The following is a 54,678-nucleotide window of genomic DNA, read 5'->3' on the forward strand; positions in this document are numbered from 1 at the left end:
CTCATCCGTCAGCCAGTACAGGTCGCTCATCCACTCTCTCCTCACGGAGCCTGAATCAGATCGCGCCTCCCACATCAATGGGTCCTGACCCTAGGGACGATCAAGCAGTAAGCGAGGCCTGCCGCCGGCCCGTGCTCTACTGCGCTGGCGTGTGCCACGCCGCTCCGCGGAACCCCGTCGCCGGGTTTCCGCCCGTGCGGGTGACGATCAGACTAGGCCACAAAGGGCCGCCCTCGCGGGCAGGCGTTGCTCATGCGGGGAACCGCTCCAATGCTTGAGCGCGGTTCTCCCGCCGCCGTCCTGATCGGCCGTTGGGGCATGGCGCTGTCCCTTGTCGTCGGCGCCGTCCTGGCCGGTCGCCTCATCCGTGCTTTCCCCTACCTGCTCCCCAACCGCCTTCCCGGCCTGGTCCTCTACGAGCTGGGGCCAGCGCTGATCCTCGGGGTGGCGATCGGGGCCGCCATCGCCATCACGCACGACTTGCGCCCCGGCATCCGGGCGCGGCTCGCGCTGTTCGCGCTCGCCGCGCTGGTCGCCGGCGCCGTCACGCTGGCCGTCGAGTTTGACGCAGCCTTGCAAGGACGTTGGCTATGAGGAAGCAGCAACGGTTCGTCGCCATCGAAGGGCCGGTCTCGTATATCATCGGTTTTCACGACACGACCGACGTAAGCGTGACCCAACACACGACCCACCGCGCAGACCCCGCCGTGCCCATTTCGCATCCCGGTGATACGATCCACCGGACCGGCCTGACCCGCGCGGAGACGCATACCTTCGTGAATACCTCCCGCGAGTTCGCGATGCTGTTCGAGGTCAACGGCCACACGCTCAAGCTGTGCGCGAGCGACTATATCGCCTTGGCCGTCGGCGACCGCGTTCGTGCCGTATGCGAGCCCATTCCGGACTGCCCCATGCTGGTCCGCGACTGGCATAATCAGACGCGGGGCATCCGCTTGCGCGACCTTCCCACCCCGCTCGCCAGCGTCGCGACGGAGATCTGCTTCAGCCTGATCCTGCTCGTCATCGGCTTGGGAGCGGTCTTCCTGTCGGGCGATGACGGGGACGCGCGCACCTTCACGCTGATCGGATGCGGCCTCGTCGCCTTTGCCGCGCTATGCGCCCTATCGGCCAATCGTGGCGCAGCGCGCACCGCCCGAACCCACGCCGAACTGGATCGCCTTACACGACGATGAGGTGTGCCACGTGGCACACCTATCTGCGCGGTGCGCCGCAACCTACTTCTTGGCAGGCGCCGGAGGCGGCGGCGGCGGTGGTGGGGCGACCGGAGCCCGTGGCGCCGGAACAACGCCCGTTTGAGGCTGCGACACGCCCCCCGGCGGCAACGGCGCGCGTGGCGGCGGCGCTATCCCCCTCGATCCGCCCGATCGGGATGGCGGCGGTGCTGGCGGAGGGGCTGGCTTCTCGCTCATTGATACTGACCACGTTCGCTGTGACAAAAGAGAACAAACATAGAAGAGCGGCGGGAAATGACCATAGCGCGAACCCGTTGAGACGTTCGGACCAAGCCGCTACCGGCGGGATATCGTCGTAGAGGGCAGCTCGCCGCGCATCGACCGCCTTACGCGCCGTCGCGAAGCTCACCGTCAGGGCAAGAAGCCCCAAAACATCGATCGCCCATCCGGCAACCAAGGCATACGGCCACACCGCCTTGGCAAGCGGAACCGCGCTTCCTACAAATGACACAGAAGCGGCAAATAGCGCCGTGTGTGCAAGTGCAACAAAGCTGTCGCGTGCAGCTTCGTTTTGAGCATGGGCGGTATCCAGAGCTTGCAGCTCATGCTTAAAGTCGTCGGGCGTTCGCTGATTCATTATCGAAATAGAACCATAATGGAGGATGTTGGAAATGGCTGATAAGAAAGTGCTCTTCATCGCGTTCGCCATCGAGGATGAACGGCAGCGTGACTTCCTCAAAGGGCAGTCGCTCCATCCGCGGCAGCCATTCGAGTTTATCGATATGTCGGTGAAGGAGCCATACGACAAAGACTGGAAGGATCGTGTCCGCACGCGGATCAAGCGCTCGCATGGTGTGATCGTTCTGGTCAGCAAGAACTCGGCAGCCTCGACGGGCCAGAAGTGGGAAATCCAGTGCGCCCAGGAAGAGGGCAAGCCGATCCAAGGCATCTACGCCTATAAGGATGATCGCGCCTCGATCGCGGGCGTCAGCACCGTTGCCTGGAGCGACGCCAACATCACCAACTTCATCGATTCACTCTGAGCCGGAGGCGACGGTGCGCAAGGCCCTGATCGTCGGTATCGACCATTACGAGAAAATCGGGAACCTCAGCGGGTGCGTGAACGACGCGCACTCGGTGAAGGCCATGCTCGAGCGCCACGCCGACGGCACCGTCAACTTCGCTACACCTAAGCTCCTGACCGGCACCGGTCCCGGCGATCTGGTCGATCGCGAGGAGCTGAAGGCGGCTGTCCGCGAACTCTATGCCGACGACGCGGACATCGCCCTGTTCTACTTCGCCGGGCATGGCTTCATCGAGGACACCGGCGGCTACCTCTGCACCAGCGACAGCCGCAGCGGCGACGATGGCCTGCCGCTTTCAGACATCATGACGCTCGCTGCCAATTCCGGGGCGAAGAACAAGATCATCATCCTCGATAGCTGCCATAGTGGCGCTGCCGGGGAACGTCCCACCCATCCCGCTGCGGAAATCCGCGACGGCATGACCATCCTCACAGCGTCCACCGCCGAGCAATATGCGATGGAGGTCGAAGGGGGCGGTGCCGGCGTGTTCACCAGCCTGTTCGTCGACGCGCTCGGCGGCGCCGCCGCCAACCTGCTGGGCGACGTCACGCCGGGCAGCGTCTATGCTCATATCGACCAGTCGCTTGGGCCGTGGAAGCAGCGCCCGGTGTTCAAGACGAATGTCAAAACCTTCGTGTCGCTGCGCAAGGCGGCACCCCCGATCGCGCTGACCGATCTTCAGGCGCTGGCGAAGCATTTTCCGACCGCCACTTACCAATTCCCTCTCGATCCGGCATTTGAGCCCGAGCGGTCGGAGGAGCAGAAGAACGACCCCTCCATTCCACCGCCGGACCCGGAGAAAACCGCGATATTCGCGGTGCTCCAACGGTATGTGAGGGTCAACCTCGTGCGCCCCGTCGATGCACCGCATATGTGGCACGCAGCGATGGGCAGCAAAGCCTGCGAGCTGACTGTATTGGGCGAGCATTATCGAAGTCTGGTGGAAAGCGGGCTGATCTAACATGGCAAAGCCTCTCGCCGCTGACGCCCGTAAGACCTTGGTCGAACGCCTCGCCGCGATCGAACATGAGCGCTGGTCGCATTGGCAGCGCTACATGCACGGCAAGGCGACCAAACAGGAGGACGGCTCGTTGCTGATCCCCGCCGATCTTGTCGAACGCTGGGAAAAGCAGATTGCGACCGACTATGCCGATCTTCCCGCCGATGAGCAGGAGAGCGACAAGGAGCAGGTGGAGCGATACCTGCCCATCATTGAGGACGCCTTTCGCTCAGGGGAGTAATCAGCGTCCGTTCTTGACAACACCAGGCTCATCGCTCATATCTGTTGACGGACGCGGCTCACGGGCTGCCCCAATTCCGAGGCCCACGCTTAGCGTGGGCTTTCGCGATTCTGGGGACCTGCATGCTGTATTTCGCTTATCTCGACGAGTTTGGCCACATCGGCCCGTATGTCGCGCGCGACGATCCCGCCTACAATGACAGTCCCGTTTTCGGGCTCGGGGGCATGATCCTCCCCTACTCATCCGTGCGGCAATTCTCGACCTGGTTCTACCAGCTCAAATGCAACATGCTGGCTTGGGAGATCGGGCAAAGCGGCCAGCATCCCGCGACATGGGAGAAGAAGGGCTCGGCCCTCTTCACCAGCATGAACGTCGAGAAATACCGGCAGGTTCGCACGGCGGCCAATCGCATCCTCAACAAGATCCGCGCAAGCGGCGGGCATGTCTTCTACGTTGGCCTCGAGAAGAACCGCCCCGTCGCGGAGTTTAAGGCGCAGGCGCTTTACCTCACGGTCCTGGGCGAGGCGATGAAGCGCCTCAACCAATATGCCGATCAGAACGACGCCGATATGGTCATCGTCATGGACGAGCATCAGGATCGCGACGCCATCCTGACTCGCGCGAGCCAAGCCATGTATGGTGGCCCCTCCCCCCGGCGTCGCATCATCGAGCCGCCCTTCCAAGTCGAGAGCGAACGCTACCAGACATGCCAGTGCGCCGACTGGCTATGTGGTCTGGTCGGCCGCGTCGGCGCCTATCAGGCGCGCCCCGACGAATGGGCTGACATGGCTTGGTCGCAGACCTACTTTCAGGACCGGCTCGACGCGGCATCGGTGCGAAGCTCGATCCGCCTGCAAACGGCCGCTACCGAGGTCGAAACGGTGGAAGCCCTACCCGCCGTCGTCGATACAGGTCTCGCACAGCCTGCACCGGGCAACGACGACACGCCGGCCTGACTCCGGCGGGTCAATCCGCCGGCATATCACTCGGCCGGGTCGGACGCATCGTTCCAGCGATGAAGAGGGGTGTGCCACGTGGCACAGCTACGCCAGCAAGGAACTGGTTCCCGAGCTGGGGCCGCGTTCGTCAGCTCGACGATCCAGCCACCCGTGTACGTGGGATCTATACGCCGCTTCGCAAAGCCATTCCCGTAAGGAGGACAAATGCCCGCAGGCCCTGGAACATCTTCCTCACCGCGTGAACTCGTCACCAAGGCGTTTGACTCCGCCTTCGTGATCGCCACCATATTAGCGGCCATCTATTTTGCCGGGTGGACCTACAGACAGGCCTATTTCGGCCGTTTTGCCATCGATCCGACCAATCTTGGCGGTTCGAACATTGCAGTTGCGGTGGAGGGCCTCGGTGCCATTATCACCACAACCGGCGCGTGGCTTACAGCGATCCTGCCGCTGCTGATCGTGACGGCGCTTACTTTGATTGCCGGCAAGCTCTTCGACCGCGCCAGGGCTGCATCGCATAGGCCGCCGTTTTTTGATCCTCTGACATTGTTTATGGCTCGGGTGGGGTGCGGGACCATTGTCATCCTCATTGTGGTCGCCGCTGGCCATGTTGCAGGTACGATCCGAGCGAAAGACCGCATAGGTAACATCACCCGAGGGGAGGTGTGGATTTACCATCTCGAAGGAAAGCAGGTGTCAGGTATCACGCTGGGGCAATCCAACGACATGACATGGGTTCTCACCAAAGAGGGTGTGCGGCCCCTCAAAACGGCAGAGATCCAGCTTATAGATGGCGCTCTATTCAACAGGGTTGCTACAGAACGCTAACGTCTAGGATCAGCGTGAAGCCGGGTGCGACCCTGCAAGCACCGCTCCTTTCGCTCTCTGCGCCGACCAAGCCGCCGTACCGCCGTCTCGGCCCTATTGGGTGACGATCCTCGCGTGAAAGGTGTGCCACGTGGCACACCTGATCGAAGCGCCTAGGGCGCGGCGTAAGCCCGTTCGCGCCGCTGCCCTCCCCCGGAGGCCATCCAGCGCCGGGGAACACCAAGGGCGGCTGCCCTTTCGTTCCCGAACGACAATCGACCGCCCGTGTAATCCGCCAAGCGTGGCACTCGACGCCCTGCAGGGCGTCGGCCACGCTAGGGCGGCTCGCCCGCGCCAGCGGTAGATTCTCGCCCTCCCTCCCCATCCCGTTCCTCGCCGGAAAGGCAGAGCCGGTTGCTGTTGCGACCGGCTTTCAGCCTCAGAGGAAAGGAAGACAATCATGGGACGGATCACCGACAACCGGGCCGACATCTATCAGGAAATCACCGATCAGATGATCGCCATGATCGAGGCGGGCACCCGGCCTTGGTCGAAATCGTGGAACGGCAGCACCGCACCCACCATCCCGCTGCGCTCGACGGGGGTTCCCTATCGCGGCATCAACGTCCTGACCCTTTGGGTTGCCGCCATGACGAAGGGCTATGCTTCCCCGCATTGGCTGACCTTCAAGCAGGCGCTCGCGCTCGGCGGCTGCGTCCGCAAGGGCGAGAAGGGCTCAACCGTCGTCTATGCCAACAAGATCGAGGTGAACGCCGACAGCAAGGCACAGGAGGGCGCAGAGCGAGGCGAGGATGGCAAGCGTCAGGTGGCGTTCCTCAAGCGCTACACCGTCTTCAATGCCGAGCAGATCGACGGCATCGAGGCGAAATATCCTGCCCCCTTGCCCGTCATCACCGCGACCAATCCCGACCAGCGCGACGCCGAACTGGACACGCTCTTTGCCCGCGTGCCCGTCACCCTCAAGCACTTCGGTTCCCAGCCCTATTATCAGCCGAGCGGCGATCATGTCGTCATGCCGCAGTTTGCCGACTTCCACACCAGCGACGACTATTATTCGACCCTAGCGCACGAGCTTTGCCATGCGACGGGGCACGTTGACCGCCTTGCCCGCCCCTCCCTCATTTCCACGAAGCGCGAGGACTATGCTCGCGAGGAACTGGTCGCCGAGCTTGGGGCCGCGTTCGTCAGCGCCACCATCGGCATCAAGCTCCACGATCGCGAGGACCACGCCGCCTATCTGGCGAACTGGCTTCAAGCGCTCCGCAACGACAAGAAGTGCATCTTCACCGCCGCACGGCTCGCGCAGGACGCGTCCGACTGGCTGTTGAGCCGCATGGCGGTCGAGACAGCGCCCGAACTGGAGGCGGCGGCGTGACCGCCGCCGACGATCCCGGCCCCGACGGGGGCCGGGGCGTGGCGGCGCGCATTGTCTTTGACCCGAGCGTCGCCACGGTGAGCGAGGAGGAGTTTAACGAGCTGGTCGCGATCATGCGCGATGGCCCAAATGCGAAGCCGCTGACCCCCGAAGCGCAATGGCGGCGCGACTATCACAAGGCGATGTTCCACCGCCGCCTTGTCGGCGTACAACCCGACCTGTTCGGCGGGAAGCCGGTAACGCATATGTACAAGGCCGCCCCCGGGCCAGTCAGCGACTGGAAACCGGAACCGGTCGAGGAGAAGCTGTCCCGGATCGCGCGCGATCCCCAAGCGACGTTCGGCATCGGCCGACCGGCTCTTTCGCCGGAGGAACTGGCCGTCGTCATCGACGGCGCAGCCAATTGGCTGCGGATCGCGCAGCGGGTCCGGATTGCGGGCGCTTTCGCATCCTATGACGGGCGCGCGGAACGCCGCATCGGTCGGAAAGGCGTGATCTGGCGCTTGTGCAGCCCGGTGTTTGCAGGCCACACCTATGTTTATCTCGATCCGGCCGGCGCCGAGCGGGTAGAGAAGATCGTGATGGTGGAGCTGCGCGACGTCGAGCCGATCGATGATGCGCTGTTGGTCCCCGTCCCCTTCCACGCTTGAAGGAGCAGAAGCGAATAGTCATGAGCCCACCCCAACGCCGCCCCGCAATCCGGGCTGTCAGCTTCGAGGACGTTGGCGAGGCCATTGCCCGCCTGATCGTCGTCGCCGGGTCCGATACCGGCCAAGCCTCGCGTGCGGCCGACTTCCTGTTGGCATGGTGGGACGGCAGTGCATGGGGCCATTTTCCGGTCCTTCACCTCTGCAATTGCGATCCCGGCATCTCGGAAGACATGCTCATCGTCATGGCGCATCTGGCGGCCGAGCCGTCCGTCTATCCCGATGCTTGGGGCTACCGCGACGCGATGGCGGCGCTGGTCGAGCAGTGGCGGCCCGCATGACCCCGCTGCGCACCGCCATCGACATCATGACGGGCTTGCCCATCGATCGCGATACACGCCGCGCGCGGCTACTCGCCGCGCGCCGCAAGCCGGTCGGAAGCATCCCCCGGCGCGGCATCCTGTCCGGCCATTGGGATCGTGGCAATGTCGTCGGCGCGTTCCGGGGAGGACGCGGCAGCTTTATCGCGGACTAGCTGCGAAATCGCGCGCCGCTTCCCCGCCAAGCGAGCAAGCGGCGCGCTGGTTTGAGGTCAGGCGGTGAGGTGCTGGTAGAGGATCGTGCCGCCGATGAGGATGAGCGTCAGCCCGCCCAGCATCTCTGCATAGCGGCCGATATACCGTCCCGCGTGCTTGCCGAGCATGACGCCGATCGTGGCGACGACCGTGGTGATCCCGCCAATGATGAGGCACGCGGTCAGGATATTGACCTGCATGACCGCGAGACTGACACCCACCGCCGTTGCATCGATGCTGGTGGCGAGCGCGGTAACGACCAGTCGCCACACGCCGGTCTGAGCGCGCTGACCCGCGTCCACGTCGCTTTTCGTCGCTGCATGGATCATATGCCCGCCGACGCCGAAAAGCAGGAAGAAGGCTATCCAATGATCGACTGCCGCGATCCAAGTGCTCAGCGCCAGGCCGATCGCCCAGCCAATCGCCGGCGTGATCGCCTCGAAGAAGCCGAACACGGCGCCGACACGTAAGGCATCGCGCCAACGATTGCGCTGATTGGTCGCACCCTTCCCCACCGCCGCAGCGAAGGCGTCGACCGACAAGCTGGCGCCAAGAGCGCCGAGCGTTAGCAAACCCGTCATTGATATACGTCCAAGGGCCGTCAACCGAACGACGCAATCCACCTCCGGCCACGAGAGAGGTAGCGCATCGTTGGTCTCGCCGGGCAGATCAAAATCTGCTGCCATCGCCACGAACCGGAAGGTTCAAGGATGTTGACGATGGCCCCGCAACAGCGGGTAGCTACTCCCCAAGAGTGAGACGCCCGTATCCCCTGGGGGGCATATGTACAAGCCGAATCCGATCAACCCTGTCCGATTAGGCGATCACCAGTATTTGGATATCGCCCGGAACTGCTCCACCGCCACCTTTGTCCCCTCGCCCTCTTCGGCGTGAACCAAGCAGTGATCGATATGATCGTTGATGAGCGCGCGCTTGGCGCTGGCGATCGCGTTCTCCACCGCCTGAAGCTGCTGCGCGATATCGACGCACGGCCGTTGCTCTTCGATCATCCCGACGATGCTTTTCAGGTGCCCGGTCGCACGGTTGAGCCGCTTGATGATCGCGGGATGATTGGAATGATCGTAATGGGCCATGTCACCCTATAAGACAAACGGACGAACTTTGTCGAGCAACCCCCCGGGGGGATAGACTCTATCCCCATGGGGGGATATGGACCTGCCCGAACTTCACGTCCGATCGGTCGCGACCGCCGGGCTTGCCGGGACGCACCATGACCTCTTTCGCCGAACTCGTTCAACAGGGCAGCTCCAATCTCTGGCTGTTCATCCCGACCGCGCTGCTGCTCGGTGCGCTGCACGGGCTGGAGCCCGGCCATTCCAAGACCATGATGGCTGCGTTTATTATCGCAGTGCGTGGCACTGTTGGCCAAGCCGTCCTGCTCGGCCTGTGCGCGGCGCTTTCGCACACCGCGATCGTGTGGGGCATCGCGCTTGGCGGGCAATATCTCGGGCGCGGCATCAACACCGAAACGACCGAGCCTTACCTCCTGCTCGGCTCGGCCGTCATCGTTCTTGGCATCGGTCTATGGATGATTTGGCGCACGCGTGCCGATCAGAAGGCCGAAGCCGCGCACGATCACCACCACCATCACGGCGAGGACGAGATCCGCACGATCGACACCGGCCACGGCATGATGCGTCTGGAGATTTTCGAGGATGGCGTGCCGCCGCGCTGGCGGGCGAGCTTTGCCAAGGGTGGCTGGAAAGCGGCGGATGTTATCCTCACAACGGATCGCGGCGAAGGCCGTTCGCAGACATTCCGCTTCGTCGATCGGGGCGATTACATCGAAAGCGTCGAGGAGATCCCGGAACCGCACGCCTTCAACGCGCGCGTCTCGCTGGGCCACGGCGGCCACAGCCATGACTACGACCTCACATTCGCCGAACACGGGCACGATCACGGCCACGGGCATGATGGACTGAAGGTCACGGGCGACGATGCCTACATGAACGCGCATGAGCGCGCCCACGCCGCCGATATCAGCCGCCGGTTCGCCGATCGTCAGGTAACGACCGGCCAGATCGCGCTGTTCGGCCTGACGGGCGGGCTGATCCCCTGCCCCGCAGCCGTCACCGTCCTCCTGCTCTGCCTCCAGCTCAAGCGTCTCGCGCTCGGTGTCGTGCTGGTGAGCGCGTTCAGCGTCGGCCTTGCCGTGACGATGGTCAGCGCCGGCGTCATCGCATCGCTCAGCGTCACGCACATCCGCAAGCGCTGGTCAGGGTTCGGCGACTTCGCGCGCAAGGCGCCTTATGCGTCGGCGGGCCTGATGCTCGTGATCGCGGGCTACATGGCCTATTCCGGCTTGCAAGGCCTCAGTCGGATCGGCGCGATCTGATGCGATCGCCTTGCGTCGATCTATGTGGTTTCGATGCCCGCACCGGATGGTGCCGGGGGTGTGGCCGCACGCGCGACGAGGTCCGGCGTTGGCGTAACCTGCGACCTGGTGATGCACGCCGCGTCATGAGCGACCTGCCACACCGCTTGGCAAAGCTGACCGACCGTTCCGCAAAGGGGGGCACGTCCTGATGTCGTGTCTCGCCGCCAAGGCGCTGGTATAATGTCGAGCAGGCTGAAATAGCGTGAACGCTCGAATTGACCGGCAAGTGATTTCCTTGCCCCGTTTTTTGCGTCGGCTTACGCTGCAAATGATGGCGGTGCAGCGTTCCTCTGTTGCGATCCTAGGAGTCGTGTTGGCGCTGGCCGCTGTCCTCGGGCTTGTCGCAGTATCGGGATGGCATAGCGCCATGGTTCACGATCACGGCCCGGTTCAAGTCGCCATGGTCGATACCCATTCTGATGACGATCACGACCATGCGGTTATGATCGATCATGACGATCAGGCTCCGGCAAAGCAGGCCGACGGCGACGGGCCAGCTCACCTTCTTGCCCACGCCGCAGGCCACTGGGTTGCTTTCGATGGCGCGAGGGCTGCGCCGGTTGCGGCCATCGTCGCCGCTCGCGTGTGGTCGATATTAACTCCATCGCTCCCCAGCGGGATCGACCCATCTAAGCTTCTGCGTCCGCCTCGCGGTTGAGTCTCGCCGACGCCGCGCGCGTCGACTGACTACCCTAGAGGATCATGCACTATGAACGGCAGTTTTCGCCGGTCGCGCACCGTTGCGCTGACCGGCGCCTTTGCGGCGCTATCGCCCGTAGGTGCGGCGTGGTCGCAGACCGCACCCCCCTTTGCACAGCTTCTAAATCAGACGCGTGATGTGCCGCGCGTCCTGGCGCTAGAAGCAGACGTCGCCCGAGCACGCGGCTTGGCATTACAAGCGCGCGCCCGACCGAACCCCTCGATCAATGTCTATGCAGAGAATTTCGTGGGCGACCACGATCGCAATGCGCGCAATCAACAACAGACGACTTTCCAGGTCGATCAGCCTGTCGAACTGGGCGGCAAGCGATCCGCTCGGATCGCCGCCGGTGAAGCCGGGATCGTTGCGGCAAAGGCGCGCGATCGTGACGGCCGTCTCGTCTTTGCGACTGAGCTGGCGCGCGCTTATGCTGGTGCCGAAATCGCCGATCGTCGCATCACCATCGCCGAAGAAGAGGTTAAACAGGCGACCGATGTCTTGAGGGTTGCCCGCGCTTTGGTCGGCGCCGGCAAGGAAGCCCGTCTCCGGCAAGTGCAGGCCGAAACCGAACTGAACACGCTTCAGGCCGACCTCGAAAACGCGCGCGCTTTCAAGACGGTCGCGCTGGCACGTCTTTCGGCGCTCGCCGGTATGACCACCCCCTTCACCGGTCTTTCGGAGTCACTCCTCGATCGGCTCGATGCCAAGCCGGCTTTCGGTCCCATTGACGCGATGCAGGCGACGACGGTGCGGGTCGCGGAAGCCGAACAAGACGCCGCTGCGCGGGCGGTGACGGTGCAACAGCGCCTCGCCATTCCGAACGTCACTGCGCAGCTTGGAGTGCGTCAACTCCGCGTCGCGAGCGGCCCTGCCCTAGTCGCCGGCATATCGGTCCCGCTCCCCTTCTTCGATCGCAACCAGGGCAACATCGCGGCGGCACGCGCTGAGCTGCAAGGAGCAGAAGCGCGCGCCGCCGCGGCCCGGCTCGAAGCCGAGGCCGGGACACGCGCTGGTCTAGCGCTGGTCGAGGCAGCCGACGCTCGTGCCGCTGCCGCGCAGCGGACTTTGACAACCGCCGAAGAAGGCTACCGCCTCGCCCGCATCGCTTACGAGGCAGGTAAAAGCCCGCTGATCGAACTGCTCGCCGCACGTCAAAATCTCGGAGTCGCCCGCGGCCTCATCCTCGATGCCGCCGCAGCGCGCCTCGACGCCCGCGCCAATCTCGCCCGTCTGCAGGGCCTCACCATCACCGGAGAAGCGGTGCAATGACCGATAAAACTCGCCTCTACACCGGCGCCGCCATTGGCCTGGTCGCTGCCGCCGCGCTTGGATTCGGCGCTGCGCGCCTCACCCAATCGCCCGCCCCTGCCCCTGCTCCTACGGAGGCCGCAGCGCCAGCCAAGCCGTCGAACACGGTCGCGATGACGCAGCAGGCACTTTCGGCATCGCAGATCACTGTAGCCCCGGCGGCCTCCGGCGAGCTGGACGCCGCGATCCTTGCCTCCGCTACGGTCGAGGCGACGCCCGACGCCGAGGCGGTGCTGACCGCGCGCGCACCGGGCACGGTCAGCCGTATCATGGTCCGCATCGGCGATCTTGTGCGAGCCGGCCAGACGCTCGCTCTGGTCGAGAGCCGCGATGCTTCGCAGATCGCAGCCGATCGCTCGGCCGCGTCCGCGCGCGTCACTCTCGCCGCTCGCCAGCTCGAACGCGAACGCGGTTTGCTTGCCCAGGGCGTCACCCCCCGCGCTGACTATGAAGCCGCACAAGCCAATCTGGCGGTCGCCCAGGCCGATGCCCGGCGCGCTAGCGCCGCCGCAGGCGCTGCCCGCGTATCAGGTGACGGCCGATCGGTTGCGGTCGTCAGCCCCGTCTCGGGGCGCGTCACCAATGCTGGTGCCAATCTCGGCCAGTTCGTCGCGGCTGAAACCGAGCTGTTCCGCGTCGCCGACCCGCGCCGGCTTCAGATCACGGCTAGCGTTCCCCCCGCCGATGCAGGCCGGGTCCGAGAAGGTGACAGGGTGGAGTTGACCACCACCGATGGCCGCAAGATCGAGGGCCGCGTACGTTCGTCGACCGGCGTCGTCGATCCGCAATCGCGGACCGCGACCGTCGTCATCACGCCGACCTCTGGCGGCAGCACACTCGCCCCGGGCCAGCTTGTGCAGGCTCGTATCCTCGCCAGCGGCGGGGCCGCCAAGAGTGGCGTGATGGTGCCGCAAGACGCGGTGCAGACGCTTGGCAGCGATACCGTAGTGTTCGTCCGCACCGGCCAAGGCTTCCGCGCACAGCCGGTTCAGGTCGGCAGCCGATCAGGCGGGATGGTGGCGATCACCGGCGGCCTCGCCGCCGGCACGCAGATCGCCACCACCAACGCTTTTCTCCTCAAAGCGGAGATCGAGAAGGAGTCGGCGGAATGATCGGCCGCATCCTCTCCCTTTCGGTCCGGATGCGATGGCTTGTCGCCGTCCTGACCCTCGTCGTCATTGGCTTTGGTTTATGGCAGATCACCAAGCTGCCGATTGACGCTGTGCCCGACGTCACCAACCGACAGGTCCAGATCAGCACATTCGCCCCGACGCTTGGGCCGGTCGACATCGAAAAGCAGGTGACGTTCCCGGTGGAAACGGCGCTGGCCGGAATCCCAGGGCTTGAGATGACCCGCTCCATCTCGCGCAACGGCTTCAGCCAGGTAACGGCGGTCTTCACCGACCGCACCGACATTTACTTCGCGCGCCAGCAGGTGACGGAACGGCTCGCACAATCGCGCGACAGCCTGCCTTCCAACGCGCAGCCGATCCTAGCACCGCTCAGCACCGGGCTCGGCGAGATTTTCTTCTATTCGGTCGCCTTCCGTCACCCCGACGGCAAGGGCTTGAAGACGGTCGATGGGAAGCCGGGCTGGCAGTCGGACGGCAGCTATCTCACGCCCGAGGGCGAACGCCTGACCACCGAGCTGGCGAAGGCGGCATATCTCCGCACGGTGCAGGATTGGATCATCCGCCCACAGATGCGCGCCGTGCGCGGCGTCGCCGGGGTTGATTCCAACGGCGGCTATGTGAAGCAATATCTGATCGAGCCAAACCTGAACGCGCTCGTTAGCTATGGGCTGTCGGTGACGGAGTTGGCGGACGCGATGGAGCGGGCCAATCTCTCTGCCGGCTCCAATTACGTCCGCCGTGCCGGCGAGAGCTTCCTTGTCCGCGCCGATGCTCGCCTCAAATCGATCGATGACATTCAGGAAGCCGTCGTGGCAACCCGGAACGGCGTTCCCATCCGCGTCAAGGACGTGGGCCAGGTCGTGATCGGCGGTGCGGTCCGCACCGGATCCGGCAGTCGCATGGGATCGGAAGCGGTCATCTCGACCGTGCTGATGCTGGTGGGCGACAACAGCCGCATCGTCGCGACCGATGCCGCCGAGAAGCTGACGCAGATCAACAAGGCGCTGCCGCCCGACGTGTTCGCCGAGCCGGTCTACAACCGGTCCAAGCTGGTCAACGCGACGATCGCGACGGTCGAAAAGAACCTCACAGAAGGCGCGCTGCTCGTCATCGTCGTGCTGTTCCTGCTGCTCGGCAACATCCGCGCCGCGCTCATCACCGCTGCGGTCATCCCGATCACTATGCTGATGACGGCCGCCGGCATGAACGGGCTGGGCGTATCGGGCAACCTGATGAGCCTTGGAGCGCTCGACTTCGGGCTGATCGTCGACGGCGCCGTCATCATCGTCGAGAATGCGCTTCGCCGCCTCGCCGAGCGCCAGGAGCATGAAGGCCGGCTTCTCACCCGCGACGAGCGGATGGAGGAAACGACACTCGCGGCCAAGGAGATGGTGCGGCCGACCGTTTATGGTCAGCTCATCATCTTCCTCGTCTTCGTGCCGCTGCTCACCTTCCAGGGCGTTGAGGGCAAGACGTTCGCGCCGATGGCGATCACGTTGATGGTGGCGCTCGCCTCCGCTTTCGTCCTGTCGCTGACCTTCGTTCCCGCGATGATCGCGATCGTCGTCAAGGGCCGGGTCAGCGAGACGGAAGTGAAGCCGATCCGCTGGTTCAAGGAACGCTACGCCCCCGTGCTGGGCAGGGGCGTAGCTCGGCCGATGCCCTTCATTCTGGGCGGTGTCGGCGTGTTCGTCGCGGCAGTGCTGAGCTTTGGCTTGCTCGGCGAGGAGTTCATGCCGCAGCTCGACGAGAAGGACATAACCGTCACCAACTTCCGCGTGCCATCGGCGTCGATCGATCAGTCGACACAGATGCAGCTTCAGATCGAGAATGCATTGAAGACGCTGCCGGAGGTGGCGCTGGTCTTCTCTAAGAACGGCAACGCCGATCTCGGCACCGATCCGATGCCGCCCAATGCGTCGGATACCTATGTGATTCCAAAGCCAGAGGACGAGTGGCCGGCGGAGGTTAAGAGCAAGGAGGACATCCTTCGCCGCATCGAGGAGCGGATGAAACCGCTGATCGGCAACCGAACAGAGATTCAGCAACCGATCCAGATGCGCTTCAACGAGCTGATCGCCGGCGTTCGCGCCGACGTCGCGATCAAACTCTACGGCGATGACCTCGACGCGATGAGCGAACAGGCGCGGCGCATCGCTTCCGTCATGCGCACCATCCCGGGCGCTGGTGACGTGAGTGCCGAACAGACGTCCGGCGCGCCGACCTTCGACGTGCAGATCGATCGGCAAGCGGCGGGCCGTTATGGCCTGTCGGTTGAGGAGGTGGCGAACACGGTCTCGGCTGCGCTTGGCGGGCGCGAGGCCGGGTTGTTGTTCGAGGGAGACCGGCGGTTCGACGTCGTGGTCCGCCTCCCCGATGCGCAACGGGATGACCTTGAGACACTGGGGTCGATCCCGGTGATGCTGCCCACTGCCGAGGGTCAGGTGGCGCGCTCGATCCCGCTCAGCCAGGTCGCCCGGTTCAACTACACGCAGGGGTTGAACCAGGTTAGTCGCGAGAATGGCAAGCGGATGGTGGTCGTGCAGATCAACGTCCGCGGGCGCGATCTTGGCGGGTTCGTCGACGAAGCACAGGCGAGGATCGGCCAGATGCAGCTTCCCGCCGGCATGTATACTGAGTGGGGCGGCACCTTCGAGAGCCTGCAATCGGCTCGGTTGCGCCTGCTGATCGTCGTGCCGATCTGCTTTATCGCGATCTATGCCCTGCTCTACATGGCGCTCGGCAGCTTCGTGTCGGCGGCGATCGTGTTCTCGGCGGTGCCGATGGCGCTCGCAGGGGGCGTGTTTGCGCTGCTGCTGCGCGGTATCCCCTTCTCGATCACCGCAGCGGTCGGGTTCATAGCCCTATCGGGCGTTGCCGTCCTCAACGGCCTCGTGATGATGAGTGCGATCGGAAAGTATCGCGAAGACGGTGCGGCCGACGACGATGCGATCGTGGGCGGCGCAATGGAGCGCGTCCGTCCGGTGCTGATGACCGCGCTGGTCGCGTCTCTTGGCTTCGTGCCGATGGCGCTTGCGACCGGCACAGGAGCAGAAGTGCAACGCCCACTCGCAACGGTCGTCATCGGGGGGCTTATAACATCGACAATCCTGACCCTTCTTGTCCTGCCAGCCATCACAGCGTTGTCCATGCGATTGAGAGGCTCAAAGGCACAAGGTTCGACTGTCGGCACCACAAAGGCCCAGATTTGAGTCTACATGCGCACGTTCTGGTATCGTTGACCGGCATCAAGTTCAGTGTCGGTTCAAGTAGAAGCCCTAATATCAAATACGCCGTCGTTCGATCCTATCGTCCGATGGTAGGAGAGTAGACATGCGTAAGACATTTTGGATTGCAGCGGGGCTGCTGGCTTCGTTGGTCCCTGGTACTGCGATGGCGCAGCACCATGGTGGCCGTCATTCCACAGGTCATGGTAGCTACGGCGGACATGGACGTGTGGTCGTGTCAAATCACGGCTATGGCTATGCGCAGCCCTATTATGGTGGCGGCTATTATGCCGACTCTCCGCGATACCAGTCTCGCCACTACGTGCGCGATCGGCACTATGATCGTCATTCCCGTCCGAGGCATTACCGCCGCCATCATTGACGGCGGTAAGGCTTCGGGCCGCTACTTGCGGGTTTCGCGCCGGGCAAGCCACGCCCGCATCTCGGCGATCTCGCGCCGCTGCGTCGCCACTACTTCGGCTGCAAGCCGGCGAACAGCGGGATCGCGCCCGTACCTCAATTCTATCTCGGCCATCGCGATCGCGCCTTCATGATGGGGGATCATCGCGCGCATGAAGTCGGCGTCGGCATCACCAGTGAAGGCCACGTCCATAGCGCCATGCATCTTGGCGTTCGCGGCCCGGTAGGCTCTGGTTGCGGGCGTGTCGGCCCGCTTTCCCGCATCAGCTCCCCGGGTCACGCTCGTACCGTGTTGAGCGTGCTGTGCGCTCGCAGCAGGTGGCGTCAGTCCAGCGGCCGTTGCGACCATCAGCGCGAGCGTGCCGTTAATTCCGATCATCACGTTCCTTCTCCAGTGTAGCATCATGTCCGCGCTGGCGTCCGGCTCTGGCCGGAGGTTGCCGGCGCGCAGCCGCATCGAGCTCGGCCACGGCCTGGGCCGCGGCCTCGCAGTCGCTGCCGGTTTCCTGGCCCCGCTCGCAGCGGGTGACAACCAGCCTCGCCTCTTCCGCGTGGAAACGGAAATAGCCAGCATCCCGTGGTTTAATCAGTCCGCATCCAGTCAGAGCGATGGTCGCGACAGCGGCAATGAGCGCGCGTTCCTTGAGGTTTGTCATTCTGTTCACCCGCTCGTTGTTCATGGAAATCACAAAGCGATGCCAAAGCGCCGGAGTGCGAGAACCATCGCGATATAGAGCAGGACGGTCAGGCAGCATCCGGCGGCCAAGGCTGGCCAAAAGCCAATTCCGTGACGCAAAAGGACTGGTATCAGTAGGAATAGCGGCAGCGAGGGGAGTACGAACCAGAAGGTCGCCTGCGCATGGGCCGCCATGTTCATCGCATCAGGCCGGTCGTGCCACAGCCATATCATGCCAAGGACCGAGACGACCGGTAGCGACGCAATCAGCGCTCCGAACCCGGGATAGCGCTTCGCCACTTCCGACGCTGCCGCGATTAGTATGCCCGAGACGATGGCCTTGACTGCAAGATAGTACATAGGATGCTTCGCTTACCTTGTGGCGGTGGATCTTGATGATGCGGCCCAGCGCCACTTCCCCCCGTTGCGACGCCATGCGCGAAACCCGATGCGGTAAAGCCTCCCGATCCACTTGATGAGAATGAACGTGGTTCCTCGCGGGACCAGGCCAAGGGCACTGGCGTAGCGCGTGACGAAGACCAGCATCGAAGCTGCCGTAAGCCAAAGTCCGGCGGGAAAAACGGGAGACGAGCCATTGACATTCATCAATGGCGATCCCCGGATCGCCCGAAGGTCGCGACCCGCCAGAGATACCAAATGACGGCCAGCAAGAGCACGGCGTTGCTGACCGGTTCGATGACGCTCGCCACCTGATTATAGCGTTCGCCCAGCTCGTAGCCGGCTAGCACGAGGATCACGGTCCATATTGCCGAGCCGGCAAGCGTGGAAAGCAGGAACGGACCGAGGGGCATTCCGCTGACCCCTGCTGGCACCGAAATCAACGTCCGGACTCCCGGGACCATTCGTCCGAACAGAACCGCCCAACGGCCATAGCGGTCGAACCAGCGATCGACATGATCGATCTCGTCCGCCGTCAACGTCAGCCATCGACCGTGGCGAGAAGCAAAGCGCTTCAACCGATCGATGCCGATCCAGCGCCCGACATAGTACCATAGGATCGCTCCTGCGGCCGATCCGAGGGTGCCAGCGATAACGACCACCCACAGCGAGCCGCGCCCCTGCGCGGCCGTGTAGCCCGCAAGGGGCAGGATCACTTCCGATGGAATCGGCGGAAAGACGTTCTCGGCCAGCATCAGCAGGAAGACGCCAAAGCCGCCGAGTGCCGATAGGATCGATGTTATGATGTCGAACACAAGACAGCCTCGTCAGATGATCCAATAGAAGATGGCGCAGAACACGAGGATGAGGGCGAGGACCGATCCTACGATCGCGTTTTCCAGTCGCGGGCACTCGACGTTCCTGATCCGCGCGGCGACCTGCCAAGCGGGGCGGATCGGACACCGCCACGACCCAGCGACAATTCGATCCAATTCCGCGTCCGACAGCCCGAAGAATGCTTTGGCTTCACGGCGCGATCGACCCGCCAGCCCCATCACACGCAGCACCACATCGTCCCATGCGACATCGATCGCGCTCGGCCGATCGATCATCGGGCCGCGCGCGTCACCGCCTGCCCAAGAGGGAGGCAGCAGGCCGATGATCTGGTGAGGATTGCGCTCCAACAGCGTCGCCCAGCGCAGCAAGCGGTGTTGGCGGTCCCGCGCCGGGATAGTCCGCGCCGGCGCCCAACGTCGGGTGAGGGCTTGCACTGGATGTGTCCATCGGCTCGCCTGAGAGGTCGTCATGGACTTGCCGGAGTACAGGCGTCGCCATTGGTAGCGCGCTTGAGCGGACGAGAACAGCGCAGGGTCAGGAAGGTGGTGCAGCTCAGGATGAAGGCGATATCGTATAGGCCGTAGCCGACGGCCGCCCCGAGCGCGCCAGTCGCCCACAGGCTGGCCGCTGTTGCCGTACCCGAGGCTTTGCTACCCTTCTTCAGGATCGCGCCGCCCCCAATGAAACCGACGCCTGTAATCAGACCTTCGAGCAACCTGGCCTGCGCCGGGGACGTGCGGCCGAGGATCGCGATGCCTACCAGCACGAAGCCGCAACTGGCGATGGCAACCAACGGGAATGTGCGGATGCCTGCGCTACGGGCGTCCTTCTCGCGATCCCAGCCAACCGGAAGGGCAAGCGCGTAGGCGACGGCGAGACTGATGATATGGGTGGTTATCTCCCACCATGAGCTTTGAAACATGCCGGCCTGCCTGTTCTACGCGATCGCTCCAAATCGGAGGTTAAAAACGAATGTTGGGCCGAGCGCCTTGAAGGCGCTCGTGATTAAGGCGAGGATCGTGAACATCTGCGAACCTACCGGTGCAGACATGCGATGATGGCGGCCACGACGGCGGCGGTTTCCGCAACGTCGCGCACCCTGACCGTGTCGAGGCCGATCTCGACGGCGGGATAGTCATTTCCACCGGGGAAGATCGCATCGCCGATGAACAACATGCCGTCGAGCGGCACGCCGCTTTCGGCGCTCAGGCGCTTCAGGCCGTAGCCTTTGTCGACCCCTGCCCTCGTCACGTCGATCGATGTCGTACCGCCAAGATTGATCGAGAGGCCCGGCAGCACTGCGCGCAAGGTCGCCTGCAATGCAGTGCGTTTTTTCCGATCCCGGTCCCATCCCTCCTTTTCCTTCAGCGGCGCCGCCTGCCCCAGCCCCGAAAAGGTAATCTGGCTGCCGCGATCCTCGATCCGCTCGCCCCATATGCGTTCATCGGCGAGGCCGGCATCGGCCAGCGCCCGGTCGAAGGCCGCGCGGATCTTCGCCTTCTCCGCATCGTCGAACAGCTCGGCATAGACCACGCACCAAGCCCCATCGATGAAGCGATAGAGCTTGGTGCCGGTGGTCGGCATCAACCAGAGGCGGTCGAGCGCTGCGTCCGCAGGCAAGCGCGACGCGACCTGCTTTTCGAATTGTGGCCAGTCCCCGCCCGAGATCACCGCCACATCGGTAACGGCGAGCAACCGGGCGATGATCGCGGCCATATCCTCCGATAACGGGCGTTTGCTCTCCGCGAGCGTGCCGTCGAGGTCGAAAGCGACCAGCCACTTCATGCCGCGTTCCCCGCCGGGTCGCGGTAGGCGAGCAGCCGGAGCGCGTTGATGACGACGAGCAGTGTCGATCCCTCATGGACCGCCACCGCTGGCCCGATGCCGAGGCCGAGGATGGTGGCAGGCACGAGGAAGGCGACGACGCCCAGGCTGACGAACACGTTCTGACGGATGATGCCGCGCGTATGACGGCTCAGGCCGACCGCGAACGGCAAGTGCGCCAGGTCGTCGGCCATCAGCGCTACGTCGGCCGTCTCGAGCGCTACGTCCGACCCCGCCGCGCCCATTGCGATGCCGACCGTGGCGCTCGCCATCGCGGGCGCGTCGTTCACGCCGTCGCCGACCATCGCGACCTTGTCCTCGCCGGCAAGCTTCTTGATTGCGGCCACCTTGTCTTCGGGCATGAGGTCGCCCCACGCCTCATCGATTCCGACATCGTTGGCGATCGCTTCGGCGACCTTCTGGTGATCGCCGGAGATCATTATCATCCGCGACACACCCATCTCGTGCAGCCGGCGCAGCGCGGTCTTGGCCGCTTCGCGGGGCGTGTCCATCAGGCCGATCGCGCCTAGGTCGCGGTCTCCCTTGCGGACGACCATCGTCGTGCGGCCGTTCTCGCGCAGCTTCGCGATCGCGTCCTGCGCCCCCTGCCCCAGCGCCGGTATGCCCTCGCCCCCAAACATCTCGGCCTTGCCGATCCACACCGTCTCGCCATCCACGCTCGCGGTGACGCCACGACCGGTCAGGCTCTTGAGGTCGCCAGCGGTGGGCAACGGGCGCCCATTCAGGCGTTCGCGGCCGTCGTTGACGATCGCTTGGGCCAGCGGGTGATCGCTCAGCGCCTCGACAGCGACGGCCAGCGACAGCAGCTCGCCTTCGTCGGTGCCGTCGACGGGCACGACATCGGTGATGCGCGGGCGCCCTTCGGTCAGCGTGCCGGTCTTGTCGAAGGCGATCGCCTTCAACGAGCCGAGGTTTTCGAGCGGCGCACCGCCCTTCACCAGCACACCGCCACGTGCCGCGCGCGCGACGCCGGACAGGACCGCGCTCGGCGTCGCGATCGCGAGCGCGCAAGGGCTCGCTGCGACCAGTACCGCCATCGCGCGATAGAAGCTGTCGCGGAACGGCTCGTCGATGACCACCCAGGCGAACAGCAGCAGCACCGACAGGATCAGGACGGCGGGCACGAAGATGCGCTCGAACCGATCGGTGAAGCGCTGCGTCGGCGACTTCTGCGTCTCCGCCTCGCTCACCATCTTCACCACCTTGGCGAGCGCGGACTCGTTGGATCGGCGCGTCACCTCGATCTCGATCGCGCCGCCGCCATTGATCGTGCCGGCAAAGACGCGGCTCTCCGCCTCGACCGCATCGGGCTTGGCGCGGGCGGCTGCCGCGTCCGCGACCGGCACCTTGTCGACCGGGATGCTCTCGCCGGTCACCGGGGCTTGGTTGATCGCGCTCGTGCCCGTGATGACGAAACCATCGGCGGGAAGGCGTTCGTTTGGTCGGACGATAGCAATATCCCCGACAACCATCTCCTCGACCGGGATTTCGCTGGTCTGCCCGTCACGTCGCACGGTCGCGGTTTCGGGCGCGAGCTTCGCCAGCGCCTCGATCGCCTTCTTGGCGCGTCCCATCGCGTAATGCTCAAGCGCATGGCCAAGGCTGAACAGGAACAGCAGCAGCGCGCCTTCGGCCCATGCGCCCAGCGCAGCGGCGCCGGCGGCAGCAACCAACATCAGCGTGTCGATCTCGAACTTCTTCAGCCGAAGATTGTCGATTGCCTCGCGCAGCGTGAAGAACCCGCCGAAGAAATAGGCTGCGATGTAGCAGGCGGTCGGCAGCCAGTCCGGTGCACCGGTGGCCAGCTTCTCGATCGCGTAGCCAATTCCCAGCAGCGCGCCGCAAGCGAGCGCAAAGATCAACTCGGTGTTGGGACCAAGAAAATCGGCATGGCTATGGTCGTGACCGTCGCCAGGACCGTGTTTCTCCTCGCCCGCCCCGTGCCCACCGGGACCATGGTCATGGCCGGCATGGTCGTCGGCGGCGACCCGCTTGCCCACCCGGACCTTCAACTTGCGAAGCGCCGAACGCACCTCCTCTTCGGTGGTCTCGCGGCGGTCATATTCAACCCGGACAGACCCACTGGTACTGGCACTCGCCTGCACCACGCCCGGCAGCGCGCATAGCGCGTCACTGACGGTGCGCGCCCGACGCTCGTGGCTGATCCCCGTCACCTGCCAGATCGCATGGCCGTAGCGTTCGGTGATTTCGGCGCCCGCGGCGCGCACCATCTCGCGCAAGCGCGGCAGCGGCAGCTTGGCAGCGTCGAAATGGATGCACAGGGCCGCCGGCGTGTCGCCGTCGAGGCAGATCACATGCGCCCGCTCGACGCCTTCGCGCTTTGACAGGGTTGATACGAGACGGTCCAGGCAAGCGTCGGCCGCGTCAGGAAGGTCCGGCAACAATACTGGAATATCGAGTTCGAGCTTGTCGTTCATGACGACCTCCTTTCGCTTTTCTTGGTTTCGGCGCGCGCGTCGCGCAGGATTTCGACACCGCCCTTGATGGCGATGATGGCGGTAGCGAAGCCGACCAGAAGGTCCGGCCAGTTGGTGCCCAGCCACAGCACCAGCACGCCCGCGATCAGGATGCCGCCATTGGAAATGAAGTCATTGAAGCTGAAGGTGGTGGCGGCCCGTAGGTTAACGTCCGGATCCTTGAGCCGCTGGAGCAGCCGCAGGCAGAGGTAGTTTACGACGCCGGCGATCGCCGACATGACCATCATGGTCGGTCCGATCGGCTCGCTCCCCTGCACATAGCGTCGCCCGACATCGATCAGGATGCCGCCCGCAAAGATCAGCAGCATTACCCCCGATGCGATCGCGGCGCGCGTCTTCCACGTCTTACCGTGGGTCAGCGCGACGAGGCTGAGAGCGTAAACGGCGGTGTCGGACAGATTGTCGACGCCGTTGGCGATGAGCGCACTTGAATCGGCGAACGCGCCGGATACGAAAAAGCCCGCTGCGATTGCTGCGTTCAGCAGCAGCACGATCCAGAGCGTGCGACGCTCCTGCGTGCCCGCGTTGTCGTTGCTCGCATTCATCCCATGATCTCCTCGAGCGTCAGGAGGGCGAGGAACCCTACGAAGAACATCGAGCTGATGAGCGGGGTGTCAGGCTTCTCGTGCGCCTCAACCAGCAGCTCTTCCGTGACGAGGTAGAGCAGCGCCATCAGCCCAAAGCTCAGGAAGCCAGCGACCATTACCGGCGAGAGCGTGGCGACAGGAACGGCAGCGAGCGCGCCGATCGGCAGCAGCAGCGCCAAGGCCGAGACGATCACGATGATGCGCAGGCGCGAGCGATAGGTTTCCGCCAGCTCGTTGGTCAGTGTCAGACCCAGGAAGAGCACTTCGAGTGTCAGCGCGATCGTCAGCAGAAATCCCGCCTTCTCGCCCGCGACGAACGCAAGGCCGAGCACCAGGCCATCGACCAGGATGTCGATGCCGATCGCGGCGAGCAGCGCCATCGGCCCCTTGAAGCGGGCCTCGAAAGCCTTGAGACCCAGCATCGTTACGACGCCCGCCGCCCCGCCGATCAACGTCGCGCTGGGCGAAGCCTCATGCTTGACCTGCGGCAGGATTTCAGTCGCTGCCGCCGCGAACACGACGCCGGCAGCAAGATGCTGTAGCCCCGCCACGAGGCCAGGATTTAACTTTGTGCGGCTCGCGATGATCGCGCCGATTACGACCGCCAGCACAGGCGCAAGCGTGTAAAGCAGTGCCTGCATATCCTATGATCCCTCCGGGGTTCGGTGACAGACGTGGATTTTCCCGCGCCGCATGAAGGCGATCGCCCCGCCCGCCACGACCGCCCGTGACTGGTTGCCGCGAAATTCATCACCGGTTCGCTGGGCGCGCAGGATCTCGGTCCTGCCCTTCGGCAGCCAGGTGACGGCCATCTTCAGGCCGTCGTCGATGAAGTCGACATCGGCGCGGGTGCCGTCGTCGCAATACATGATGCGCTGCGCGATCAGCCTTGGCGTCACACGCTTGTCATGAGCCGGTTCGACAGGTTCGCTCGGAGCCGGGTTGCACGCCCCTACAATCACGCCGGTGACGAGAACGGCGCCAACGCGCGCGATCGTGAGCCCGGGCAGATGCAGCAAGGCGCGCATGCCCATCACCACAGCACCCCGTGATCAGGTGTCAGCGGCTCGGGGGCCGGAAGTCCCGCGGTTTGGAGAAGGTCGATCTCGATCGTGCGGCACATGGCCGTGAGCGGGACATCGTGGACGCTATTGGCGAACGGATCGGTCAGATCCTCGCCGATGCTCAGCACCGCGAGGAAGACGAGTCCGATCAGCGTCGATCCGATCGGCGTGGCAAGGCCCAGGGATTCGACCAGCGCGATCGGGAGCAGCACGCAGAACACACGCGTGAAGAGGTTCGGGAAGAACCGAAAGCCATTGGGCAGCGGCGTGTTCTTGATCCGCTCCATGCCGCCCTGCGCATTGGCGATGTCGATCAGGACGCGCTCCACAGTTGCCTGCTGGATCTCGGTGATCCGACCTTCCGCGAGCGCGTCAGCGTAAATGCCCGATATGTCCTCCAAGAGCGCATTGGCAGGGTTCAGGCGAGTGACCGCCATATCGGCGACCTCCGTTCCGGCGACCCGGGCAATTTCTTCATAGGGCGACTGTCGGCGAAGCTGGCAGCGCATCGAGTGCGCAAAGGCGATCTGCCTCAGGATGATGTGGTGCCGTATCTCACTGCCCTCGGGTTCCCCCTTGGTCAGGCTGCGCGTGATCCGGGCCAGACTGCGCGAGGAATTGATGAGCGCGCCCCAAAGAGTTCGCGCTTCCCACCAGCGTGCATAAGCGGCGTTGGTCCGAAACCCCATGAAGAGCGCGATGGCAGTGCCGAACAGCGCCGTCGGCAAAGGCGGTTCCTTGATCGGGGTCATCATGTGGAATGCCGTCACCGCCACGTCCCACACGAACAGGATCGTGAGGGGCTTCCAAACCTCGACAATAATCTGCGTAAATCGTGGCCTTGTGCCGACAATCATACCAATACCGCCTTAGTTATCTCCGCGATCGTCATCCGATCGGCATGTTCATGATGTCTCGATATGCAGACAGCAGCTTGTTCCGGACTTGCAGCGTCGCCTCGAACGTAATGGATGCACGGCTCTGGATGAGCGCGACGGTCGCAATGTCGGTGGTTTCGCCCCGTTCATATGCTTCGGTGACGACATCCTCCTGCTCCTGGGTCTCGTTGACCTTCGCCACCACGGCATTGAGGGTGTCGGCAAAGGTTGAGGCTGGAGCGGTCGGCGTCACGCCGGGCGGTGCCGTCGGCTGCGCCTCGCGCAAGGCGCGGCTTCGCGCGATCACTTCGGCGCGAATGGCCATCACATTCGAGATCGACGTGTCAGACATCGTTTCTCTCCCGTTGCAGTGCGACGTGTCGGAAGACAGGACGGTTCATCGGGTGCCCTCCCGTTCGCAGGTCCGCGTGCGGCCTTCGCCTTCCACGATGGTGAGCTGCGACCCCTTGAAGGTCGCGGTGGCTGTCTCGCCGACATATTGGAGGCCCTGCGCTGGCGCGGTCAGCGTCATGGGCACGGCGCTGCTGGAGCGCCGCAAATCGATCTGCAGGCCGTTGTCCTTGTAGTCGACGAACAGCGGTTCCCCGTCGGAACAGCGATAGGGATGGCGCCCCATTTCCCCGGTCGCCACGGCGCTGTCGGACGAATGGATTTGCTGCTCCGTTGGCGGGGCTGGCGGCTTGCTTTCCGTGCAAGCCGCCAGCCCGATAACGAGGATGAGGGCGGGCAGAACCCGCTTCAACGGCGTCATCGCGCCTTCCTCCTGTACCGGGAGGGGACGCGCTGACGATTGATCCCACGGGCAGGCTGACCCACCCGCCAGCGCAGATAGGTTGCGAGGCGATCGTCAGCCTCGATCATCAGGGACCGCAGGCGACGCAACATCATCGCCGCGAACGGCAAAGACAGCGCCCCGCGCAGCGTGCAGCTATGTGTTAGCCTGGTGCCACCGTCGTCCCCTGCCAGCTCGTACCGCTCTTCGAGCGTGAACAGATAAGGGATGCCGCAGGACCAAGCGAAGGCGTGCGGCTTATCGAATCGATCAATCCGTGCTGGCGTCCGAATTGGTCGGGTGATGCCCTGGATCGCGAAGGTACATTCCGTCTCGCCAAGCTGGCACGGGTTGTCGAGGAATACGAGCGGACTCCAAGCCCGACGATGATCCGGATCGGTGATCGCCGACCAGATCCGCAGTGGCCCGCCGTGAAGCATTGAGCTGGTTATGGTGCGAGGCATATCCCCATCTCCCAGAGATGAGCGGGGCGATCGCGGATCGCCCCGCTCACCCTTCAGGCCAAGTCGTTCACGAAGGTCTGACCGTGGTCGTCCCCTTCATGCTCCTCATTGTAGTGCTCGGGCTTCTCGATCACTTTCTGCCCGAACCGGGCGTAGAGCGTCGGCAGCACGAACAGCGTCAGCAGCGTTGCCGAGATCAGGCCGCCGATGACGACGGTCGCCAATGGCTTCTGCACCTCCGCGCCCGCGCCTTCGCCAAGCGCCATCGGCACGAAGCCGAGGCTGGCGACGAGCGCGGTCATGACGACGGGCCGCAGACGCTGCATTGCGCCGACATGGGCCGCCTCTTCGCGCGATAGCCCCGACCGGATCAGGTCCTGGATCGAGCTGACCATCACGAGGCCGTTGAGGACCGCGATGCCCGACAAGGCGATGAAGCCAACCGCCGCCGAGATCGAGAAGTCCATGCCCCGCAGGAACAGCAGCAGAACGCCGCCCACCAGCGCGAAGGGCACGCCGGTGAAGACGATCGCGGCATCGCGGACCGATCCCAATGCCCCGTAGAGGAGCAACAGGATCAGGATGAAGCAGGCCGGAATGACCAGCTTCAGACGTTCGCTTGCCGATTGCAGGTTCTCGAACTGGCCGCCCCATTCGAGATAGGCACCAGCGGGCAGCCGAACCTGGCTACCGATCGCCGCCTGCGCGTCCGCAACGACACTGCCGACGTCGCGACCGCGCACATTGGCTTGCACCACCACGCGACGCTTCCCGTTCTCGCGGCTGATCTGGTTGGGACCATCGACCACCTTGATGTCGGCGACGCTCGAAAGCGGCACATAGCCACCCCCCGCCAACGGCACCTGCACCTGTTCGAGAAGGCCGATGTCCGCCCGTTGCGCTTCAGAGAGCCGTATCACGACCGGAAAGCGCCGATCGCCCTCGAAGATCTGGCCCGAGGTGCGCCCGCCGATTGTCGCGGTGACGATGTCCTGCACATCTTGGGCAGTGACGCCCAGACGCGCCATTGCGTCGCGATTGACGCGAATGTCGAGCATGGGCAGGCCCGTCGTTTGCTCGACCTTCACGTCCGCTGCGCCCTGCGTCTTGCGCAGCACCGCAGCAACCTGCTCGGCCGTCCGGTTCATTTGTGTGAAGTCGTCGCCGAATACCTTCACCGCGATATCGCCGCGAACGCCGGCGATCAGCTCGTTGAAGCGCATCTGGATGGGCTGGGTGATCTCATAGGCATTGCCCGGGAACTTCGCGAGATTACCCTCGATCCGACTTACCAGCTCCTCCTTGGGAAGGTCGGGGTTCGGCCAGTCCTTCCGCGGCTTCAGGATGACGAACATGTCGGTCGCGTTCGGCGGCATCGGGTCGGCCGCCAGCTCGGCGGTGCCCGTCTTTGAATAGACGAACGCCACCTCCGGTTGCTTCGACATCATCCGTTCGATCGGCACCTGCATCGCCTGACTCTGCTGGACCGACGTTGCCGGGATGCGGAGCGACTGGATGAGCAGATCGCCTTCATCGAGCTGCGGCAGGAACACCGAGCCGAGCGTGGTGAAGGCAAGCGCCGCCACCACAAGGCTGCCGACACCCGCCCCGATCGTCAGGGTCGGGCGCTTCATCGCCCGGTCGAGACCGGGTTCGTAGCGCTTCTTCAGCCATGTGATGATGCGGCCGTCCTTCTCCTCCACCTTTTTGGACAGCCAGATCGCGATCATGGCGGGGACGAAGGTGAGCGACAGGATGAAGGCGAAGCCGAGCGCGATGATGACGGTGAGCGCCATCGGCACGAACGTCTTGCCCTCCACGCCGGTCAGCGTGAGTAGCGGCACGTAGACGAGGATGATGATCGCCTGTCCGTAGACCGAGGGCCGGATCATCTCGCGCGCGGCGGCTGCCACGGTCGCGAGCCTTTCCTTGACGCTCAGCAATCGGCCTTCATGATGCTGTTGCTCGGCAAGCCTTCGCAGCGCGTTTTCAACGATGATGACGGCGCCGTCGACGATCAGACCGAAGTCCAAAGCCCCAAGGCTCATCAGATTGGCCGAGACCCCAGCGCGCAGCATACCAAAGCCTGTCAGCATCATGGTGATCGGGATGACCAACGCCGCGATCAGGGCCGCACGGAAGTTGCCGAGCAGCAGGAAGAGCACGACGATGACCAGCACCGCGCCTTCGGACAGGTTTTTCGCGACCGTCTTGATCGTCGAATTGACCAGCTCGGTGCGGTTCAGCACCGGCTGAATTACGACGTCAGGAGGCAGCGAAGCGTTGATCGTCTTCAGTTTCTCAGCGACCGCGGTCGACACGATGCGGCTGTTCTCGCCGATCCGCATGATCGCCGTGCCGACGACGACTTCGGTACCGTTCTCCGATGCCGAACCCATGCGGATCGCCTGACCCGTCTTCACAGTCGCAACTTGTTCTACCGTGATCGGCACGCCGTTACGTGTCGCGATCACGGTCCTGGCCAACTCGCTGGCATTGCGAACGAGCGCATCCGAGCGAACAGCCAGACCTTCGCCATTGCGATTGACGAAGCCACCGCCGACGCTGGTGTTATTGCGCTCCAGCGCATTTCCCAGGTCCGTCAGCGTGATGCCGAGCGAGGCCAGCTTCTGCACGTCGGGCACGACGAGGAACTGCTTGGCGTAACCGCCAATCGAGTCGACACCGGCGAGGCCCGGTGTGGTCTTCAGAAGCGGCGTCACGATCCAGTCCTGCGCGGTGCGCAGGTAGGTCGCCTTGTCCTCTTCGGTCGTCAGTCGCTCGCCCTCTGGCGTGATGTAGCTGCCATCGGGCTGTTGGCCCGGTTCACCGGGCTTGTGCTTGTCGTCCTCGCGATGATCGAGACGAACGGTGTACATGTACACCTCGCCCAGGCCTGTCGCGATCGGACCCATTTCAGGGTTCACGCCGTCGGGCAGATTCTCTTGCACGCCCCGCAGACGCTCGCCCACCTGCTGGCGGGCGAAATAGATGTCCGTCGCGTCCGAAAAGACCGCCGTGATCTGCGCGAAGCCGTTGCGGCTCAACGAGCGCGTATATTCCAGGCCGGGGGTGCCGGCGAGCGCGGTTTCGATTGGAAACGACACCTGCTTCTCGACCAGCTCGGGCGAGAGGGCAGGCGCGCGGACGTTGATCTGGACCTGATTGTTGGTGATGTCCGGCACCGCGTCGATCGGTAGCCGGTAGAGGGAAAAGGCGCCGATGGCGGCGACGATGACGGTGAGGAGCAGGACTAGCCAGCGCTTCTCGACCGCCCAGGTTACGATACGGGCGATCATGGCTTAATCCTCGTGGCTCGCTTCGCCCTTGCCGATCTCGGCCTTGAGCGTGAAACTTCCGGTGGTGGCGATCTGTTCGTTGCCGGTCAGGCCCGACCGGACGATCACCGTGTCGCCCGACGCATCGCCGAGCTGGACCGGGGTCGCCTTGAAGCCGGTGGGCGTGCGCACGAACACGACCGACTTGCCCTCGAAACTCTGGACCGCCGTCGTCGGCACGCGGACCGCCCCGCTCCCGCCGCTGCCCGTGAGCTGCACGGCTGCCGTCACAGGCTCGCCGACCCGCCATTCGCCACCGCGATTGTCGAGGGTGGCGAGCGCAGGCACGAGCCGCGTCTGCGGATCAAGCGCCGGCGACACGAAGGTCACGCGGGCGGTCGCCTGACGGCCTGCCGCCTTCACCAGCACCGTATTGCCGGGACGCACCCGGCCCGCATCCTCGGGCTTGAGATTAAGCGCGATCGACACCTGGCTCAGGTTGGCGATGCGATAGAGTTCGGCATCCGCCGCGACCGTTTGTCCCAGCGTCACGGGGCGCGCAATGATCTGGCCCGAGATCGGCGCGGCAATGCCGAGCCGGTTGAGCCCGCCGCCGCCGACACCCGCCGCCGAAACCATGCTCTGCGCCTGCGTCAGGGCGATCCGCGCCTCCGTCGCCGCTGTGCGGGCGGCGATCAGATCCTGTTCAGGGGAGACTCTCTGCGCGAACAGCCGCTGTTCGCGCGCGAGGTTCGAATTAGCGAGCTGAAGCCGCGCCCGCGCCGCCTCGACCTCGCCCTTGATCTGCGCCGCCTCGCGGCTTTCGATGACCGCAATGGTCTGGCCGCGTCCGACCGATTGGCCGAGGTTACGGGTGAGCGCGACCACGCGTCCCGCAATTGCGGCCGAGACGACCTGCGTTCCCTGTGGGTCGCCCTCGATGATCGCGGGCAGCTCGATCGTCCCGGCCCCGCCGATGATCGGCCGTCCGACCTGGACGCCCGCTGTGGCGATCTGGTCGGCACCCAATGTGACGACGCCTTCACCGGCATGACCGCCTTCAGCACCGCCCTTTTCCGTGCCCGCTGCCGTCTCATTGGCAGCTGCGCCTTCGGCAGTTGCCTCGTTTCCGCCATCCTTGCCGCCGCAGGCAGCCAAGAGCAGGGCGAGCGACGCCGCGCCCGCGAGATAAAAGCTCTTCATCACTGATTCCCCCCATTGGGCGCACGAGCGGTCAGTCGCTCCACTTGCGCGCGGGCATTCTGGTAATTGGCAAGCGCGTCGATCGCGGCGACCCGCGTTTCGGCGAGCGTGCGTTCAGCATCGAGCAATTCGAGCTGGCCGAACTTGCCCTCGCGATAGCCGATCCGCGCGATGCGGGCGGCCTCCTGTGCAGCCGCCAGCGCCGGCCCCGACGCCGCACGAGCCGTCGTTGCGGCATTGGCCGCCTGCGCCTGCGCGTCCGTGATTGCCTGTTCGATGTCGAGCGCGGTCACGCGGCGCTGCGCATCCGCCTGGGTCCGCTGCGCGGTCGCCTGCGCAATCGCGGCGCGACCATTGTTGAACACCGGGATCGGGATCGACACGCTGAACACCGCCGCCATGTCGTTGGTCGCTTCCAGGCGGCGGATCGACGGCCCGACGTTCAGGTCAGGCACGCGATTGGCGCGCGCGAGCCGCACGCCGGCTTCGGCAATGGAGAAATCCGCGTTGGCTGCCGCCAGCGCGAGTGTGCCGGTCGTGTTGACCGGTGCCAACGGCCCATAGACGTTCACATCGGGAAGGCGATCGAGCAGCGTGTCATCGAGCAGGCCGTCGATCGGCCGTCCGATCCGACGCGCCAGATTGGCGCGGGCCGCCTCGGCCAAGCGAAGCTGCCGCTCCACATTGGCGTCGGCATTGATACGCGCGACATCCGCGCGCTGTTGCTCGAGTGGCGATGCCCGCCCTGCCTGCACGCGAACGCTCGCGGCCCGCAGCGCATCGCTGGCGATCCGGGCCTGATCGCGGGCTGTCATTACCCGGCGATCGGCCGCGACCGCTTCGACATAGAGCTGCGTTACCTGAAGCCGGACATCCGCCGCGATGATCGCGGCCTGGATCTCGGCCCGGGACAATTGCGCATTGGCGACCGCGACGCGGGCGCCGCGCTTGCCGCCTAGCTCGATCGGGATCGCAAAGCCGACCGTGGTTTCCGCGCTGCGGACCCCCCGATACGGCCCGGAGCCGATGACATTCTCGACTTGGCCTTGAACCACCGGATTGGGCCGCAAGCCGGCGACTGTGCGACCTGCACGGGCCGCGTCGATTCCAGCTGTCGCCGCTTCCGCAGCAGGGGCCGAACCGCCCGCTGCACTGACCGCTTGGTCAAGCGTGTAGACCGGCGCATCCTGCGCAACAGGCGCGGACGGTCCGACCTGCGCCTGCGCCATCGTGGCGCAAGACGCTGCGGCCAGCATGGCCGCGAGGATACGATTCATGAAAATAGGACTCCTGACGATGATCGACAGGGGCGCGCCAACGCACGCCCAAATCGGACGTCAGGCTTGGGGGGGCCTCAAATGGACCATGCCGGTGCGGCCGTCGAGCGACGCAGAGGCGGAGATTGTCGGCTTGGGCACTGTGAGGACGGGGGTATATTCCATCGTCGTGCGCGCAGGCGCGCCGACGTCGTGTCCGTGACAATAATTGTGATGATGCGGGACATTCTTGTCCGAGTCCGATGGAACCTGATCGATGTCACCGGCGGTATGGACCGTGAACTCAACGCCCGCGATGCTTCCCCCCGCCAGATCGGCGGCATGGGCCATGCCGGAGAAGCTGGTCAGGACCAGCATCAGGCATGTCAGGAAAGGCAAAAAGGCTCGCACTAGCTTGCCTCTATCACGGAAGGGTTTTCATGTCATTGCACTAATTCGAACCAAGGGTCACTGAGCCGGAACCCGAGCGGGATCGGTCGCGCCCGTTCCAGGCGAACCCGACCGCAATGGCGACCGCCATCAGGAGTTGCGCCAGCACCGATTGCCAAGTGGGAAACACGCCGAGCATCGACAGCCGTGGCACGTCCGCGAGCGGTGCGATGTTGATAAGGCCGGCTTCCTGGAGCGCGGCGACGCCTTTACCCGCCAGCACGACGGTCAGGACCGCCATGAGCCAGGAGCTATAGCGGAAGAACTGCGCGATCGGCAGCTTGCGACTGTAGCGAAGCATGGCCCAAGCGATCAGGCTGAGCAGTCCAATCGCCGACCCGGCCCCCGCGAGAAGCATCCCGTTGTCACCTTGCGCCGAAAGCGCGGCATAGAACAGGATCGTCTCGAAGACCTCGCGATAAACTACGACGAACGCCAGCCCGAACAGGAACCAGCCCGACCCGCCCGAGAGCGCCCGCGACATCTTCTCGCGAATATAGCGCTGCCACTGATCGGCCTGCGCCTTGCCGTGCATCCAAATCCCGACCGAGAGCAGCACGACCGCGGCGAACAGCGAGCCAAACCCTTCCGTCAGCTCCCGGCTCGCACCGCTGATCCCGATCGCATAGGTGGCGACCGCCCAGGTGATCCCGCCCGCGATGATCGCGCTGACCCAGCCGCCATGCACGTACCGCAGCGCCTCGCCGCGCTCGGCTTTACGCAGGAACGCGATCATGGCGACAACGATGAGCAGGGCTTCGAGCCCTTCACGCAGCAGGATCGTGAACGCGCCCAGGAACGTGGACGCTTCGGTGGCGGCATCAGGCGCGAGCGCCGCTTCCGCATCGTCGAAAAGGCCGCCCAGTACTGCGACCTTCTCCGCGAGATCATCGGGCGACGCGCCCCGGTCGATCGAGGCGCGGAACTCCCCCATCGCGCCCTCGATTCGACCCATCAGCGTCGCGTCGCGCGCGGTGAGTGTTGGCTCGATCGGCTCGAACCCATCGAGATAGGCCGACAGCGCCAGCTCTTTCGCCATGCGCGCATCGCCGCGCCGCGCAGCCGCCACGCTTTCGGCGAGTTTGGCGCGGGCGACCGCGAGCGAGCCGGGAGCCTGTTGTATCACCTGTTCGGGATGACGACGCAGGAACGCGAGCACGGCGTCAGCCTTGGCGTCGCCGATCGCCGCGCCGAGCGCGGCCGGGGTGAGCGCGACCAGGGTTTTCAGGTCCGGAATGCGCCGGCGAAGGGTCGGGTCGGATTTCCAAAGCCGCTCGCCTTCGCGCGCCTGCGCATCCGTGAAGGCGAAGCTCCCGGCTCGGAATGCTAACGCCCAGCGCTGATCGTTGGGCAGATCGGCGAAGCTCTGCATCGCGGTCCCGTCGATGCCTTGCGTCACCACCTGATAGAGCGCGAACACGCTGCGCTGGCGCGCGCGCTCGGCATCGGTGAAAGCAATCGGGGGCGTAGCGAGCTTGGCGGCGTCAGGGCCACGGCCGTTGCCCGTCATCCCGTGGCAGGACGCGCAGGATTGTCGGAACAGTGCATCGCTGGAGACGAGGTTCGGAGCCTTATCGGGCGCGAGCGGCACCGGGTAGGCGCGCAGCAGATCGGCCGCGAGCCCGTGCGCCAGTGTTGCCACCTGTTCAGTCGATCCCTTTTCCGCGATTACCGCTTGGAGGTTGGCGGCCCGCTGAATGAGGGCTTGGCGCTCCGGCTTCGCCGGCAGGCCTTGAAGCCGTGTCGAGACCGACGCGGCAAACTCATTCATTTCGGCGTATTCCGACGCGCTCTTGATCCGACCGTTCGCGACCGCGCCTCCATAATCGACGGCCATATAGTCGAGCAGCCGCCATGCGGTTTGCACGTCGCCGGGTTCGGCGAATGCCGCAGCAGGGATCAGCAGCGCAGCGAGCGCGGCGAGCAGCCGCAGCGAGAGCATTGCCCGGATCAAGGTGAGCAGACGCACTACCGCTCTCCCAGTTCGCGCCGAGCGCCAGTGACGATTTCATAAGCGGAGTGGAGGAACAGGAGGGCGATGAGGCCGGCGACGGCGAGGTCCGGCCAGGCGCTTCCTGTCCACGCCACCAGACCGGCCGCGGCGATCACCGCGACATTGGCGAGCGCGTCGTTGCGGCTGAACAGCCAGATCGCGCGAACATTGGCGTCCCCTTCCCGGAAACGCGCAAGCACCAAGGCGGACACGACATTGATCGCGAGCGCGACAACGCCGATTGTGCCCATCAGTTCGGCATCCGGCGCGGTTGCGTTCAGGGCGCGCCAAATCGCGAAACCGATTACGCCCACGCCAAGCGCACCGAGAAACAACCCCTGCGTCAGCGCGACCTTTGCCCTCGCCCGTGCGGACCAGGCAAGCGCGAGAAGACCGATAAGGCTGATCGACCCGTCCCCGAGAAAATCGAGGGAATCCGCTTTCAGCGCTTGGCTATCGGCGATGAACCCGCCGAACAGCTCGGCGACTCCGAAGCCGAGGTTGAGCACCACGACGGTCAGCAGCGCACGGCGATAGGCCGGATCGGTTTGCGCGCGCGCGGGCTCCCCGTGGCACCCGCAGCTTTCGGTAGAAGCATTCATGCGGCCTTCCTTACCACCTCCAGTCGCTGTAGAAGCAAGCGAAATGTGCGACACGTTCGCATAAGCAAGGATGGCATGATGAAGCCGGTGATGATTGGGCAGCTCGCCAGCGAGACCTCGACGAAGGTGACGACGATCCGCTTTTATGAGTCGATCGGGTTGCTCCGATCCGCCCCTCGCACGGCGTCGGGTCGCAGAACCTACGATGCCAGTGACATTGAGCGTTTGCACTTCATCCGCAACGGTCGCCGGCTTGGCTTCTCCGTCGACGAGATCCGTTCGTTGATGGGGCTGGCGCAGAACCCGGACCAGGATTGTGGTGCCGCCTCAGCTATCGCTGCTCAGCACCTCAAGGATGTGGAGGAGAGACTGGCGCAACTCGCGGTGTTGCGGGATGAGTTGGCAATGCTCAGCCAGAGCTGCACCAAGGCGCGCATGGCCGATTGTCGGATCATGAAGGCGATCGGCAAAGGCCACCCTCAAGCCGATCAATAATAATCGGCCAGCCTGAGCTCGCGCACATCACCCGAGGCCATCGTCAGCTTTACGAGGGTGCCAGCAGGCCGGGAGCGCACTTGCCAGAGCTCCCCACGCGTATAGTTCGCATCGATCGAATGGCCGTTCACCGCCACGATCCGGTCGCCGACCGCCCAGCCAGCCTTTTCCGCGGGACTGTTCGCCGCCACATGAACAACGGTGAGCGCCGTTGGTGAGGCTGCGAGGCCAAGGCCGCTACGGTCCTTCAGCATCGGCAGGCGACGACGAGGACCGAGTGGCCGGAGCCACACGAATCCGGCGGTCACGTCGAACACCACGTCGAATTGAGCGATCAGCGGTAGGCCGACATTGCCAACCGTGCTGGTGGAGAGCCAAGCTCTCATCCCGAGTGTGGGGACGTTCGAGACGCCAAGCCCTTCGATGTTGATGTTCTGGATCGTGAAAGCATCGTTGATACGCACACCATCGACGCCGCCGATCGCCGCGGTCGAGACGAGCTTCCCGTTCAACAGCCCTTGATCGCGGGCATAGGCCGACGAGAGCATCAGCGCGGCCGAGCTGCCAAGATCGATCATCAAGGGCACGGGAGACAGGCCCTCGACGGAGGCCCGGATGAACAGCTCCTGCTTGGCACCGCGTCCGAGCGCGACAGCGCGCCAGTCGGGGCCGGCGAGAAACGTGCCTGACTTGACGACCGCCATACGCCTGTTCGCGAAATCGAGCGCGATGCAGCTGCCCGTGAACATATCGGCACCGAGGAGAACGTCGATCGGTCGTCCGAAGGCCGCCGACACTGAACTCAGATCACCAACAACGGCAAAGGGTAAGCGACGGGTTTCGCGGGCGAGCTGTACGTCGATGTCGCGGACCAGCAGCACCGGGGCCTTGGCGCTCAGCCCGCTAATCATGCGCCGCTCACCATTGTTCAAGCCGAGCTTCGCCGCGAGCGCCGTGCTCATGATCGACGCGCCGCTGCCACTGTCGAGCACCGCCCGCGCCGGCACTCCGCGCACTTGTGCCGAAACAAGGAGGGTATCACCCGTGCCGACTTCCAGCGGCTCCCATTCGAGGTGAGCCGCGCCGAAGTTCCACGAGGCCGCAGACCGGGAAGTCTGTCGCGCGAGCGTTGGAGAACCGAGCACCAAGCCGGTTCCACAGGCCACCAACCGCGCCACTAATGAGCGTCGAGACATACCGATTGCTTCAACACGGGCCGTCAAAAAGCCACCTCCAGCCCCCCGTCCGCAGGAGAGCAAATTGCGGTTACATGCTCTAGCAACTGGAGGAGCAAGGGTTTTTGAAGCGCCCGAAATGCTATCCTGTTCAAATGCCCTCTCGAAAATGAGCAGTTGAGGCAGGTCAGGAACCGGTCGAATAAGACCGAAGTAGGCAATTTCGCTTGCGCGACCTTGGCGAGCAGGACCCCAGTTCACGAAGAAACGTGAAGCTATCGCCTCACCCGCAGCAGCCCGCCACAGTCCCGTTTGCTTTCGCTTCCTGGATCGGAGGGCATGGGACATCGCCAAATGAGCAGAACACGCAGCAGTCGCCAGCCAGGGGCCGCAGCACCACCGCGCAATGCCGGCAATCATAGAAGAATTGGCAGGCGTTGGTGGGCATCCTTTCGGTGGCCACCCCGCCGCATTTGGGACAGGTCAGGGTTGAGGTGAGCTGCATCAGGAAAGCGCGTTCATCAGCGGCGCTTCTAGGAGGTCCCAGGCGAACGCGATAAGCGTCAGAACCGTTCCAATCGCGAGCAGGATAGGTGTCGCGCGCGAGGGCAGCGGCATTGTGCAGGACCGGTCCCCAGCACAGGACCTCCGCCGCTGCGCGTAGGCCCACCACCCAGCAGCCAAGCCGATGAGGGAGGTCGCCGTTAGCGGCCACCGTAGTGGTATCAGCGCGGCGAAGTTGCTGGACAGGCCCGCCCCCAGGCCGAGCGCCGCGAGTGCGAGGGGCAGGACGCAGCATGACGCCGCAGCTAGAACAGCGGCTAAGCTCGCAAGCGCGCCGAGGGCGGATAGCCCCGTGTCGGCGCGACGTCGTGACGTTGGTGCGCCTAGGGGTTCACGCGGGATGGTCTCTTGGTTCATCTATCGCCTCTAGCGGGTTAGCCCGTTATGCATCCTGTAGTGACTACAGGAGCAAGCAATATATGCGCGTTGAGGAAAGCATCACGATCGGCGAGCTGTCTCGCCGGACTGGCGTGAATATCGAGACGATCCGGTACTTCGAGCGCGTTGGTGTTCTCGCAACGCCACCCCGCACAAGCGGCGGGCGGCGGGTATATGGGACCGGTCACGTCCGCGCACTTGGGTTCGTCCGTCGCGCGCGCGAACTCGGCTTCTCCCCGGCCGAGGTGCGCGCGATCCTGTCTCTTGGCGGTTCTGCGCAGGCGTCATGCAGTGAGGTCCGCGAGATCGCGGCTCACCATCTAGAGCGTGTGCGCGCTAAGATGGAGGATCTGGCGCAACTAGAAAGCCTGCTGGCTGCGACCATCGACCGTTGCGAAGGCGACGGGGCGGCGAGGTGCGCCGTGATCGACTTGCTGAACCAACATTCGACTGCGTAGATGTCGCATCGCACCCCGTACTCGCGCAAACGGTCGATAACGGAGCCGATCACCATCACCACGGCACGCGGCCCTAGCCACCTATGTGGACGTTGCGCATCACGAAGCCGCTTTTCGGAAGCGCTGGCAGCCTGGCGAAATCGATGCTCAGGTCTTGGTCCGGTACGTCATAGCGCATCGCGTTGACGAGGAGGTGTGCCGCCACCTTCATGATCGCGAGGACGATCCATTCGCCGGGACAGCGATGGCCGAGATAGTGATCGCCGCCGCCCTGCGGAATGAAGTTGAAGGAGTCTTCGTCCCAAGCCCTGAAACGCTCAGGGCGAAACTCCTGGGGGTCGGCCCAGGTCGCTGCGTCGTGATTGCTCCCATAAAGGTCTAGCACCACTTGACGCCCTTCCGGAAAGGCCATCCCCTCCCACTCGAAATCTTGGCTCGCGCGCGCCACCACAGCGGGAAAGAAGGGATAGAATCGGCGGACCTCTTGGACGAAGAGCTCGGCATAGTCCGGCTGCTGAACCAAGGCCGCCCTGATCCCTGAACAGGTTTGCAGCGCGTGGGCGACGAAGGTGATGTACACTGCGATCGCGACGGTCGGGCGAAGGACATTTACCAGTTCGACCGCTGCGACGTGCGGCGAAAGAAGATCGTCGTGCCGGTCGCGATGCCAGGCTATCGCGTAAGCCGCGGTCCCCGAGCCCGAGCCGATGCTCCCGGCCCGAATGCCTTCAATGATCCGCTTCGCCCATGCGTCGACGCGACGACGGGCCAGCCGTGACCAAAGATGCCTTGGGCTCGCCGAGCCGGCGGCGTCGAACAGCGCCCGCAGCTCGCCCGCGCGGTTGCCGGCTTCATCGTCCGGAAGAGGAACTCCCGCCCAAGCGCATACCGCTCGCGTCAGCGGCTCATGCAACTCGTCATAGAAGACGATCTCTCCTTTGCGCGTCCAGCCCGGCACCGCCCTGCGCCACTCGGCCTCGAACAATTGCGCCAGCGCCCGCACGCGCTCTGGTGTCATCAGGCCCATGAACATCTGCTTGCGGTGCCGATGGGTCTCGCCGTCCAGACCCTGAACGCCGCCTTGGCCCAGCAGTGTCTTCTGAATAGCGACCGGCATGGCACCTTCGCGCTCGAAGCGGGTCGTATCGTAGAAGATTTCGGCGGCCTTGGCCCCCTTAAGGCAGTTGGTCTTTTTCAGCAGGAAACGGGATTCAAAAGCGTTTGCGCCTAGGCGCTGGCACTGCCTGGAGATGAACCGATAGGGATCGGCGAGGAGAGAAAGGGTTTCGTCCGGGCCTTTCGTGTGTGGTGTCTTAGGCATGACCGGTCCGGTGATTGTTGGGTCTCCTTTGATTAACTCGGAGGAATATCACGGGTTGCAGGCTCACGACAGGTGACGAACGAGGACGATCAGGGCGGAGCAGGCGCGGCCGAGGCGTTCGAGGCCATGCGCGGCGAGCTGGCGCTGCGCCGTGGAGGGCTTGGCGGCCGAGCGCGGCGATCGACATACCCGACCATACCGAGACGCTTGGCGTGCTCCAGCAGAACGTGAACACGGCAGGCGAGAACGTCGCGCGCATCGGCCAATTCCTGAAAGCGGCCCCGGCGCTGGCGATGACGCCGGAGCAGATGGCGCAGCGCATCGCCGCGGCGGGCAGCGCCGCCCGGCGCGAGGATCAGGCGGCGCTCGCCAAGGCGGGCGAGGACAAGGCCCGCATCATGGCCGATCTTCGCGCCATCGCCGGGTCCGCATGGACACGCGCCGACCAGAAGAATCGGCAGCTATGGTTTGCCCTGGGTGGGGTGGCGGCCGGCATCCTCGCATGGGCGATCGTGCCGGGCCTGGTCGCGCGCGAGATCGCACCGGCGAGCTGGCAATGGCCCGAGCGCATGGCGGCGCGGACGCTCGACTTGCCCCGCTGGGAAGCCGGGCAGCGTATGATCCAGAGCGCCAGTCCCACCGCGTTCCGCGCCATCGTCGGGGCCGACAGGATCGTGACGGCCAACCGCGCGGCGATCGAGGGGTGCGGCAAAGCCGCAGCGCGAAACGCGTGAAACGGTGCGACGCACGATCACGCTCAAGTGGAGTAAAAGTTAGCCGCGCAAGTTATTCAGCCAAGCGTTCGATGATCGGACAATCAGGCCGATCATCGCCATGACAGGCTTGGGCGAGCCCGGTAAGCGAGCGGCGCATGGCGTCCAAGACGCGGACCTTGCGGCCCAGTTCGGCAGCGCGGGCTTCCGCCAGCGTCTTCACTTCCGCGCTCGACCGATCGCGATCCGACCACAGCCCCAGCAGCGTGCGGATTTCCTCGATCGGGAACCCCAGGTCGCGCGCGTTGGCGATAAATCGCAGCCGATGAACGTCAGCGTCGGCGTAGTCCCGGTAGTTCCCGCGCCGTGGCGGCGCGGGCACCAAACCAATCTTTTCATAGTGGCGGATCATGCGTTGGGAGACGCCGCTGGCGTCCGACGCCGCTCCGATGTTCACAGCTTTACCGCGTTGAGCCGCAGTGCGTTCAGGACCACGGTGAAGGACGAGAGCGCCATCGCTGCACCGGCCAGCATCGGCGACAGCAGGATACCGGCAACCGGGTAAAGCACGCCGGCCGCAACCGGCACGCCGATTCCGTTGAACAAGAACGAGAAGAACAGGTTTTGGCGGATATTTCGCATCGTCGCGCGAGCGAGCTTGCGGGCGCGCACGATCGCCGAGAGATCGCCGCGCGTGAGCGTCATGCCGGCGCTTTCGATCGCCACGTCTGTTCCCGTTCCCATCGCCAAGCCGACATCCGCGGCGGCGAGCGCCGGGGCGTCGTTGATCCCATCGCCCGCCATTGCGACCCTTGCGCCGCTCGCTTTCAGCTCGCCGATGATACGCGCCTTGTCTTCCGGCAGCAGATCGGCGCGCACGTCATCAAGACCGCCCACGGCGCGCGCGACAGCATCGGCCGTCCCACGATTGTCGCCGGTGAGCATGACGACCCGCAGGCCCTCCTTGCGAAGCGCGGCAATAGCGTCGCGCGCCGATGCGCGCACCGGATCGGCGACTGCGAGCAGACCGGCGAGCGCCCCGTCGATCGCGACGAGGATGATGCCCGCGCCTTCGCCACGGTGACGATCGGCCGCGGCGTCGACCGGCTTGAGATCAGCGCCGATCCGGCTCATTTGCACCGCATTGCCAATCACGACCGAGCGGCCGCCCACCGTGGCGCTGACACCCAGCCCGGTTTGCGAGGCAAAGTCCGCGACTGTGCCGAGCTGCAATCCTCGTTCTTTGGCGGCAACGACGATTGCGTGCGCGAGCGGATGTTCGGATTGGCCTTCGACGGCCGCGGCAAGCGCGAGCATGTCGTTCTCTCCGACCGCGCTGACCGTCTCGACCGCGATCAGCTTGGGCTTGCCTTCCGTGAGCGTACCCGTCTTGTCGATGACAAGGGTATCGACCTTTTCCAGCCCCTGTAAGGCTTCCGCGTTCTTCACCAGCACGCCGGCCTGAGCGCCGCGTCCCGTGCCGACCATGATCGACATGGGCGTGGCGAGCCCGAGCGCGCACGGGCAGGCGATCACCAGCACTGCGATGGCGTTAAGCAGGGCATGGCCCATGCGCGGCTCAGGGCCGACCAGCGACCAAGTGATGAAGGTCGCAATCGAGATCAGCACGACGAGCGGCACGAACCATCCTGAAACCCGATCGGCGACCGCCTGTATCGGGGCGCGGCTTCGCTGCGCTTCCGCGACCATGCGGACGATACGCGCGAGCATCGTGTCCGAACCAACCGCGCGGGCTTCCATCACCAGGCTGCCCGTCCCGTTGACGGTGCCCCCGGTAACGATCGCCTCGACTTCCTTGAGGACCGGCGCGGGTTCGCCGGTGAGCATGGCTTCGTCGACCGACGAACGACCCTCGACCACGACGCCATCGACCGGGATGGCTTCACCGGGGCGGACCCGCAGCCGGTCACCGGTTGCCACGTCGGCAAGCCCGACTTCTTCTTCAGAACCGTCAGGCTGCAAGCGTCGCGCCGTCTTGGGGGCGAGATCCATGAGAGCGCGGATCGCGCGCCCTGTCGCCGCCCTAGCGCGCAGTTCGAGCACTTGCCCGAGCAGCACCAGTGTCACCACGACGCCGGCCGCCTCGTAATAGACGGGAACCATGCTCCCATGCGTGCGGAAGGTCGCTGGGAAGATGCCCGGCGCGAGCGTCGCGACCACGCTATAGAGGAAGGCGGCACCTACGCCGATCGCGATCAGTGTGAACATATTGAGATGGCGGGTACGAAGCGATGTCCACCCCCGCTCGAAAAACGGCCAGCCCGCCCACAGCACGATCGGCGCGGTGAGTGCGAGCTGGACCCAAGGCGAGGCCGCAGGGCTAACCACATGCAGGCCTAACATTTCCGCGAACATCGAGACGACGAGCAGCGGGATCGTGAGCGCGCCCGCCACCCACAGTCGGCGCGTGAAGTCGACCAGCTCAGGGTTGGGAGTATCGTCGAGCGACGGTTCTTCGGGTTCGAGCGCCATGCCGCAGATTGGGCAAGTTCCCGGCCCTTCCTGGCGAATTTGCGGGTGCATCGGGCACGTCCACATCGCCCCCGGCGTCGCCATCGGCTCCGGTTTCGGCTTATCGCTCAGATAGGCGTCAGGATTGGCGACAAACTTGCTCCGGCACCCTGCGCTACAGAAATGATAGGCATGACCAGCGTGCTCGGCATGGTGTGTCGTTTTTGCGGGATCGACCGTCATGCCGCACACCGCGTCGATCACTGCTGCTGCGGCATCGTTGTCCTTACTGCCCGAGCAGCAGCCGCCCGCTTCGGTGTGATGATGTTCGTGCTCGATCTTTGCGGGAGCGGCCGAGCCGCCCCCGCAACAGGATGAGGGCGTGGAAACCGATTCAGGCGCAGGCTTCGAACAGCCGCAACGCCCGGCTTGGGAATGGTAATGAGGGTCGTTCATGGCAAGACTCCTTCGACCCGAGAGCATGTAGGGTATGACACCGTGTTAGGGTCAAGGCCCTGTCGGCACCGCTGGCGTGTATGTTGAATCTACGCGCGGGAGCGGCGTTGCCCTCATATTGCGGGGGCCAGCTCTACACCCTCGACGCCATAAGGGCCGCAGCTTAGGTCTATTACTAGCTCGCCAAACGCGGGCCGGGGGCAATCGGGGACATATGGCAGCGCAGATCGACAGTCTTTCTACTGGCACCGACCATGACGGCCTGGTGCGCCGCTTAATTGCCCGCTGGCGTGACGATCAGGGCGCGACCTATCGGAGCTGGTTTCTTTGGGACGAGCGGTTGAAGAACTTCCGATCAATCCGGCGCGGCATCACCCAGGTTGTCGGCGAGATCGAGCGCGGCACGTTCGGCGTCGCCTACCGCGGATCGTCGCTCGAAACCGTCGTCCATTCCGTCGCCGAGCAGCGGCAAATCTTCAAGGGCGCGGACCATGCGTTCCTCTGGAAGCCGAAGCTCCGCATCCCCGACATTTACGAGAGCCCCGACAATCAGCGCGCGTTCGGCCGCTTGCTCGACGCCTGTTCCTGTTGCGACACGGCCGAGGAGATCATCAGCCATATCCACGCGATCGACCGTTTGAAGATCAAGGGGCTGGGTCCGGCGGTCGCCAACCTCCTCTACTTCCTTCACCCGACGCTGGTGCCGCCCTTCAACACCGCAATCGTTAAGGGCTACAACGCGCTGACGGGGGCGAATGTGAAGCTCGGGAGCTGGGAGCATTTTCTGGCGATGCGGACCGGCATCCTCGATCTCAACGACCGCTTCCGCGAGCTGCTATCGAATGATTTAGGCGCGATCGGCGGTCTGTTGTTCGACATCGGCTCCGATCGCTATCCGGCTCCGCCCCTCGACGTGAGCGGCGCGACGCTGGCGAGCTGGGGGCAGCGGCTTGAGGCGGCGCGCGAGGAAGCGCGCACGCTCAGCAAGGCCGCTCAGCGCGAGGGCGAGAACGAGCGCACCCATACCGAAATCCAGGCATGGCTTCGCGATCTAGGGTTGGCGCTCGGCTATGACGTATGGATCGCCGCGAACGACCGCAGCCGCGCCTTCGACGGATCACCCTTGGGCGCAGGATGCCTTGAGCGCCTGCCCGACACGATCGCGACGTCGAAGGGCGCTGACTCGATCCGGCTGATCGACGTGCTGTGGCTTGAGAAGGCCGGCGATCATGTCGCCGCGGCGTTCGAGGTGGAGCATTCGACCTCGATCTATTCGGGCATCGTCAGGATGCTCGACCTGGCCTTGAGCGGTGGCGACCTTCACGCGACCGCGGGGCTGTTCCTTGTCGCGCCCGACGCGCGCGAGACGGACGTTCGCGCGCAGTTGCAGCGGCCCGCGTTCAGCCGCGTAGCCGACCTCGACATATCCTACCTGCCCTATGGCGAGCTGGAGAAGAACCGGGAGGCCATCGCGCGGTTCGGATCGGGACTGAAAGCGATCAAGGCCGTTTCCAGCAAGCTCGCCTAGCCCGCTCCGCGCAAGGGATGATCCGGAGAGCCGCGTATCCTCTAGCATGTAGAGGAGTGCTGCCGTGACGATGCCATCCCCGGCCCCCTGGCTCGACGCCGTGCTGATCGGGTGGTTCGTGCTGACCGCCCTTTCGGTCGCTTACGTCGCGTGGGATGCCTTCACCCGCAACCCCGAGCTGCGCGTGATGAAATGGGGGTGGCTGTTGGTCACGCTCTATGGTGGCCCGATCATGGCCGCGGCCTATGTCCTGTCCTGCCAGGAGCCGGCGAACGAGCGGCACGAGGATTTCGTTCGACCGCTCTGGAAGCAGGCGTTCGGCTCGGCCATCCATTGCATGGCGGGCGATGCAACCGGCGTCATCGCCGCAGCCGCGATCACCACGGCGCTCGGCCTGCCGATGTGGCAGGACGTGATCGCGGAATATGTGTTCGGCTTCGCGTTCGGACTGCTGATTTTCCAGGCGCTTTTCATGCGCGACATGGCGGGCGGTTCCTATTGGGGCGCGCTTCGCATGTCGTTCATCCCCGAATGGCTGTCGATGAATGCCGTCATGGCCGGCATGATCCCGACGATGGTGGTGTTGATGAGCCGCGACATGGCCGCGATGCACGCCAGCTCGCTCCGCTTTTGGGGCGTCATGTCGCTGGCGACACTCGTCGGGTTCGCAGTCGCCTATCCGATCAACCTTTGGCTGGTTGGCGTGCGCTTGAAGCACGGCATGGGCACGGTGCGCGCGCTGGGGCATGGCGGACACGAAGTCGGCGCGGACCGGCAATCGGCCACGCCGATGCCGGACATGGGACACGACGCAATGGCAGGGATGAGCGGCATGGCGGCCGGCGCGCGCGTGACCGGACCTCAGATCGCCGCGATGACAGTGTTGACGCTCATCATGCTTGGCGCGGGCATCATCGTTGCGACGCTGTTCGGTCGGTGGGCCATGTAACTTGCCGCGAACGACGGAGATCGCGGCAAGGGGTGATCGCGCGGCGCGCGTATCTAGGAACAGGCGGGGGCTCATACGGAGATAATGCGATGCACCAGATCGACCCCGGCATGAAGGCGTGCATGGACGCCTGCCACGAATGCCATGTGACCTGTCTTCACATGGCGATGAACCATTGCCTCGAAATGGGCGGCCAGCACGCCGCGCCCGAGCATATGAAGATCATGGCCGACTGCGCGCAAATTTGCGCGGTTGCGATCGACTTCATGGCGCGCAAGTCCGCCCACCATCAGCATATCTGCCGCGAGTGTGCCGAGATCTGCCGGGCTTGCGCAGCGAGCTGCGAGGCCCTGGGCGGCATGGAGGATTGCGTGGCAGCGTGCCGGAAGTGCGCCGATTCCTGCGATCGGATGGCGGCATAGCGGGGCTTGCGCGGGCGGTCGCCCGCCCGCGCAGCTATCTGCATATCAACGGCCCATGCTCGCGATCACAGCGAACAGCTCGGCCGTGAACTTGGTCAGGAGCTCGGTCGCTGCGCTCCCGAAAATCACCAAACATACGCCTAGCGCGATCAGCTTAGGCACGAAGCTCAGCGTCTGTTCGCTAATCGACGTCGCCGCCTGGATGATGCTGATTATCAGCCCGACGATCATCATCGGCACGAGCAGCACCACGCAGATCAGGCCGGCCACGGCCAGCATCCTCCCCGTCTCGTCGAGCAGGATCGACTGATCCATCAGGCGCGGCCCCGTGAACGGCCGGGGACCGCGAGGGCTCCCCGGCCGCGCATCACATCGCCGATGCAGGCGGCGCGAGCGTCCCGAGCCAGGCGATCAGCCCGAGAACCGCGATGACACAGGCGGTTTCGATCGCCAGACTTGTCCGCAGCGCGCCGAGGGCGCCCTTGTGATCGTCCGCTGCGATCGACCGCTCGAATGCCGGCGTGAGCCGGAAGCGGTTGAGCGAGGCGAGCCCTAGCATGGCGACGAACAGCGCCAGCTTTGCGATCAGGAGCTGACCATAGAGCGTCGCAGGAAGCGTGGCGAGGTTGCCGATCCCGACCAGCATCCAGCCGTTGACCAGGCCGGTGACGAGGATCGTGCCGACCACAACCGTCCCGATCGCGCCGAACCCGTGCAGCGCGCGGTGCGTCAGCCCCAGATGCGCCGCGTCTACGCGCGCCGCGGGTCGGGAGACGAGCAGGAGCAGCCCCAGTAGTGCGCCAACCCAAGCGCCCGAGGCGATCAGATGGAGAATGTCGACGATGAGGTGGACCCAGCCCATCACGGCTTCGTCCATCGCGCCGTGTCCGGTCCACGCCAGCGTTGCGAGTGCCACGGCCGAGCAGAGCGCGACGATGCTCAGCCAGATGCCGCGCCCGCCCGCGACCAGCGCTGCCAGCGCCGCGAGGGCCACCATGACCATGCGCAGCTTCCATGCTGCTCCGATCGCAGAGCCGGTGAGCAGCGCGCCGACTGCTTCACGGTCGATCGGCCAGGCCGGCGTTCCGGCCATTGAGGAGGCCATCAGCACGACCCAGGCGCCTGAAAACAACAGGCTCAGGCCAGCGCTGGCGATGAACCAGGGACGCAGCGCGAGCGCGTCGCCGCGCTCGCGCGCCCGCAGCCCATAAAGGCTGAATGCGGCAAGGCCGAACAGCGCAGCCAGCGTCACGTAGAGCGCGAAGCGGACGCCGATAAGCGACCAGTCCCCCATCGCCTCACTTCACCGCGAAGACGTAGGTTCCTGCGACCTTGTGGGTGTCGGTCGAGACGACATTCCACGCGACGCTATACCGACCCGATGGGAGCGGCGATTTCGGGGTGATGACGAGGGTCCGGCCATCGGACGAGAGCGCGGAGGCGCTGGCCATCTTCATGGCTGCCATGCCGGGCATCGCTGCCATCGTGAGATCGGCCTTGGAGAAGGCTGGCATCAGCTTCTCGCTGAAATGAAGTTCGATACGAGCGGGCTTCGCGACCGTCGCATTGGCGGCCGGCGATGCCGACACCAGCTTAGGATGGGCGTTCGCCGTTCCGGCGAACATGACGAGAGCGGCAGCAGCAGTCAGAACGGATAGGCGGCGCATAGGGGGCCTTTCGACAGGAGGGTTCCTGTCCTTCATTACGCGCCCCGATCGACCACCCCTCACGGATGGATTTGAGGGATGGGCGCGTCGCTTGCGTAATCCATGCTAGAGGGGTGGAGTGAACGACATGGACCTCGACGCAGTATTGATGAGGCTGGCGCAAGCACCCGTGCCCGCGAGCCTTGATGGCATGGAAGATCGCGTGCTGGCGCGGGTCGCCGCACGTCCAGCGGCGCGCGCCGGCTTAGGCGTTGGGGCAATGACGATCGCTGCGGCGCTCGTCATGGGCATCTTCGGTGCCGGTGTGCCCGCGAAGGAAGCCAGCGCGGCTTCGCTATCGCCCTTGGGGCCGGTGTCGCCGCTCGCGCCCTCCACGCTGCTCGTCGGCGTGCAATGAGCGGCCGCATCCGCCTTCTGCTTGGCATTGTCGCGTGCTTCATCGCCGCGATCATCGGTGTGTTCGTGGGGCGGGCGCTACTTCCGCCACGTGCCCAGCCCGGCTCGGAGCTGCACGACGTGCTGCATCATAAGCTGGCGCTGGACGCCAACCAGGAAGCGCGACTTGAAGTGCTGGAGCAGCGTTTCGCCGTGCAGCGGCGCGCATTCGAGCTGGAATTGCGGGCGAACAATGCCCGGCTCGCTGAAGCGATCGAGGCCGAGCATGGCAACGGGCCGCGCGTCGCCGCAGCGGTCGACCAGAGCCACGCCGTCATGGGCGAGCTCCAGAAAGCGACGCTGGCGCACATCTTCGCCATGCGCCAGCTCTTGCGGCCCAATCAGACCGGCCAGTTCGATCAGGCCGTGGTGAAGGCGCTCACCGACGACGCACGTTGAGGTTCGGCGCGTGAGCCTCGACTGGACCACGCTTACGGACGGCGAGCTGGCGACCCTCAGCATCGCCGGGCGCGAAGCCGCCTTCGCCGAGATCATGCGCCGCCATCGGCAGTCAATCTTCCGCATGGTGCGCGCGTGCGTCGGCGAGGCCGACGAGGCGCTGGACCTTCTGCAGGAGACCTTCGTCGCGGCGCATCAGGCCCTGCCCCGCTACGACGGCGATCGATCGATGCGCGCGTGGCTATCGACGATCGCGATCAACAAGTGCCGCGATTGGGGGCGCAAGCGCACCGTGCGGCGCTTTCTGGCGTTCGCCGCACCGATCGGCCCGGAAGCCGAAGCCATTGCAGACGACCAGGTGGCGATCGACGACGCGACGGGCGACCGACAGGAACTCGACCGCGTGACGCGCGCCATTGCGGGCTTGCCGACCGCATTGAAGGAATCCTTGGTGCTGCGCACGATCGAGGGGTTGAGCCAGGCTGAAACCGCGGCAGTGTTGTCGATCAGCGAAAAGGCGGTAGAAACCCGCCTCTATCGCGCGCGATCGAAGTTGCTGGAGCGATTGGGCGGGCGCTGAGGGATAGCGCCCTGAGCTGCGTATCAAGGCTAGAGGGACACTCCCGTTCGAGAGCCTTGAGGACCGTATGAGCCGCACTATCGATCGCCGCCAGATGCTTCGCGGCGCCGCCCTTGCTGGCGGTGGCATGGCGCTGACCGCCTATATGCCCGCGTGGGCGCAGCCTGTCTCGGGCGGGATCGTCAAACCGCTGCCGACCGTCTCGGGCACTGACATCGCGCTGACGATCGACAGTTTCAGACTTCCCGTCGACGGCAAGTCGACGCCCGCAATCGGCGTCAACGGCACGGTGCCGGCCCCTCTCATTCGCTTGAAGGAGGGGCAAAAGGTCCGCCTCTCCGTCACCAACAATCTCGACGAGGACAGTTCGATCCACTGGCATGGGCTGCTCGTGCCGTTCGCGATGGACGGCGTGCCCGGCATCAGCTTCCCCGGCATCAAGGCGCGCTCGACCTTCATCTACGAGTTCCCGATCATCCAGTCGGGCACCTACTGGTATCACAGCCATTCCGGCGAGCAGGAGCAGGGCGGACTTTACGGGCCGATCGTGATCGACCCGGCCGGTGCCGATCCGATCGCGTTCGACCGCGAGCATGTGATCGTGCTGTCCGACCACAGCCAGATGACCGGCGAGCAGATTTTCCGGAAGCTGAAGCAGATGGGCGGCGCCTATTTCAACTATCAGCGGCCGACCCTCGCGGGCTTGCTCGCGGGTCGGGAAATGCCGCTCAAGGACCGGATCGAGTGGGGAAAGATGCGAATGGACCCCGCCGACATCGCCGACGTCACCGGCTCGACCTATACCTTCCTGGTCAACGGCTACGGGCCGTATGACAACTGGACGGGGCTGTTCAAGCCGGGCGAGCGGGTCCGCTTGCGGATCATCAACGCCGCGGCGCAGACCAACTTCAACGTCCGCATCCCCGACCTGCCGATGACCGTCGTGCAGGCCGATGGGCAGAATGTCCGTCCGGTGAAGATCGACGAGTTCCAGATCGGCGTTGCCGAGACGTTCGACGTGATCGTGACGCCCGAGGACCGGGCCTACAGCTTCGTCTCCGAGGCTATCGATCGCTCCGGCATGGGCCGGGCGACGCTCGCCCCGCGTGAGGGGATGGTCGCCCCGGTCCCGCCGCTTCGTCCGCGCACGCTGCTGACCATGACCGATATGGGCATGGACATGGGGAGCATGGGCGGGATGCAGGGCATGTCCGGCATGAAGGACGAGAGCCCGGTCGCCACGCGCGGGCCGGACCCCACCTTGATGCAGAACGCCTCGCGCAATCTTTGGAAGCTGACGGGCTGGAAGGGGCCGACCGATCACGGGACGGTCGCGGCAGGCGCAGCGATGGCGGGCATGTCCGGCATGTCGGGCATGGACCACAGCCAGATGGGCGGCGCTGTAATGCCCGGGATGGACCATAGCCAAATGGCAGCGGGCGGTGCTGGCATGGCCGGCATGGACCATAGTGCCATGTCGGGCGGATCGGGCCAGGCTGGCGGCATGGCCGGGATGGACCACGGGTCGGGTGGCGGCATGAACATGAACATGCGCGACCCGAAGAATGCGCCGGGCGTGAAGATGGGGCCGGGCGTGCAGACCATCTCCCCGATGCCGAAGGACCGTAGCGGTGAACCGCCCCAGGGTCTGGAGGGCCTGGATCACCGCGTCCTCACCTATCGCGACCTCGTTTCGCTCGCGCCCAACCCCGACGTGCGCGCGCCGTCGCGTCAGTTCGAGATCCATCTGACCGGTAACATGGAGCGCTACATGTGGGGCTTCGACGGGCAGAAGCTGAGCGATCCCGCCGACCCCATCCCGTTCCGCAAAGGCGAGCGGGCGCGGGTGACGTTGGTCAACGATACGATGATGCCGCACCCCATCCATCTCCACGGCCATTTCTTCGAGCTGGTGACGGGGCACGGCAATCATGCGCCGCGCAAGCACACCGTCAACGTGCCGCCTGGAGGCAAGATGACCTTTGATCTGACCGCCGATGCACCCGGCGATTGGGCGTTCCACTGTCACAATCTCTACCACATGACCGCAGGCATGATGCGCGTCGTCACCGTTCGCCCGTTCGCGGGAGAGGCGGCATGAACCGGCTGACCGCGGCGCTCGCCGCCGCCACCATGCTCGGCATCGCCGGTCCTGTCGCCGCTCAGTCGATGCAGGGCATGGATCATTCGGCAATGCCGGGCATGACCATGCCGATGCCTGCGAAAAAGAAGCCGGTGGTGAAGCCCACGGCCAAAGGCAAGCCGGCCAAGACTAGGTCAGCTCCTGCGAGGCGACCATCAGCTTCGACGACGAAACGCCGCGCCGCGCCAACGGCCGGCATGAATGGTATGGATCACGGGACCATGCCGGGCATGGATCACTCGTCTATGCCCGGCATGGACCATGCGGCTCCGCAGGGCTCACAGCAGGGCATGGAAGCCATGCCGGGGATGCAGATGCCCGGAAACGGCCAAACGGTCCCTCAGGGCTCCCAGCAGCCGATGCAGGGCATGGACCATTCGGCGATGCCGGGGATGACCATGCCAGCCGACCAGCACAGCGGCCACGACATGCAGGGCATGTCGGGAATGGCCGGAATGCCAGGCATGGCGGCCGATGGGGTGCAGCAGACTGGCACCGCGCTTCCCGCAGGAAACGCCCCCGCCCCGCCCCTGCCGACCGACCATGCGGCCGACAGCGTTTACGGCGCGGACGCGATGGCGATGGGTCGCCATCACCTTCAGCAGCATCACGGCGGTCAAAACTTCAGCCAGGTGCTATTGAACCTCGCTGAGTATCAATTCCGCAACGGTCGTGACGGCTATCGCTGGGATGGCGAGGCGTGGTTCGGGGGTGACATCAACCGCCTCTTCATCAAGTCTGAGGGCGAGGGAGCCTTCCGCGAGGGCATCGAGAGCGCCGAGGTGCAGGCGCTCTATAGCCGGACCATTGGCCCTTATTTCAATCTACAAGCGGGTGTCCGCCAGGATTTGGGGCCGTCCCCGAAACGCACCTATGCGACCGTCGGGCTGGAGGGGCTGGCACCGGGCTTCTTCGAGCTAGAGGGCGCGGTATTCCTGTCCAACAAGGGCGACCTGCTAGGGCGGCTTGAGGGCTATTACGACCAGCGCATCACCCAGCGGCTGATCCTGCAACCGCGCGCCGAGCTCAATTTCGCTGCGCAGGACGTGCCGGAAAACCGGATCGGATCGGGCCTATCCAACGCCGAGCTTGGATTGCGGCTGCGTTATGAGATCCGGCGCGAGTTCGCCCCCTATGTCGGCGTGTCATGGGATCGCCGCTTCGGCGACACCGCCCGCTACGCGCGCGCCGATGGGGATCGCGCAACGTCCAAGAGCATCGTCGCCGGCGTTCGTGTCTGGTTCTGATCGATGGAGGAACAGATGGCTCAAGACGGCAGGCGCTCGATAAGGCAGCACTTCCCGAGCCTGCCGTTCGTAGGCGCCCTGGCGATCGTCCTGGCGCTGGGCGCAGCCGCGTTTATCTACCTTGGCGTGTATAACATCGCGGCCGACGAACCGCACACGCCGGCGGTCTATTCAATGCTCGAACGCCTGCGCGATCGGTCGATTGAGGCACGCGCGCGCGGCATAACACCCCCGGCCGATCTGGCATCGGCGCAGCGCGTGTCAGTCGGCGCGGGCCTTTACGGAGAAATGTGTTCCGGTTGCCATCTCGGCCCCGGCGTCGAGAAATCCGAGATGAGCCAGGGCCTCTATCCACAGGCGCCGGAACTCGCGCGCGCTCAAGATCTCACCCCCGCCCAGCAATTCTGGATCATCAAGCACGGGGTGAAGCTCAGCGCCATGCCGGCATGGGGCAAGACGCATCCCGACCCCCTAATTTGGAATATGGTCGCGTTCGTCCGCAAGCTCCCCGGCATGACGCCCGAACAGTATAAGGCACTGGTCGCGAGCGCCCCGGCCGATCACGACGAGATGATGAAGGACATGCCGGGTATGAAGTGACCCCGGCGACGAGGTTGAGGGAGGAGTGGTTCTGAAAAGCGCGAAACTGAGGCTGCATCTACTCGCGAGCCGCACGCACAAATGGCTCGCGATCATCATCGGCGCGCAGCTCCTGCTATGGTTCGCAAGCGGCGCCCTGATGAGCTTCCTGCCGATCGATCGGGTGCATGGCGATCACCTCGTTGACCGCAAAGCCGCGGCGCCCCTTCCCCGCGGCAGCACGTTCGCCCCACCATCGGCGATCGTAGGCGCAGCAGATGCGCCCATCGAGGCCATCACCTATCGCATGTGGCTTGGCCGCCCGGTCGCCGAGGTCGCGACAGCCAAGGGAACGCGCCTGTTCGACGCCGCGACGGGCCAAGCGCTGCCAGCACCAACGGCTCGTGAGGCCGAGGAGATCGCGCGTTTGGCATGGCGTGGCGGTGCTCGACCAGCGGCGAAGGTAGAGCGGATCGAGCGCGCCAGCCCCGAATATCGCGGCACGCTCCCCGCCTGGCGCGTCGCGTTCGCCGACCTCGATTCCACCCGCGTCTTTGTCGCGGCCGACACCGGTCGGATCTCGGCTGTCCGAACCGGCACTTGGCGGCTCTACGACTTCTTCTGGGGCCTTCACATCATGGATTGGACGAATCACGAGAACTTCAACACGCCCTGGCTGCTCGCCTTCGCGATCGGTGGGCTTGCGCTTTGGTTAGGGGGGGCAGTGCTTCTCTACATGCGATGGCCCAAAACGCGGCGTCGCAACATCGTGATCGAGGCATAAT

63 protein-coding genes and 1 riboswitch are annotated in these 54,678 nt (G+C 64.7%); of the genes, 29 read left to right on the plus strand and 34 right to left on the minus strand.

Translation table 11 applies throughout. The features are described 5' to 3' along the window. Positions 1–270: 270 nt before the first annotated feature. Both GGR89_RS19805 and GGR89_RS19810 read left to right on the plus strand, forming a co-directional pair. Entirely contained in the window at positions 271–594 is a 324-nt protein-coding gene (locus GGR89_RS19805; RefSeq protein ID WP_170172305.1) for a hypothetical protein, read from the plus strand. Continuing rightward, a complete protein-coding gene (locus GGR89_RS19810) occupies positions 591–1,193 on the plus strand; it encodes a hypothetical protein (RefSeq protein ID WP_018251247.1) in 603 nt (200 codons plus the stop codon). The genes GGR89_RS19805 and GGR89_RS19810 overlap by 4 nt, the downstream gene beginning before the upstream one ends. A 19-nt stretch (positions 1,194–1,212) precedes the next feature. Here the strand turns inward: GGR89_RS19810 and GGR89_RS19815 are convergent, their stop codons facing one another. Continuing rightward, on the minus strand, positions 1,213–1,890 hold the full coding sequence (locus GGR89_RS19815; protein ID WP_125972932.1) for a hypothetical protein: 678 nt from the start codon (positions 1,888–1,890) through the stop codon (positions 1,213–1,215). On the opposite strand from GGR89_RS19815, the gene GGR89_RS19820 reads away from it, so the two are divergent. The 9 genes from GGR89_RS19820 to GGR89_RS19860 all read left to right on the plus strand — a co-directional run bounded on the left by GGR89_RS19820 (position 1,865) and on the right by GGR89_RS19860 (position 7,863). Further along, positions 1,865–2,236, plus strand: a complete 372-nt coding sequence (locus tag GGR89_RS19820) for a TIR domain-containing protein (RefSeq protein ID WP_018251246.1) — start codon at positions 1,865–1,867, stop codon at positions 2,234–2,236. The genes GGR89_RS19815 and GGR89_RS19820 overlap by 26 nt on opposite strands. Positions 2,237–2,249: 13 nt before the next feature. Then, positions 2,250–3,239: a caspase family protein gene (locus tag GGR89_RS19825; protein WP_018251245.1), complete on the plus strand. Its 990-nt coding sequence runs from the start codon at positions 2,250–2,252 to the stop codon at positions 3,237–3,239. 37 nt (positions 3,240–3,276) lie between these two features. After that, complete coding sequence (locus tag GGR89_RS19830; RefSeq protein ID WP_206742422.1) at positions 3,277–3,519, plus strand: hypothetical protein; 243 nt, start codon at positions 3,277–3,279, stop codon at positions 3,517–3,519. A gap of 122 nt (positions 3,520–3,641) precedes the next feature. Beyond that, the gene (locus GGR89_RS19835; RefSeq protein ID WP_018251243.1) at positions 3,642–4,475 is read left to right on the plus strand and encodes a DUF3800 domain-containing protein; all 834 of its coding nucleotides are present in this window, start codon (positions 3,642–3,644) and stop codon (positions 4,473–4,475) included. A gap of 207 nt (positions 4,476–4,682) precedes the next feature. After that, positions 4,683–5,306 (plus strand): hypothetical protein, encoded by a 624-nt coding sequence (locus tag GGR89_RS19840; RefSeq protein WP_056432825.1) that lies wholly within the window; start codon positions 4,683–4,685, stop codon positions 5,304–5,306. A 439-nt stretch (positions 5,307–5,745) separates the two neighbouring features. Beyond that, positions 5,746–6,681, plus strand: a complete 936-nt coding sequence (locus GGR89_RS19845) for an ArdC family protein (protein WP_042469543.1) — start codon at positions 5,746–5,748, stop codon at positions 6,679–6,681. Continuing rightward, positions 6,678–7,331: a hypothetical protein gene (locus GGR89_RS19850; protein ID WP_125972930.1), complete on the plus strand. Its 654-nt coding sequence runs from the start codon at positions 6,678–6,680 to the stop codon at positions 7,329–7,331. Before GGR89_RS19845 ends, GGR89_RS19850 begins: the two co-directional genes overlap by 4 nt. Positions 7,332–7,351: 20 nt before the next feature. Continuing rightward, entirely contained in the window at positions 7,352–7,669 is a 318-nt protein-coding gene (locus GGR89_RS19855) for a DUF7673 family protein (protein WP_018251239.1), read from the plus strand. Next, positions 7,666–7,863, plus strand: coding sequence for a hypothetical protein (locus tag GGR89_RS19860; protein WP_018251238.1), 198 nt, complete (start codon positions 7,666–7,668; stop codon positions 7,861–7,863). The genes GGR89_RS19855 and GGR89_RS19860 overlap by 4 nt, the downstream gene beginning before the upstream one ends. Positions 7,864–7,920: 57 nt before the next feature. Here the strand turns inward: GGR89_RS19860 and GGR89_RS19865 are convergent, their stop codons facing one another. Together GGR89_RS19865 and GGR89_RS19870 are read right to left on the minus strand one after the other, a co-directional pair. Beyond that, positions 7,921–8,445, minus strand: a complete 525-nt coding sequence (locus tag GGR89_RS19865; protein WP_241217812.1) for a manganese efflux pump MntP — start codon at positions 8,443–8,445, stop codon at positions 7,921–7,923. A 43-nt stretch (positions 8,446–8,488) separates the two neighbouring features. Then, positions 8,489–8,659, minus strand: a riboswitch (yybP-ykoY riboswitch). Positions 8,660–8,727: 68 nt separating this feature from the next. Then, complete coding sequence (locus GGR89_RS19870) at positions 8,728–8,997, minus strand: metal-sensing transcriptional repressor (RefSeq protein ID WP_007406864.1); 270 nt, start codon at positions 8,995–8,997, stop codon at positions 8,728–8,730. A gap of 137 nt (positions 8,998–9,134) precedes the next feature. On the opposite strand from GGR89_RS19870, the gene GGR89_RS19875 reads away from it, so the two are divergent. Together GGR89_RS19875 and GGR89_RS19880 are read left to right on the plus strand one after the other, a co-directional pair. After that, positions 9,135–10,259: a nickel/cobalt efflux transporter gene (locus GGR89_RS19875; protein ID WP_007406849.1), complete on the plus strand. Its 1,125-nt coding sequence runs from the start codon at positions 9,135–9,137 to the stop codon at positions 10,257–10,259. After that, positions 10,259–10,450, plus strand: a complete 192-nt coding sequence (locus GGR89_RS19880; RefSeq protein ID WP_037569978.1) for a DUF1289 domain-containing protein — start codon at positions 10,259–10,261, stop codon at positions 10,448–10,450. The genes GGR89_RS19875 and GGR89_RS19880 overlap by 1 nt, the downstream gene beginning before the upstream one ends. Before the next feature lie 152 nt (positions 10,451–10,602). Here GGR89_RS19880 and GGR89_RS19885 read toward each other — a convergent pair whose 3' ends face one another. Further along, a complete protein-coding gene (locus GGR89_RS19885; protein WP_043058994.1) occupies positions 10,603–10,815 on the minus strand; it encodes a hypothetical protein in 213 nt (70 codons plus the stop codon). A gap of 195 nt (positions 10,816–11,010) precedes the next feature. Between GGR89_RS19885 and GGR89_RS19890 the strand changes: the two genes are divergently transcribed. Genes GGR89_RS19890 through GGR89_RS19900 form a run of 3 tightly spaced genes read left to right on the plus strand, consistent with a single transcriptional unit; the run spans position 11,011 to position 16,654 of the window. Beyond that, complete coding sequence (locus tag GGR89_RS19890; protein ID WP_007406848.1) at positions 11,011–12,270, plus strand: TolC family protein; 1,260 nt, start codon at positions 11,011–11,013, stop codon at positions 12,268–12,270. Beyond that, positions 12,267–13,421 (plus strand): efflux RND transporter periplasmic adaptor subunit, encoded by a 1,155-nt coding sequence (locus GGR89_RS19895; RefSeq protein WP_007406857.1) that lies wholly within the window; start codon positions 12,267–12,269, stop codon positions 13,419–13,421. Before GGR89_RS19890 ends, GGR89_RS19895 begins: the two co-directional genes overlap by 4 nt. Continuing rightward, positions 13,418–16,654, plus strand: coding sequence for an efflux RND transporter permease subunit (locus GGR89_RS19900; protein ID WP_018251231.1), 3,237 nt, complete (start codon positions 13,418–13,420; stop codon positions 16,652–16,654). The genes GGR89_RS19895 and GGR89_RS19900 overlap by 4 nt, the downstream gene beginning before the upstream one ends. Positions 16,655–17,072: 418 nt before the next feature. Here GGR89_RS19900 and copM read toward each other — a convergent pair whose 3' ends face one another. The 21 genes from copM to GGR89_RS20005 all read right to left on the minus strand — a co-directional run bounded on the left by copM (position 17,073) and on the right by GGR89_RS20005 (position 35,912). Continuing rightward, complete coding sequence (gene copM / locus GGR89_RS19905; RefSeq protein WP_050794225.1) at positions 17,073–17,468, minus strand: CopM family metallochaperone; 396 nt, start codon at positions 17,466–17,468, stop codon at positions 17,073–17,075. Beyond that, on the minus strand, positions 17,455–17,769 hold the full coding sequence (locus GGR89_RS19910) for a hypothetical protein (protein ID WP_206379108.1): 315 nt from the start codon (positions 17,767–17,769) through the stop codon (positions 17,455–17,457). Before GGR89_RS19910 ends, copM begins: the two co-directional genes overlap by 14 nt. A gap of 5 nt (positions 17,770–17,774) precedes the next feature. Then, positions 17,775–18,125: a DUF3147 family protein gene (locus tag GGR89_RS19915; protein WP_018251229.1), complete on the minus strand. Its 351-nt coding sequence runs from the start codon at positions 18,123–18,125 to the stop codon at positions 17,775–17,777. 245 nt (positions 18,126–18,370) lie between these two features. Then, positions 18,371–18,979: a DedA family protein gene (locus GGR89_RS19920; protein ID WP_007406854.1), complete on the minus strand. Its 609-nt coding sequence runs from the start codon at positions 18,977–18,979 to the stop codon at positions 18,371–18,373. Between the two features lie 12 nt (positions 18,980–18,991). Beyond that, positions 18,992–19,369, minus strand: coding sequence for a hypothetical protein (locus tag GGR89_RS19925; RefSeq protein WP_007406863.1), 378 nt, complete (start codon positions 19,367–19,369; stop codon positions 18,992–18,994). Positions 19,370–19,467: 98 nt separating this feature from the next. Continuing rightward, complete coding sequence (locus tag GGR89_RS19930) at positions 19,468–19,923, minus strand: MgtC/SapB family protein (RefSeq protein ID WP_018251228.1); 456 nt, start codon at positions 19,921–19,923, stop codon at positions 19,468–19,470. A 113-nt stretch (positions 19,924–20,036) separates the two neighbouring features. Beyond that, the gene (locus GGR89_RS19935; RefSeq protein ID WP_007406852.1) at positions 20,037–20,786 is read right to left on the minus strand and encodes an HAD-IIB family hydrolase; all 750 of its coding nucleotides are present in this window, start codon (positions 20,784–20,786) and stop codon (positions 20,037–20,039) included. Beyond that, positions 20,783–23,284, minus strand: coding sequence for a heavy metal translocating P-type ATPase (locus GGR89_RS19940; protein ID WP_007406838.1), 2,502 nt, complete (start codon positions 23,282–23,284; stop codon positions 20,783–20,785). The genes GGR89_RS19935 and GGR89_RS19940 overlap by 4 nt, the downstream gene beginning before the upstream one ends. After that, positions 23,281–23,889 carry a cation efflux transmembrane domain-containing protein gene (locus tag GGR89_RS19945; protein WP_007406859.1) on the minus strand — a complete coding sequence of 203 codons (609 nt, stop codon included), beginning with the start codon at positions 23,887–23,889 and terminating at the stop codon, positions 23,281–23,283. Before GGR89_RS19945 ends, GGR89_RS19940 begins: the two co-directional genes overlap by 4 nt. Beyond that, the gene (locus tag GGR89_RS19950) at positions 23,886–24,572 is read right to left on the minus strand and encodes a ZIP family metal transporter (protein ID WP_007406853.1); all 687 of its coding nucleotides are present in this window, start codon (positions 24,570–24,572) and stop codon (positions 23,886–23,888) included. Before GGR89_RS19950 ends, GGR89_RS19945 begins: the two co-directional genes overlap by 4 nt. A gap of 3 nt (positions 24,573–24,575) precedes the next feature. Then, a complete protein-coding gene (locus GGR89_RS19955; RefSeq protein ID WP_007406861.1) occupies positions 24,576–24,959 on the minus strand; it encodes a hypothetical protein in 384 nt (127 codons plus the stop codon). A 5-nt stretch (positions 24,960–24,964) separates the two neighbouring features. Next, the gene (locus GGR89_RS19960) at positions 24,965–25,852 is read right to left on the minus strand and encodes a bestrophin family protein (RefSeq protein ID WP_007406841.1); all 888 of its coding nucleotides are present in this window, start codon (positions 25,850–25,852) and stop codon (positions 24,965–24,967) included. Between the two features lie 31 nt (positions 25,853–25,883). Continuing rightward, a complete protein-coding gene (fliE, locus tag GGR89_RS19965) occupies positions 25,884–26,225 on the minus strand; it encodes a flagellar hook-basal body complex protein FliE (RefSeq protein WP_007406845.1) in 342 nt (113 codons plus the stop codon). Positions 26,226–26,270: 45 nt separating this feature from the next. After that, entirely contained in the window at positions 26,271–26,645 is a 375-nt protein-coding gene (locus tag GGR89_RS19970; protein ID WP_007406844.1) for a hypothetical protein, read from the minus strand. Then, entirely contained in the window at positions 26,642–27,130 is a 489-nt protein-coding gene (locus GGR89_RS19975) for an SRPBCC family protein (protein ID WP_043060768.1), read from the minus strand. The genes GGR89_RS19970 and GGR89_RS19975 overlap by 4 nt, the downstream gene beginning before the upstream one ends. A gap of 53 nt (positions 27,131–27,183) precedes the next feature. Then, positions 27,184–30,429, minus strand: a complete 3,246-nt coding sequence (locus GGR89_RS19980) for an efflux RND transporter permease subunit (RefSeq protein ID WP_007406862.1) — start codon at positions 30,427–30,429, stop codon at positions 27,184–27,186. A gap of 3 nt (positions 30,430–30,432) precedes the next feature. Beyond that, the gene (locus GGR89_RS19985) at positions 30,433–31,611 is read right to left on the minus strand and encodes an efflux RND transporter periplasmic adaptor subunit (RefSeq protein WP_004212877.1); all 1,179 of its coding nucleotides are present in this window, start codon (positions 31,609–31,611) and stop codon (positions 30,433–30,435) included. After that, positions 31,611–32,888 (minus strand): TolC family protein, encoded by a 1,278-nt coding sequence (locus GGR89_RS19990; protein ID WP_013039111.1) that lies wholly within the window; start codon positions 32,886–32,888, stop codon positions 31,611–31,613. Before GGR89_RS19990 ends, GGR89_RS19985 begins: the two co-directional genes overlap by 1 nt. 60 nt (positions 32,889–32,948) lie before the next feature. Next, positions 32,949–33,245 carry a hypothetical protein gene (locus tag GGR89_RS19995; RefSeq protein ID WP_007406840.1) on the minus strand — a complete coding sequence of 99 codons (297 nt, stop codon included), beginning with the start codon at positions 33,243–33,245 and terminating at the stop codon, positions 32,949–32,951. A gap of 73 nt (positions 33,246–33,318) precedes the next feature. Beyond that, positions 33,319–35,286 (minus strand): cytochrome c/FTR1 family iron permease, encoded by a 1,968-nt coding sequence (locus tag GGR89_RS20000; protein WP_018251218.1) that lies wholly within the window; start codon positions 35,284–35,286, stop codon positions 33,319–33,321. Next, entirely contained in the window at positions 35,286–35,912 is a 627-nt protein-coding gene (locus GGR89_RS20005) for a cation efflux transmembrane domain-containing protein (protein WP_004212870.1), read from the minus strand. The genes GGR89_RS20000 and GGR89_RS20005 overlap by 1 nt, the downstream gene beginning before the upstream one ends. A 78-nt stretch (positions 35,913–35,990) precedes the next feature. On the opposite strand from GGR89_RS20005, the gene GGR89_RS20010 reads away from it, so the two are divergent. Further along, complete coding sequence (locus GGR89_RS20010; RefSeq protein ID WP_004212867.1) at positions 35,991–36,407, plus strand: MerR family transcriptional regulator; 417 nt, start codon at positions 35,991–35,993, stop codon at positions 36,405–36,407. Here the strand turns inward: GGR89_RS20010 and GGR89_RS20015 are convergent. The 3 genes from GGR89_RS20015 to GGR89_RS20025 all read right to left on the minus strand — a co-directional run bounded on the left by GGR89_RS20015 (position 36,401) and on the right by GGR89_RS20025 (position 38,503). Next, positions 36,401–37,603: an aspartyl protease family protein gene (locus GGR89_RS20015; RefSeq protein ID WP_081614886.1), complete on the minus strand. Its 1,203-nt coding sequence runs from the start codon at positions 37,601–37,603 to the stop codon at positions 36,401–36,403. The two genes, GGR89_RS20010 and GGR89_RS20015, sit on opposite strands and share 7 nt — an antisense overlap. Positions 37,604–37,865: 262 nt before the next feature. Beyond that, positions 37,866–38,087 (minus strand): GDCCVxC domain-containing (seleno)protein, encoded by a 222-nt coding sequence (locus GGR89_RS22720; protein WP_081609171.1) that lies wholly within the window; start codon positions 38,085–38,087, stop codon positions 37,866–37,868. After that, on the minus strand, positions 38,087–38,503 hold the full coding sequence (locus GGR89_RS20025; protein WP_017980799.1) for a mercuric transporter MerT family protein: 417 nt from the start codon (positions 38,501–38,503) through the stop codon (positions 38,087–38,089). The genes GGR89_RS22720 and GGR89_RS20025 overlap by 1 nt, the downstream gene beginning before the upstream one ends. A gap of 62 nt (positions 38,504–38,565) precedes the next feature. Here GGR89_RS20025 and GGR89_RS20030 point away from each other — a divergent pair, with 62 nt between their 5' ends. Continuing rightward, complete coding sequence (locus GGR89_RS20030; RefSeq protein ID WP_017980798.1) at positions 38,566–38,982, plus strand: MerR family transcriptional regulator; 417 nt, start codon at positions 38,566–38,568, stop codon at positions 38,980–38,982. A gap of 73 nt (positions 38,983–39,055) precedes the next feature. On the opposite strand, the gene GGR89_RS20035 is transcribed toward GGR89_RS20030, so the two are convergent. After that, positions 39,056–40,303 (minus strand): cytochrome P450, encoded by a 1,248-nt coding sequence (locus GGR89_RS20035; RefSeq protein ID WP_017980797.1) that lies wholly within the window; start codon positions 40,301–40,303, stop codon positions 39,056–39,058. 212 nt (positions 40,304–40,515) lie between these two features. Here GGR89_RS20035 and GGR89_RS20040 point away from each other — a divergent pair, with 212 nt between their 5' ends. Then, entirely contained in the window at positions 40,516–41,037 is a 522-nt protein-coding gene (locus GGR89_RS20040; protein ID WP_017980796.1) for a DUF6118 family protein, read from the plus strand. 52 nt (positions 41,038–41,089) lie between these two features. Here the strand turns inward: GGR89_RS20040 and cueR are convergent, their stop codons facing one another. Then, positions 41,090–41,473, minus strand: a complete 384-nt coding sequence (gene cueR, locus GGR89_RS20045; protein ID WP_017980795.1) for a Cu(I)-responsive transcriptional regulator — start codon at positions 41,471–41,473, stop codon at positions 41,090–41,092. Continuing rightward, positions 41,470–43,827, minus strand: a complete 2,358-nt coding sequence (locus GGR89_RS20050; RefSeq protein WP_371262954.1) for a heavy metal translocating P-type ATPase — start codon at positions 43,825–43,827, stop codon at positions 41,470–41,472. The genes cueR and GGR89_RS20050 overlap by 4 nt, the downstream gene beginning before the upstream one ends. 331 nt (positions 43,828–44,158) lie before the next feature. Between GGR89_RS20050 and GGR89_RS20055 the strand changes: the two genes are divergently transcribed. The 3 genes from GGR89_RS20055 (at position 44,159) to GGR89_RS20065 (ending at position 46,843) form a co-directional block, all read left to right on the plus strand. Further along, a complete protein-coding gene (locus tag GGR89_RS20055) occupies positions 44,159–45,472 on the plus strand; it encodes a hypothetical protein (RefSeq protein ID WP_017980793.1) in 1,314 nt (437 codons plus the stop codon). A 70-nt stretch (positions 45,473–45,542) separates the two neighbouring features. Next, positions 45,543–46,421, plus strand: coding sequence for a DUF4396 domain-containing protein (locus GGR89_RS20060; RefSeq protein WP_017980792.1), 879 nt, complete (start codon positions 45,543–45,545; stop codon positions 46,419–46,421). 89 nt (positions 46,422–46,510) lie between these two features. Beyond that, positions 46,511–46,843: a four-helix bundle copper-binding protein gene (locus GGR89_RS20065; protein WP_017980791.1), complete on the plus strand. Its 333-nt coding sequence runs from the start codon at positions 46,511–46,513 to the stop codon at positions 46,841–46,843. A 45-nt stretch (positions 46,844–46,888) separates the two neighbouring features. Here the strand turns inward: GGR89_RS20065 and GGR89_RS20070 are convergent, their stop codons facing one another. The 3 genes from GGR89_RS20070 to copC are packed head-to-tail and all read right to left on the minus strand — an operon-like array spanning position 46,889 to position 48,510. Then, positions 46,889–47,158 carry a flagellar biosynthetic protein FliQ gene (locus GGR89_RS20070; protein ID WP_017980790.1) on the minus strand — a complete coding sequence of 90 codons (270 nt, stop codon included), beginning with the start codon at positions 47,156–47,158 and terminating at the stop codon, positions 46,889–46,891. A 52-nt stretch (positions 47,159–47,210) separates the two neighbouring features. Further along, positions 47,211–48,137, minus strand: a complete 927-nt coding sequence (gene copD, locus GGR89_RS20075; RefSeq protein ID WP_017980789.1) for a copper homeostasis membrane protein CopD — start codon at positions 48,135–48,137, stop codon at positions 47,211–47,213. Between the two features lie 4 nt (positions 48,138–48,141). Further along, positions 48,142–48,510 (minus strand): copper homeostasis periplasmic binding protein CopC, encoded by a 369-nt coding sequence (gene copC / locus GGR89_RS20080; RefSeq protein ID WP_020486671.1) that lies wholly within the window; start codon positions 48,508–48,510, stop codon positions 48,142–48,144. 127 nt (positions 48,511–48,637) lie between these two features. Between copC and GGR89_RS20085 the strand changes: the two genes are divergently transcribed. The 7 genes from GGR89_RS20085 (at position 48,638) to GGR89_RS20115 (ending at position 54,677) form a co-directional block, all read left to right on the plus strand. Further along, entirely contained in the window at positions 48,638–48,907 is a 270-nt protein-coding gene (locus GGR89_RS20085) for a hypothetical protein (protein ID WP_020486670.1), read from the plus strand. Then, on the plus strand, positions 48,904–49,344 hold the full coding sequence (locus GGR89_RS20090) for a periplasmic heavy metal sensor (protein WP_017980786.1): 441 nt from the start codon (positions 48,904–48,906) through the stop codon (positions 49,342–49,344). The genes GGR89_RS20085 and GGR89_RS20090 overlap by 4 nt, the downstream gene beginning before the upstream one ends. A 10-nt stretch (positions 49,345–49,354) precedes the next feature. Beyond that, positions 49,355–49,924: an RNA polymerase sigma factor gene (locus GGR89_RS20095; protein ID WP_018251214.1), complete on the plus strand. Its 570-nt coding sequence runs from the start codon at positions 49,355–49,357 to the stop codon at positions 49,922–49,924. 67 nt (positions 49,925–49,991) lie between these two features. Then, entirely contained in the window at positions 49,992–52,025 is a 2,034-nt protein-coding gene (locus tag GGR89_RS20100; RefSeq protein ID WP_018251213.1) for a copper resistance system multicopper oxidase, read from the plus strand. Continuing rightward, on the plus strand, positions 52,022–53,314 hold the full coding sequence (locus GGR89_RS20105) for a copper resistance protein B (RefSeq protein WP_043060765.1): 1,293 nt from the start codon (positions 52,022–52,024) through the stop codon (positions 53,312–53,314). Before GGR89_RS20100 ends, GGR89_RS20105 begins: the two co-directional genes overlap by 4 nt. Before the next feature lie 15 nt (positions 53,315–53,329). Next, the gene (locus tag GGR89_RS20110; protein WP_024310687.1) at positions 53,330–53,914 is read left to right on the plus strand and encodes a c-type cytochrome; all 585 of its coding nucleotides are present in this window, start codon (positions 53,330–53,332) and stop codon (positions 53,912–53,914) included. A 25-nt stretch (positions 53,915–53,939) separates the two neighbouring features. Continuing rightward, positions 53,940–54,677 (plus strand): PepSY domain-containing protein, encoded by a 738-nt coding sequence (locus GGR89_RS20115; protein WP_017980780.1) that lies wholly within the window; start codon positions 53,940–53,942, stop codon positions 54,675–54,677. The last annotated feature ends 1 nt before the right edge of the window (position 54,678 follow it).

Origin of the sequence: Sphingomonas trueperi (genome assembly GCF_011927635.1) — a bacterium.
GTDB lineage: Bacteria > Pseudomonadota > Alphaproteobacteria > Sphingomonadales > Sphingomonadaceae > Sphingomonas > Sphingomonas trueperi.

Coding starts and splice junctions, on each gene's coding strand:
- GGR89_RS19805 (WP_170172305.1), top strand. CDS start 271: ATGCTTGAGCGCGGTTCTCCCGCCGCCGTCCTGATCGGCCGTTGGGGC.
- GGR89_RS19810 (WP_018251247.1), top strand. CDS start 591: ATGAGGAAGCAGCAACGGTTCGTCGCCATCGAAGGGCCGGTCTCGTAT.
- GGR89_RS19820 (WP_018251246.1), top strand. CDS start 1,865: ATGGCTGATAAGAAAGTGCTCTTCATCGCGTTCGCCATCGAGGATGAA.
- GGR89_RS19815 (WP_125972932.1), bottom strand. CDS start 1,890: ATGAAGAGCACTTTCTTATCAGCCATTTCCAACATCCTCCATTATGGT.
- GGR89_RS19835 (WP_018251243.1), top strand. CDS start 3,642: ATGCTGTATTTCGCTTATCTCGACGAGTTTGGCCACATCGGCCCGTAT.
- GGR89_RS19840 (WP_056432825.1), top strand. CDS start 4,683: ATGCCCGCAGGCCCTGGAACATCTTCCTCACCGCGTGAACTCGTCACC.
- GGR89_RS19845 (WP_042469543.1), top strand. CDS start 5,746: ATGGGACGGATCACCGACAACCGGGCCGACATCTATCAGGAAATCACC.
- GGR89_RS19855 (WP_018251239.1), top strand. CDS start 7,352: ATGAGCCCACCCCAACGCCGCCCCGCAATCCGGGCTGTCAGCTTCGAG.
- GGR89_RS19860 (WP_018251238.1), top strand. CDS start 7,666: ATGACCCCGCTGCGCACCGCCATCGACATCATGACGGGCTTGCCCATC.
- GGR89_RS19870 (WP_007406864.1), bottom strand. CDS start 8,997: ATGGCCCATTACGATCATTCCAATCATCCCGCGATCATCAAGCGGCTC.
- GGR89_RS19875 (WP_007406849.1), top strand. CDS start 9,135: ATGACCTCTTTCGCCGAACTCGTTCAACAGGGCAGCTCCAATCTCTGG.
- GGR89_RS19880 (WP_037569978.1), top strand. CDS start 10,259: ATGCGATCGCCTTGCGTCGATCTATGTGGTTTCGATGCCCGCACCGGA.
- GGR89_RS19890 (WP_007406848.1), top strand. CDS start 11,011: ATGAACGGCAGTTTTCGCCGGTCGCGCACCGTTGCGCTGACCGGCGCC.
- GGR89_RS19895 (WP_007406857.1), top strand. CDS start 12,267: ATGACCGATAAAACTCGCCTCTACACCGGCGCCGCCATTGGCCTGGTC.
- GGR89_RS19900 (WP_018251231.1), top strand. CDS start 13,418: ATGATCGGCCGCATCCTCTCCCTTTCGGTCCGGATGCGATGGCTTGTC.
- copM (WP_050794225.1), bottom strand. CDS start 17,468: ATGATCGGAATTAACGGCACGCTCGCGCTGATGGTCGCAACGGCCGCT.
- GGR89_RS19910 (WP_206379108.1), bottom strand. CDS start 17,769: ATGAACAACGAGCGGGTGAACAGAATGACAAACCTCAAGGAACGCGCG.
- GGR89_RS19915 (WP_018251229.1), bottom strand. CDS start 18,125: ATGTACTATCTTGCAGTCAAGGCCATCGTCTCGGGCATACTAATCGCG.
- GGR89_RS19930 (WP_018251228.1), bottom strand. CDS start 19,923: ATGTTTCAAAGCTCATGGTGGGAGATAACCACCCATATCATCAGTCTC.
- GGR89_RS19935 (WP_007406852.1), bottom strand. CDS start 20,786: ATGAAGTGGCTGGTCGCTTTCGACCTCGACGGCACGCTCGCGGAGAGC.
- GGR89_RS19940 (WP_007406838.1), bottom strand. CDS start 23,284: ATGAACGACAAGCTCGAACTCGATATTCCAGTATTGTTGCCGGACCTT.
- GGR89_RS19945 (WP_007406859.1), bottom strand. CDS start 23,889: ATGAATGCGAGCAACGACAACGCGGGCACGCAGGAGCGTCGCACGCTC.
- GGR89_RS19950 (WP_007406853.1), bottom strand. CDS start 24,572: ATGCAGGCACTGCTTTACACGCTTGCGCCTGTGCTGGCGGTCGTAATC.
- GGR89_RS19955 (WP_007406861.1), bottom strand. CDS start 24,959: ATGCGCGCCTTGCTGCATCTGCCCGGGCTCACGATCGCGCGCGTTGGC.
- GGR89_RS19960 (WP_007406841.1), bottom strand. CDS start 25,852: ATGATTGTCGGCACAAGGCCACGATTTACGCAGATTATTGTCGAGGTT.
- fliE (WP_007406845.1), bottom strand. CDS start 26,225: ATGTCTGACACGTCGATCTCGAATGTGATGGCCATTCGCGCCGAAGTG.
- GGR89_RS19970 (WP_007406844.1), bottom strand. CDS start 26,645: ATGACGCCGTTGAAGCGGGTTCTGCCCGCCCTCATCCTCGTTATCGGG.
- GGR89_RS19975 (WP_043060768.1), bottom strand. CDS start 27,130: ATGCCTCGCACCATAACCAGCTCAATGCTTCACGGCGGGCCACTGCGG.
- GGR89_RS19980 (WP_007406862.1), bottom strand. CDS start 30,429: ATGATCGCCCGTATCGTAACCTGGGCGGTCGAGAAGCGCTGGCTAGTC.
- GGR89_RS19985 (WP_004212877.1), bottom strand. CDS start 31,611: ATGAAGAGCTTTTATCTCGCGGGCGCGGCGTCGCTCGCCCTGCTCTTG.
- GGR89_RS19990 (WP_013039111.1), bottom strand. CDS start 32,888: ATGAATCGTATCCTCGCGGCCATGCTGGCCGCAGCGTCTTGCGCCACG.
- GGR89_RS19995 (WP_007406840.1), bottom strand. CDS start 33,245: ATGCTGGTCCTGACCAGCTTCTCCGGCATGGCCCATGCCGCCGATCTG.
- GGR89_RS20005 (WP_004212870.1), bottom strand. CDS start 35,912: ATGAATGCTTCTACCGAAAGCTGCGGGTGCCACGGGGAGCCCGCGCGC.
- GGR89_RS20010 (WP_004212867.1), top strand. CDS start 35,991: ATGAAGCCGGTGATGATTGGGCAGCTCGCCAGCGAGACCTCGACGAAG.
- GGR89_RS20015 (WP_081614886.1), bottom strand. CDS start 37,603: ATGTCTCGACGCTCATTAGTGGCGCGGTTGGTGGCCTGTGGAACCGGC.
- GGR89_RS22720 (WP_081609171.1), bottom strand. CDS start 38,087: ATGCAGCTCACCTCAACCCTGACCTGTCCCAAATGCGGCGGGGTGGCC.
- GGR89_RS20025 (WP_017980799.1), bottom strand. CDS start 38,503: ATGAACCAAGAGACCATCCCGCGTGAACCCCTAGGCGCACCAACGTCA.
- GGR89_RS20030 (WP_017980798.1), top strand. CDS start 38,566: ATGCGCGTTGAGGAAAGCATCACGATCGGCGAGCTGTCTCGCCGGACT.
- GGR89_RS20035 (WP_017980797.1), bottom strand. CDS start 40,303: ATGCCTAAGACACCACACACGAAAGGCCCGGACGAAACCCTTTCTCTC.
- GGR89_RS20055 (WP_017980793.1), top strand. CDS start 44,159: ATGGCAGCGCAGATCGACAGTCTTTCTACTGGCACCGACCATGACGGC.
- GGR89_RS20060 (WP_017980792.1), top strand. CDS start 45,543: ATGCCATCCCCGGCCCCCTGGCTCGACGCCGTGCTGATCGGGTGGTTC.
- GGR89_RS20065 (WP_017980791.1), top strand. CDS start 46,511: ATGCACCAGATCGACCCCGGCATGAAGGCGTGCATGGACGCCTGCCAC.
- GGR89_RS20070 (WP_017980790.1), bottom strand. CDS start 47,158: ATGGATCAGTCGATCCTGCTCGACGAGACGGGGAGGATGCTGGCCGTG.
- copD (WP_017980789.1), bottom strand. CDS start 48,137: ATGGGGGACTGGTCGCTTATCGGCGTCCGCTTCGCGCTCTACGTGACG.
- copC (WP_020486671.1), bottom strand. CDS start 48,510: ATGCGCCGCCTATCCGTTCTGACTGCTGCTGCCGCTCTCGTCATGTTC.
- GGR89_RS20085 (WP_020486670.1), top strand. CDS start 48,638: ATGGACCTCGACGCAGTATTGATGAGGCTGGCGCAAGCACCCGTGCCC.
- GGR89_RS20090 (WP_017980786.1), top strand. CDS start 48,904: ATGAGCGGCCGCATCCGCCTTCTGCTTGGCATTGTCGCGTGCTTCATC.
- GGR89_RS20100 (WP_018251213.1), top strand. CDS start 49,992: ATGAGCCGCACTATCGATCGCCGCCAGATGCTTCGCGGCGCCGCCCTT.
- GGR89_RS20105 (WP_043060765.1), top strand. CDS start 52,022: ATGAACCGGCTGACCGCGGCGCTCGCCGCCGCCACCATGCTCGGCATC.
- GGR89_RS20110 (WP_024310687.1), top strand. CDS start 53,330: ATGGCTCAAGACGGCAGGCGCTCGATAAGGCAGCACTTCCCGAGCCTG.